56 protein-coding genes and 2 riboswitches (1 of these 58 running past the window's edge) are annotated in these 57,671 nt (G+C 48.3%); of the genes, 33 read left to right on the top strand and 23 right to left on the bottom strand.

Annotated elements, in window-relative coordinates; all coding sequences use genetic code 11:
* The 8 genes from walK to ACHWTJ_RS01570 form a co-directional block, all read left to right on the top strand.
* Positions 1-1,101, top strand: the 3' portion of a protein-coding gene (gene walK, locus ACHWTJ_RS01605) for a cell wall metabolism sensor histidine kinase WalK (RefSeq protein WP_055969786.1). 750 nt of this gene lie to the left of the window's left edge; only the last 1,101 of its 1,851 coding nucleotides appear in the window; its start codon lies beyond the left edge, outside the window; it ends in the stop codon at positions 1,099-1,101.
* Positions 1,098-2,414, top strand: coding sequence for a two-component system activity regulator YycH (yycH, locus tag ACHWTJ_RS01600; protein ID WP_394679001.1), 1,317 nt, complete (start codon positions 1,098-1,100; stop codon positions 2,412-2,414). The genes walK and yycH overlap by 4 nt, the downstream gene beginning before the upstream one ends.
* Positions 2,415-2,420: 6 nt before the next feature.
* Positions 2,421-3,257 carry a two-component system regulatory protein YycI gene (locus ACHWTJ_RS01595; protein ID WP_394679000.1) on the top strand — a complete coding sequence of 279 codons (837 nt, stop codon included), beginning with the start codon at positions 2,421-2,423 and terminating at the stop codon, positions 3,255-3,257.
* A 10-nt stretch (positions 3,258-3,267) separates the two neighbouring features.
* Complete coding sequence (locus ACHWTJ_RS01590) at positions 3,268-4,059, top strand: MBL fold metallo-hydrolase (RefSeq protein ID WP_023469840.1); 792 nt, start codon at positions 3,268-3,270, stop codon at positions 4,057-4,059.
* 106 nt (positions 4,060-4,165) lie between these two features.
* Entirely contained in the window at positions 4,166-5,455 is a 1,290-nt protein-coding gene (locus ACHWTJ_RS01585) for a S1C family serine protease (protein WP_394678999.1), read from the top strand.
* 146 nt (positions 5,456-5,601) lie between these two features.
* On the top strand, positions 5,602-5,763 hold the full coding sequence (locus tag ACHWTJ_RS01580; protein ID WP_394678998.1) for a CxxH/CxxC protein: 162 nt from the start codon (positions 5,602-5,604) through the stop codon (positions 5,761-5,763).
* A gap of 72 nt (positions 5,764-5,835) precedes the next feature.
* Positions 5,836-6,315 (top strand): 23S rRNA (pseudouridine(1915)-N(3))-methyltransferase RlmH, encoded by a 480-nt coding sequence (gene rlmH / locus ACHWTJ_RS01575; protein ID WP_023469837.1) that lies wholly within the window; start codon positions 5,836-5,838, stop codon positions 6,313-6,315.
* 129 nt (positions 6,316-6,444) lie between these two features.
* Positions 6,445-6,921 carry a GNAT family N-acetyltransferase gene (locus ACHWTJ_RS01570; protein ID WP_294740142.1) on the top strand — a complete coding sequence of 159 codons (477 nt, stop codon included), beginning with the start codon at positions 6,445-6,447 and terminating at the stop codon, positions 6,919-6,921.
* A gap of 1 nt (position 6,922) precedes the next feature.
* Here ACHWTJ_RS01570 and ACHWTJ_RS01565 read toward each other — a convergent pair whose 3' ends face one another.
* The 3 genes from ACHWTJ_RS01565 to ACHWTJ_RS01555 all read right to left on the bottom strand — a co-directional run bounded on the left by ACHWTJ_RS01565 (position 6,923) and on the right by ACHWTJ_RS01555 (position 8,509).
* Positions 6,923-7,297, bottom strand: a complete 375-nt coding sequence (locus ACHWTJ_RS01565; protein ID WP_394678997.1) for a hypothetical protein — start codon at positions 7,295-7,297, stop codon at positions 6,923-6,925.
* A gap of 336 nt (positions 7,298-7,633) precedes the next feature.
* Entirely contained in the window at positions 7,634-7,873 is a 240-nt protein-coding gene (locus ACHWTJ_RS01560; protein ID WP_023469834.1) for a hypothetical protein, read from the bottom strand.
* 15 nt (positions 7,874-7,888) lie between these two features.
* Complete coding sequence (locus ACHWTJ_RS01555) at positions 7,889-8,509, bottom strand: DUF1524 domain-containing protein (RefSeq protein WP_029343013.1); 621 nt, start codon at positions 8,507-8,509, stop codon at positions 7,889-7,891.
* A gap of 192 nt (positions 8,510-8,701) precedes the next feature.
* Here ACHWTJ_RS01555 and ACHWTJ_RS01550 point away from each other — a divergent pair, with 192 nt between their 5' ends.
* The 5 genes from ACHWTJ_RS01550 to ACHWTJ_RS01530 all read left to right on the top strand — a co-directional run bounded on the left by ACHWTJ_RS01550 (position 8,702) and on the right by ACHWTJ_RS01530 (position 14,755).
* A complete protein-coding gene (locus tag ACHWTJ_RS01550) occupies positions 8,702-8,899 on the top strand; it encodes a hypothetical protein (RefSeq protein WP_394678996.1) in 198 nt (65 codons plus the stop codon).
* A gap of 82 nt (positions 8,900-8,981) precedes the next feature.
* Complete coding sequence (locus tag ACHWTJ_RS01545; RefSeq protein WP_394678995.1) at positions 8,982-10,169, top strand: DUF4317 domain-containing protein; 1,188 nt, start codon at positions 8,982-8,984, stop codon at positions 10,167-10,169.
* A 177-nt stretch (positions 10,170-10,346) separates the two neighbouring features.
* Positions 10,347-11,426: an alpha/beta hydrolase gene (locus ACHWTJ_RS01540; RefSeq protein ID WP_394678994.1), complete on the top strand. Its 1,080-nt coding sequence runs from the start codon at positions 10,347-10,349 to the stop codon at positions 11,424-11,426.
* A 16-nt stretch (positions 11,427-11,442) separates the two neighbouring features.
* Complete coding sequence (locus tag ACHWTJ_RS01535) at positions 11,443-14,202, top strand: glycoside hydrolase family 3 protein (protein WP_394678993.1); 2,760 nt, start codon at positions 11,443-11,445, stop codon at positions 14,200-14,202.
* Between the two features lie 31 nt (positions 14,203-14,233).
* Entirely contained in the window at positions 14,234-14,755 is a 522-nt protein-coding gene (locus ACHWTJ_RS01530) for a hypothetical protein (RefSeq protein ID WP_394678992.1), read from the top strand.
* Positions 14,756-14,800: 45 nt separating this feature from the next.
* Here ACHWTJ_RS01530 and ACHWTJ_RS01525 read toward each other — a convergent pair whose 3' ends face one another.
* The gene (locus tag ACHWTJ_RS01525; protein ID WP_029343007.1) at positions 14,801-15,796 is read right to left on the bottom strand and encodes a tRNA-dihydrouridine synthase; all 996 of its coding nucleotides are present in this window, start codon (positions 15,794-15,796) and stop codon (positions 14,801-14,803) included.
* A gap of 107 nt (positions 15,797-15,903) precedes the next feature.
* A complete protein-coding gene (locus tag ACHWTJ_RS01520) occupies positions 15,904-17,511 on the bottom strand; it encodes an FMN-binding glutamate synthase family protein (protein ID WP_394678991.1) in 1,608 nt (535 codons plus the stop codon).
* 142 nt (positions 17,512-17,653) lie between these two features.
* Here ACHWTJ_RS01520 and ACHWTJ_RS01515 point away from each other — a divergent pair, with 142 nt between their 5' ends.
* Both ACHWTJ_RS01515 and ACHWTJ_RS01510 read left to right on the top strand, forming a co-directional pair.
* Positions 17,654-18,148 carry an LURP-one-related/scramblase family protein gene (locus ACHWTJ_RS01515; RefSeq protein WP_047394907.1) on the top strand — a complete coding sequence of 165 codons (495 nt, stop codon included), beginning with the start codon at positions 17,654-17,656 and terminating at the stop codon, positions 18,146-18,148.
* Positions 18,149-18,166: 18 nt separating this feature from the next.
* Positions 18,167-18,688 (top strand): NUDIX domain-containing protein, encoded by a 522-nt coding sequence (locus ACHWTJ_RS01510; RefSeq protein WP_195866077.1) that lies wholly within the window; start codon positions 18,167-18,169, stop codon positions 18,686-18,688.
* A gap of 41 nt (positions 18,689-18,729) precedes the next feature.
* Here the strand turns inward: ACHWTJ_RS01510 and ACHWTJ_RS01505 are convergent, their stop codons facing one another.
* Entirely contained in the window at positions 18,730-19,953 is a 1,224-nt protein-coding gene (locus tag ACHWTJ_RS01505; RefSeq protein ID WP_294748922.1) for a sugar MFS transporter, read from the bottom strand.
* Positions 19,954-20,174: 221 nt separating this feature from the next.
* On the opposite strand from ACHWTJ_RS01505, the gene ACHWTJ_RS01500 reads away from it, so the two are divergent.
* Positions 20,175-21,149: a PD-(D/E)XK nuclease family protein gene (locus tag ACHWTJ_RS01500; RefSeq protein WP_394678990.1), complete on the top strand. Its 975-nt coding sequence runs from the start codon at positions 20,175-20,177 to the stop codon at positions 21,147-21,149.
* On the opposite strand, the gene ACHWTJ_RS01495 is transcribed toward ACHWTJ_RS01500, so the two are convergent.
* Positions 21,141-21,680, bottom strand: a complete 540-nt coding sequence (locus ACHWTJ_RS01495; RefSeq protein ID WP_394678989.1) for a histidine phosphatase family protein — start codon at positions 21,678-21,680, stop codon at positions 21,141-21,143. The genes ACHWTJ_RS01500 and ACHWTJ_RS01495 overlap by 9 nt on opposite strands.
* Before the next feature lie 209 nt (positions 21,681-21,889).
* A riboswitch (glycine riboswitch) is annotated at positions 21,890-21,967 on the top strand.
* Between the two features lie 160 nt (positions 21,968-22,127).
* Here ACHWTJ_RS01495 and ACHWTJ_RS01490 point away from each other — a divergent pair.
* Positions 22,128-23,495 carry an amino acid permease gene (locus ACHWTJ_RS01490; protein WP_394678988.1) on the top strand — a complete coding sequence of 456 codons (1,368 nt, stop codon included), beginning with the start codon at positions 22,128-22,130 and terminating at the stop codon, positions 23,493-23,495.
* A 40-nt stretch (positions 23,496-23,535) separates the two neighbouring features.
* Here ACHWTJ_RS01490 and ACHWTJ_RS01485 read toward each other — a convergent pair whose 3' ends face one another.
* Entirely contained in the window at positions 23,536-25,065 is a 1,530-nt protein-coding gene (locus ACHWTJ_RS01485; RefSeq protein ID WP_394678987.1) for a cryptochrome/photolyase family protein, read from the bottom strand.
* A gap of 179 nt (positions 25,066-25,244) precedes the next feature.
* Between ACHWTJ_RS01485 and ACHWTJ_RS01480 the strand changes: the two genes are divergently transcribed.
* Positions 25,245-26,750 (top strand): glycosyltransferase family 2 protein, encoded by a 1,506-nt coding sequence (locus ACHWTJ_RS01480; RefSeq protein ID WP_394678986.1) that lies wholly within the window; start codon positions 25,245-25,247, stop codon positions 26,748-26,750.
* Between the two features lie 193 nt (positions 26,751-26,943).
* Positions 26,944-28,437 (top strand): malate:quinone oxidoreductase, encoded by a 1,494-nt coding sequence (locus ACHWTJ_RS01475; RefSeq protein ID WP_394678985.1) that lies wholly within the window; start codon positions 26,944-26,946, stop codon positions 28,435-28,437.
* Positions 28,438-28,481: 44 nt separating this feature from the next.
* Here the strand turns inward: ACHWTJ_RS01475 and ACHWTJ_RS01470 are convergent, their stop codons facing one another.
* Positions 28,482-29,024, bottom strand: a complete 543-nt coding sequence (locus ACHWTJ_RS01470) for an ECF transporter S component (protein WP_294748944.1) — start codon at positions 29,022-29,024, stop codon at positions 28,482-28,484.
* A 250-nt stretch (positions 29,025-29,274) separates the two neighbouring features.
* On the opposite strand from ACHWTJ_RS01470, the gene ACHWTJ_RS01465 reads away from it, so the two are divergent.
* Entirely contained in the window at positions 29,275-29,844 is a 570-nt protein-coding gene (locus ACHWTJ_RS01465) for a hypothetical protein (protein ID WP_294748947.1), read from the top strand.
* Positions 29,845-29,887: 43 nt separating this feature from the next.
* On the opposite strand, the gene ahpF is transcribed toward ACHWTJ_RS01465, so the two are convergent.
* From ahpF to ACHWTJ_RS01435, 6 genes are all read right to left on the bottom strand, one after another.
* Positions 29,888-31,417 (bottom strand): alkyl hydroperoxide reductase subunit F, encoded by a 1,530-nt coding sequence (gene ahpF, locus ACHWTJ_RS01460; protein ID WP_294748951.1) that lies wholly within the window; start codon positions 31,415-31,417, stop codon positions 29,888-29,890.
* Positions 31,418-31,431: 14 nt separating this feature from the next.
* Entirely contained in the window at positions 31,432-31,995 is a 564-nt protein-coding gene (gene ahpC / locus ACHWTJ_RS01455; RefSeq protein ID WP_012371860.1) for an alkyl hydroperoxide reductase subunit C, read from the bottom strand.
* 221 nt (positions 31,996-32,216) lie between these two features.
* Complete coding sequence (gene gnd, locus ACHWTJ_RS01450) at positions 32,217-33,617, bottom strand: decarboxylating NADP(+)-dependent phosphogluconate dehydrogenase (protein ID WP_394678984.1); 1,401 nt, start codon at positions 33,615-33,617, stop codon at positions 32,217-32,219.
* A 20-nt stretch (positions 33,618-33,637) separates the two neighbouring features.
* Positions 33,638-34,984: a GntP family permease gene (locus ACHWTJ_RS01445; RefSeq protein ID WP_294740124.1), complete on the bottom strand. Its 1,347-nt coding sequence runs from the start codon at positions 34,982-34,984 to the stop codon at positions 33,638-33,640.
* A 24-nt stretch (positions 34,985-35,008) separates the two neighbouring features.
* Positions 35,009-36,550: a gluconokinase gene (gene gntK / locus ACHWTJ_RS01440; protein WP_294748957.1), complete on the bottom strand. Its 1,542-nt coding sequence runs from the start codon at positions 36,548-36,550 to the stop codon at positions 35,009-35,011.
* Positions 36,543-37,259, bottom strand: coding sequence for a GntR family transcriptional regulator (locus ACHWTJ_RS01435; protein ID WP_029342993.1), 717 nt, complete (start codon positions 37,257-37,259; stop codon positions 36,543-36,545). Before ACHWTJ_RS01435 ends, gntK begins: the two co-directional genes overlap by 8 nt.
* A 182-nt stretch (positions 37,260-37,441) precedes the next feature.
* On the opposite strand from ACHWTJ_RS01435, the gene ACHWTJ_RS01430 reads away from it, so the two are divergent.
* From ACHWTJ_RS01430 to mmuM, 3 genes are all read left to right on the top strand, one after another.
* Positions 37,442-38,359, top strand: coding sequence for a ketopantoate reductase family protein (locus tag ACHWTJ_RS01430; RefSeq protein WP_394678983.1), 918 nt, complete (start codon positions 37,442-37,444; stop codon positions 38,357-38,359).
* Positions 38,360-38,395: 36 nt separating this feature from the next.
* Positions 38,396-38,497, top strand: a riboswitch (SAM riboswitch).
* A gap of 77 nt (positions 38,498-38,574) precedes the next feature.
* Positions 38,575-39,978 carry an amino acid permease gene (locus tag ACHWTJ_RS01425; RefSeq protein WP_294749805.1) on the top strand — a complete coding sequence of 468 codons (1,404 nt, stop codon included), beginning with the start codon at positions 38,575-38,577 and terminating at the stop codon, positions 39,976-39,978.
* Complete coding sequence (gene mmuM, locus ACHWTJ_RS01420) at positions 39,953-40,885, top strand: homocysteine S-methyltransferase (protein ID WP_294749806.1); 933 nt, start codon at positions 39,953-39,955, stop codon at positions 40,883-40,885. Before ACHWTJ_RS01425 ends, mmuM begins: the two co-directional genes overlap by 26 nt.
* Before the next feature lie 74 nt (positions 40,886-40,959).
* Here mmuM and ACHWTJ_RS01415 read toward each other — a convergent pair whose 3' ends face one another.
* Entirely contained in the window at positions 40,960-41,382 is a 423-nt protein-coding gene (locus ACHWTJ_RS01415; protein ID WP_035411811.1) for a MarR family winged helix-turn-helix transcriptional regulator, read from the bottom strand.
* Between the two features lie 182 nt (positions 41,383-41,564).
* On the opposite strand from ACHWTJ_RS01415, the gene ACHWTJ_RS01410 reads away from it, so the two are divergent.
* Both ACHWTJ_RS01410 and ACHWTJ_RS01405 read left to right on the top strand, forming a co-directional pair.
* Positions 41,565-42,020 (top strand): CBS domain-containing protein, encoded by a 456-nt coding sequence (locus tag ACHWTJ_RS01410; RefSeq protein ID WP_035395501.1) that lies wholly within the window; start codon positions 41,565-41,567, stop codon positions 42,018-42,020.
* 26 nt (positions 42,021-42,046) lie between these two features.
* On the top strand, positions 42,047-43,285 hold the full coding sequence (locus ACHWTJ_RS01405) for an MFS transporter (RefSeq protein WP_035411817.1): 1,239 nt from the start codon (positions 42,047-42,049) through the stop codon (positions 43,283-43,285).
* Between the two features lie 50 nt (positions 43,286-43,335).
* On the opposite strand, the gene ACHWTJ_RS01400 is transcribed toward ACHWTJ_RS01405, so the two are convergent.
* Positions 43,336-43,761, bottom strand: a complete 426-nt coding sequence (locus ACHWTJ_RS01400; protein WP_294740118.1) for a DUF1801 domain-containing protein — start codon at positions 43,759-43,761, stop codon at positions 43,336-43,338.
* Positions 43,762-43,846: 85 nt separating this feature from the next.
* On the opposite strand from ACHWTJ_RS01400, the gene ACHWTJ_RS01395 reads away from it, so the two are divergent.
* On the top strand, positions 43,847-44,194 hold the full coding sequence (locus ACHWTJ_RS01395) for a hypothetical protein (protein WP_294748971.1): 348 nt from the start codon (positions 43,847-43,849) through the stop codon (positions 44,192-44,194).
* A gap of 66 nt (positions 44,195-44,260) precedes the next feature.
* Here ACHWTJ_RS01395 and ACHWTJ_RS01390 read toward each other — a convergent pair whose 3' ends face one another.
* On the bottom strand, positions 44,261-45,433 hold the full coding sequence (locus tag ACHWTJ_RS01390) for a M20 family metallopeptidase (protein WP_394678982.1): 1,173 nt from the start codon (positions 45,431-45,433) through the stop codon (positions 44,261-44,263).
* Between the two features lie 140 nt (positions 45,434-45,573).
* Positions 45,574-46,404, bottom strand: coding sequence for an SDR family oxidoreductase (locus tag ACHWTJ_RS01385; protein ID WP_394678981.1), 831 nt, complete (start codon positions 46,402-46,404; stop codon positions 45,574-45,576).
* 135 nt (positions 46,405-46,539) lie between these two features.
* On the opposite strand from ACHWTJ_RS01385, the gene ACHWTJ_RS01380 reads away from it, so the two are divergent.
* Positions 46,540-47,409 (top strand): hypothetical protein, encoded by an 870-nt coding sequence (locus ACHWTJ_RS01380; protein WP_394678980.1) that lies wholly within the window; start codon positions 46,540-46,542, stop codon positions 47,407-47,409.
* A gap of 83 nt (positions 47,410-47,492) precedes the next feature.
* Positions 47,493-49,355, top strand: a complete 1,863-nt coding sequence (gene htpG / locus ACHWTJ_RS01375) for a molecular chaperone HtpG (RefSeq protein WP_294740114.1) — start codon at positions 47,493-47,495, stop codon at positions 49,353-49,355.
* A 57-nt stretch (positions 49,356-49,412) separates the two neighbouring features.
* On the opposite strand, the gene ACHWTJ_RS01370 is transcribed toward htpG, so the two are convergent.
* Together ACHWTJ_RS01370 and ACHWTJ_RS01365 are read right to left on the bottom strand one after the other, a co-directional pair.
* Complete coding sequence (locus tag ACHWTJ_RS01370; protein ID WP_294740113.1) at positions 49,413-50,150, bottom strand: hypothetical protein; 738 nt, start codon at positions 50,148-50,150, stop codon at positions 49,413-49,415.
* 121 nt (positions 50,151-50,271) lie between these two features.
* Positions 50,272-50,595, bottom strand: coding sequence for a heme oxygenase (locus tag ACHWTJ_RS01365; protein ID WP_035411837.1), 324 nt, complete (start codon positions 50,593-50,595; stop codon positions 50,272-50,274).
* A gap of 89 nt (positions 50,596-50,684) precedes the next feature.
* Here ACHWTJ_RS01365 and ACHWTJ_RS01360 point away from each other — a divergent pair, with 89 nt between their 5' ends.
* From ACHWTJ_RS01360 to ACHWTJ_RS01340, 5 genes are all read left to right on the top strand, one after another.
* A complete protein-coding gene (locus ACHWTJ_RS01360; RefSeq protein WP_294740112.1) occupies positions 50,685-51,344 on the top strand; it encodes a methyltransferase in 660 nt (219 codons plus the stop codon).
* 12 nt (positions 51,345-51,356) lie between these two features.
* Positions 51,357-52,238, top strand: coding sequence for an ABC transporter ATP-binding protein (locus tag ACHWTJ_RS01355; protein ID WP_294749810.1), 882 nt, complete (start codon positions 51,357-51,359; stop codon positions 52,236-52,238).
* Positions 52,235-53,041: an ABC transporter permease subunit gene (locus ACHWTJ_RS01350; RefSeq protein WP_394678979.1), complete on the top strand. Its 807-nt coding sequence runs from the start codon at positions 52,235-52,237 to the stop codon at positions 53,039-53,041. Before ACHWTJ_RS01355 ends, ACHWTJ_RS01350 begins: the two co-directional genes overlap by 4 nt.
* 124 nt (positions 53,042-53,165) lie before the next feature.
* Positions 53,166-54,239 carry a 23S rRNA (adenine(2503)-C(2))-methyltransferase RlmN gene (gene rlmN / locus ACHWTJ_RS01345; RefSeq protein ID WP_023469793.1) on the top strand — a complete coding sequence of 358 codons (1,074 nt, stop codon included), beginning with the start codon at positions 53,166-53,168 and terminating at the stop codon, positions 54,237-54,239.
* Positions 54,240-54,302: 63 nt separating this feature from the next.
* A complete protein-coding gene (locus ACHWTJ_RS01340) occupies positions 54,303-55,739 on the top strand; it encodes a DEAD/DEAH box helicase (RefSeq protein ID WP_394678978.1) in 1,437 nt (478 codons plus the stop codon).
* Between the two features lie 21 nt (positions 55,740-55,760).
* Here the strand turns inward: ACHWTJ_RS01340 and ACHWTJ_RS01335 are convergent, their stop codons facing one another.
* Entirely contained in the window at positions 55,761-57,077 is a 1,317-nt protein-coding gene (locus ACHWTJ_RS01335; protein ID WP_394678977.1) for an NAD(P)/FAD-dependent oxidoreductase, read from the bottom strand.
* Between the two features lie 76 nt (positions 57,078-57,153).
* Positions 57,154-57,671: nitroreductase family protein (locus tag ACHWTJ_RS01330; protein ID WP_294748987.1), on the bottom strand; the 518-nt coding region annotated here is incomplete at its 5' end.

Genomic DNA, 57,671 nt, shown 5'->3' with positions numbered 1-57,671 from the left:
GCCCGTTCGTTCAACGAATTGACAGATGAGCTACTCGAAGCGAACGCGACGACGGAAGCTGAACGACGAAAGTTGACGAGTGTCCTTGAGAACATGACGGACGGAGTGATTGCGACGGACCGGACGCTGCGCGTCATCTTGATGAACGATCAAGCGAAGGATATCGTCGGTGCGGACGATGCGAGCGTCGTTGGCACGAACTTGAAGGACTTACTGGCACTCGGTGACGATTTCATGATTCCGGAAGACGGAACGATGCCACCGCGTCTACTTGATTTCAGCAGTGAGGATGAACTGTTCCTCGTCCGGGCATTCTTCTCGCCCGTCAAGAAACACAGTGGTCCAATCACCGGGATGATCGTCGTCCTGCATGACGTTACGGAACAGGAGCAGGTCGAACAGGATCGACGCGAATTCGTCGCGAACGTCAGTCACGAGCTCCGGACACCGCTGACGACGATGCGCAGCTACCTCGAAGCCTTGGCAGAAGGAGCGTATCAGGACGAGGAACTCGCACCGCGTTTCCTTGAGACGACACAAAACGAGACGGAGCGGATGATCCGCCTCGTCACCGATCTCTTACAGCTGTCGAAGATGGACAGTAAGGAATATAAGATGAACAAAGTCCGCTTCGATTACATTCAGTTCTTGAATGAGATTCTCGATCGCCATGACATGACGAAGCCGGAACGGATCCGTTTCCGTCGTAAAATCATGAAGCGGAAAGTCTATATCCGTGGGGATCAGGATAAATTGATCCAGGTCGCAGATAACATCCTGACGAATGCGATCAAATACTCGCCGGAAGGCGGAACGATCACCGTCCGGACGATGCTCCGGGCAAAACGGATCGTCATCAGCATCAAGGATGAAGGTGTCGGAATCCCGAAAGCGAATCTCCAAAAAATCTTCGAACGCTTCTATCGTGTCGATAAAGCCCGTGCCCGTAAAATCGGTGGGACTGGTCTTGGTCTGTCGATCGCGAAAGACGTCGTTTCCGCACACGGTGGCGACATCTGGGCAGAAAGCGAATGGGGACGCGGTACGACGATTTACTTCACGCTCCCGTATGAGGTGATCGAAGAGGTGGATGCCGGATGAAGAAACAACACTGGAGTTCGCTGTTACTCGTCCTGCTCGTCGCCGGTTCGATCGCTCAGACAGCGATGCTCTGGACCTATCACCCAAGCAGTGAATCGATCGAGCGGGAACAGGTCTCGTTCAACGAGATCGATGCCTCAAAGACGATTGAAAGCAACCAGCTGATTAATCCGGAACTACTCGTCTATTCGGATCAGGAAGGGACGTACCAGACGCAAATCATCGGGCGAACCTTCCTCAACCGGATCGGTGCCTCGTTCAACATCGGTGTCCTTGTCCTGACGGATAAAGCAAAGAACATCCCGGTCGGTGACCGAAGCGTCGAGATGATTTTTCCGACACCGATCAGCACGACGATGCTTGAGGAGTTACTCGGCGAAAAACAGATCGCGTTCTCAGAACCAATCAAACGACTCTATCTCCTCGACTATGATGGTCCGATTCTTCGTCTTGAGTCGGCGACTGGTCGCCTGAAGGACTTTAAGCTCGTCGGCGATGAGACGGTTCTGAAACGACTGTTCGCGCACAATAAGAAAAAACCGATGACACGCGTCGAACTTAAAGGTGGCGATTATACGTATGTCGCGAGCGGTACGACGCGACTAGAACAAGTCTTCGTCTATGACGAGGTCGGTCAATCACCGCAACCGCTCGATCGCATCCGGAGTGCCTTCTTTGCTGAGAATTCGAACGTCCAGCAGATTAAGAGTCGGGATGACCTCGACGTCTTGACGGATGGCGTCAGCGTCTCGACGTATGACCGAAATTACAATGTCTATCGCTTCAACACGTTATCACCGAATACCCAAAGCTCGACCGTCGATTACAGCACGCTCGTCAGCTACGTCAACATTCATGGAGGCTGGCTGGATCAAGAGACGCAACGAAGCGGTTTCCGCTATTACTTCGATCAGATGAGTAAGAAGGGCGAGGAACAGACGGCGACGTTCCGGTTGTACTTGAACCGGTATCCGGTGTTCGGGGAGAGCGGTCCGCTGCTCGAACAGACGAAGTTCGATCTCGCGACACTGAAGATCATGTATGAAGAAAATCAAGTTCGGTCGCTCAGTCGCAGCATGCTTCGGGCGAAGCGGAAACTGATCCTTCGGGAAGAGACGGTGCCGGCTGTCGAAACAGTTCTTGAACGTTTGAGACGTGCTGATCTCTTAAAAGAAATCAGTGGGATTCGGGTTGGATATGAGATGACATATAAGATTTCAACGAGCCGCTACGCTGTCTTTGAGCCGACGTGGTTCGTCAAGGTCGATGGAGTCTGGCAATCGATCAATCAAGCTGTCGGGAATGAGGGGTGAGGACGAATGGACTGGAGTAAAGCGAAGACCTTATTGATGCTGACCTTTTTGATCCTCAACGTCTACCTCGCCATTCAATTGATGGACCGGATGGTCGAGCCGCGGATCGTCGCGACGAGTGCGACCGGGAAATCGATCTTGAAGGATCGTCAAATCGACGAGAAGAAGCTGCAACCGGTCACGCGAGACATCGGCTATTTAACAGCCGAAGTCGACGCGCGGACGCTGGCGCCACTGGCGAGTTCACCAATTCGTGATGCGGTCGCCTCCGTCAAGAATGATGTCGAGTATTCGGTCCGGTTGACGAAACCGTATCGACTCGAAACGAAGACGATGCGGGATTCCGCTTCATCGTTCGTCCAGGCATCCGTTCGGTATGGTGCCGAATATACATTTTGGAAGTATGATAGTAAGTATCAGGAGATGACATTCGTTCAGACGTATAAGGGACAGCCGCTCTATTCGACACCACAGCAGTCGCGTGAGGACGATGCGATGATCGGACCGTCCCTGCTCGTCTTGCAACTCAACGATGCGAAGGAAATCGTCAGTTATAAGCAACGCCACTTGAACAAGGTCGTCCGGCAAGCACAGGACGTGACGTTGTTATCGGCAAGTGAAGCAATCGTCCAGTTGTCGGAGCAAGGTTTGTTCCCGGCATCGAAGCGGTTGACGAGTCATAAGCTCGGTTATTTCTGTCTCGTCACGGAAGGCACGGAATCCGTTCAAATCCTGCCGCCGACGTGGCAAATCGAGCTCGACAATGAAGAAGTCTACTTCGTTAATGCGATTGACGGCGGTGTCCAGACCGTCGAACGATTGGATACAGTCTCAGAGAAATGAGGAATGCACGATGAGCCTACACTACAGCGTCATGGCCAGTGGCTCGACTGGGAACGCCCTCTATATCGAAAGTGAACAGACTCGCTTGCTCGTCGACGCGGGACTGACCGGTAAGGCGATGCTCGCCTTGTTCGACCAGATCGACCGATCGCCGCATGGCATCGATGGTCTGTTCGTCACCCATGAGCACTCCGACCATATCAAAGGCGTCGGCATCATGGCACGGAAGTACAATATCCCGCTTTATGCGAATGAAAAGACATGGGCGGCGATGGAAGCAAAAATCGGCAAGATTGATCCGGCGCTGAAGTTCCTCTGGGAAGTCGGAGAGGTCAAGCAGTTCGGTGACATCGAAGTCGAATCGTTCAATGTCAGTCACGATGCAGCGGATCCGATGTTCTTCCAGTTCGCGCATGAAGGAAAACGGTTGGCACACATCACGGATACCGGATACGTCTCGGACCGGATGAAAGGTGTCATTCGGGGCGCTGACGCCTATATCTTCGAAGCGAACCACGACATCGGTATGCTCCAGATGGGACATTATCCATGGAGCGTCAAACGACGGATCCTTGGTGACTACGGACACGTCTCGAACGAGGATGCCGCAATCGCGATGAGCGAGGTCCTAGATGACCGGACGAAACGGATCCACATGGCCCACTTGAGCAAGGACAACAACATGAAGGAACTCGCTCGGATGAGTGTCTCCCAGACACTCGCGAGCCGTGACGTCGATCTGAGTAAGATTCAGCTTCTCGACACGGATCCGGTCATTCCGACACCGCTTCTGAAGCTTTGATTATGGGAAATTACTGAATATGCTCAAAAGACCCCCACATTTGGCTCACTTGCCACGTGATGGGGGTATACTTGTGTAAAGAGAGTCATAAAGGAGGCGTATGTCGATGGATCGACCCGAAGAACCACGGAACGAATCCGAACGATACGAACAGTCATCCGATGAGAGCGGCTTCCCGCCCCGTCAGCCGGCAACGAGCGAACCGGTTAGCCCTTATCGTGAACCATATGAAGAACAACCAGAACCACTGCGTCGTCGCGGTGCCGGAAAAGCCTTTTTCGTCGGTCTGATCGGCGGAATCGTCGGAGCCTTGTTGATCGCGCTCGTCGCGTGGCCGTTCGTCCGTGACGAGATGACAAGTCCGACACCGGTTTCGTCAACGGCAACGGAACAGACCGCGACACAGACGACAGAGGATGAAGCCGACATCGTCGGTGCGGTCGGTAAGACGAAGGAAGCCGTCGTGAGCGTTACGAACCTTCAGAGCTCGTTTCAAGGAACGGATCAGGAAACGGGTGCAGGGTCCGGCGTCATCTATAAAAAAGACGGCAATAAAGCCTACGTCGTTACGAACTACCACGTCGTTGAAGGCGCGAGCCGCTTGTCTGTCACGTTATCCGACGGAACAGCACTCGAGGCAAAAGTCCTCGGAGAAGATCCGACGTACGATTTAGCCGTCCTCTCGATTGATTCATCGAAAGTGACACAAGTCGCAAAACTGGGGGATTCGGATACGTTACGTGCCGGTGAAACGGTGCTTGCGATCGGGAACCCACTCGGAATCTTCGCGAACTCCGTCACGCGCGGTGTCATCAGTGCGCAGGAACGGACAGTTCCAGTCGATACGAACAAGGATGGACAGCAAGACTTCAACACGGAAGTCATTCAAACCGATGCAGCGATCAACCCGGGGAACTCCGGTGGAGCGCTCATCAACACTGCTGGTCAATTAATCGGGATCAACTCGATGAAGATCGCAGAAGCAAGTGTTGAAGGAGTCGGATTTGCGATTCCAATCAACGAGGCGTTACCAATCATGCGTGATCTTGAGCAAAACGGTGAAGTCGTTCGTCCACAGCTCGGGATTCAGATTCGCGACGTGCAGGAGTTCCCAAGCGGATATCGCGAAGATCGTCTGAAATTACCGAATGATGTTACGAAAGGAATTGTCGTCGTTGGTCTGACACGTAATAGTGGAGCCGAAAAAGCGGGAATGAAGGCAAACGATGTCATCGTCGAGATCAACGGAAAAGCGATCGCATCGTTCGCGGATTTAAAAAGTGTCCTCTACCGGGATGCAAAAGTCGGCGAAACAGTCAAAGTCACGTTCTACCGGGGCGGTGAAAAACAGACAGCAGATGTGAAGTTGTCGGCCCAGTCACAAACCGTTCAGTAAGGTATAACCTGAAAAATCATCCACAGGTCCGACCTGTGGATGGTTTTTTTTGAGTGAGGAAACCTACGCCTTTTCCGGTCAGGAAGGTTGATATTTGTTATACTGGAAGCGGATAAATGTGGATAAGTGAAAGGAGGAGACTATCTGTGGATAAGTACGTTTGTTTAGAACATGTCGAGCTCGCGCTTGACGAAATCGTGGATGAAACAGAACAATACCCGATTCTCGATCAGCTAAATCTAGAAAAAAACATCACCTGTGAATACTGTGACGCACTGGCAACATATCTTGTGTCAAGCAAAAAATAAATATCAACATGTGGATTTGTGGATAACTCTGTGGATAACTCCTGAATTTTCTGTCAGAAAGCGAGAAAAAAGATGCAAATTACCATCATTACGGTCGGAAAGCTAAAAGAGAAGTATTTGAAGCAAGGCATCGCCGAGTATACGAAGCGTCTCGGCGCCTACTGTTCAATCCAAGAAATCGAGGTCGCGGACGAAAAGGCACCGGAGCAGTTGAGTGAAGCGGAGATGGCGCAAGTGAAGAAAAAAGAGGGCGAACGGATTTTAGCGAAGATCGGACCGGATGTTCATGTCCTCGCACTTGCTATCGAAGGAAAACAACGGACGAGTGAACAGTTCGCAAAAGAACTCGATCAACTCGCGACATACGGTAAGAGTAAAATTGCCTTCGTCATTGGTGGCTCGCTCGGTCTCGCACCAGAAGTGATGCAGCGGGCGAATGATACAATCTCGTTTTCCAAGATGACATTCCCACATCAATTGATGAAGATGATTCTCTGTGAACAGATTTATCGGGCGTACCGGATTAATCGGAATGAGCCTTATCACAAATAAGCAGTATTTAGATGACCGCCTTAAGTGTATTAACTGATACTTTAGGTGGTCTTTTTTGGATAGTAAGATTAACTCTTATATCACAATTAACAAAGACGATGAAATATATATAAATGAAAGGAGGATATAATGATTATTAAGATTATTGAAGAGAAAACACGTAGTCAGGTTAAAGCCTTTTTTACCAAGCACTGGGGTAGTTCACAAATGGTAACGTCGACAGGTGTTCATGATTGTAGTCTGTTAGACGGGTTTTATGCCATAAACGATGATTATGAAATTATTGGACTGATCACCTATCATATGACTTCGCAGACGTGCGAAATCATTTCACTGGACAGTCTTGAAGAAGGCAAAGGAATCGGTTCGCAATTGATGCAAGTGGTAGAAGAAGGGGCAGCACAGCAACAATGCAACTTGCTGACACTCGTTACAACGAATGATAATGAGCATGCGATACGTTTCTATCAACATCGGGGATATACAGTATCGCAAGTGATTCCGAATGCGGTGGACCTTGCACGCAAAATAAAACCGGAAATCCCGTTATACAATGAAAAGGGAGTTCCGATTAAAGACGAAATCGTCTTGATAAAACATTTATGAGTTACTTATTCGTTGTTGATGTTAGAACTTCTAAATAATCTTTCTCACTCTTGAATTGATCATTCACAATCAAGTCCGGTGAAATCAAGTAGGTTCCGGCATATTCAACGTGCTTAATTTTAAAATAGCATGTCTTAGGTGCGAGTAGACTTTTCGATTGATGAATCTGCTCTCGTGATAGTGGCGTCCAACCTGATTGATTTTGTGAATTAGCGAAAGACACAACAATCGATTGATCCGCTTGAATCAATACCACGAGGTCTTTCTTTTGTAAACGTGATGGATTGACGTGAGTGAGGATTGGGTCGGCAGACTTGGCGATAAACCCGCCAATAGTATCGTGTGACTGCTGTTCCTTTATGAATTGTTGAATCATAATTATCCCCCTGACTGGATCTATGGATTACTCCGACTTTTCTTTCGTGATGATACCGAAACCAAACAGCATGATGATGCCGGTAACGAGTAACGAGTAACGCAGGAACGTGACTCTCTAATGCCATGTAGAGACCTGCACCACTAAGATGACGCCAGTTGGAATCAAAACGTTTCACATGAAGTATTCCTCCCTGAAAGGATAATGACGTTGTTTTCACTATACCGGATAGAACGTCAGATAAAACGCATGCTTTAATAAATAATGACAATCTGATTTTGAATATGCAGAACAAAAACAGACGCCGTCCATTAAATTGGACAGCGTCTGTTTTCATTATGTTCGTTCCAGTACATTGACGAGCATCTGATGGATGACGTCATGATCCCGGACGTCATGGACACGATAACTGCCAGGTAACGTATAGACGTCTATCGCCCCGACATAAGCAATCTTCAGTTCTAACGTCCCGTCCTCCTGACAGGTCGTCCGGAGTTCGAGTTCACCGCTGATGACACCGACTTCTTGCGTCATCACACCATGTGTGGCGGTAAAGGTAGAGGTTTTCGTTTCCATCGAATCGACTCCTTTTTAGTATGTACATGTGTTCAACATCGTCTGTAGCGCTGTTTTTTCACTCGATTGTAAGCTGAGGTTCCAGCGGCTCTTCGTATTGATCCACATCTTCGAGTAGGCACAGCTCGCACCTGCCCGTGTTGGCTTCCATGTCGACGGATCCTGATCCCCTTTTGAACGGTTCGAGCTTGCAGAAACAGCGATCAATTGCGGACCTGTCAAATCGTTTGCGAATGCTTGACGTGTCGTTGTCGTCCAGCTGCTTGCTCCTGAACGCCATGCTTCCGCAAGCGGTACGACGTGATCGATGTCGAGGTCAGACGGATTCGTGAATGTCAGTCCGTCATAGTAACTATACCAAGAACCGGATGTGACGGGGCACGATCCGACATATGAATCGGCGTCACGTTTTAAGACGACTTGTCGTGTATCACAGCCGCCTCCTTGACTGCTCCAGTGCGGGAACAAATCACGTGAATAACCGGTCATGCTGCCTTCTGTTTTAACAGTTAAGGCATCGAGTTGAGACTGTGCCGTCGCTTTCGACGAGATCCCTGAGGGCAGTGCGGAAACGGATGTCGTATCGAATTGGAAAGCGGTCAGGCAGACGAGCGTAGTGATGACGATGGACTTGATGGCTTTGAACACGTGTCATTCCTCCTATGTATGAGACGAGATGATGTGAAGACACCCTTCACAATTTTTAGTATGGCATCACTTATTTAGGAAAAAATGAATATCGTGTAAATGTTATTAAAATTAAACTTTTGTCATTATATAGAAGGGTCTGATGTTAGGATTTAGGTGGAGAAGAAAGGAGACTACATAATGAACGAACGAATTAGAGGATGGTTGATCGTGTTCGGCGTATTTTTAGTCGTAAGTGGCACGTTGACGGAAGCGAAACGTTATTTCAACACAAAAGAACTAGAAAATTGTATTGCGCAAGCTCGCGCTGCCCACCAAGAATATGAATATGAGATCGTTAATCCTATCACACGCGCGTATTCATTTCGTGCGCATTGATTTTCTAAAAGATGTCGGGTCACCTCGCATATGGTACGCTTTTCAGGAAGCAGGATTTTAATGATTCGAGGAGCTGGTATGCATGAATAAAAAAGACATCGCCGACATCCGTCGTCACTTCAAGATGGATGCCGATTTACTAAAAATCCATGAAATCTACAACGTCTATATCCGAAAAGAGACGAGCGAAATCTATCATGAGGAAGCCCGACCGTTTCCATTGCTTGATCCGGAGCAACAGGAGCTGTTCCTTGCGAACTTCAAGAAGGTACTAGGTGGAAAACTCGACGTCAAGCTGTTCGAGGTCAAGTTCACGCATCCGGAAGAAGGGGAGACGGGTCATACGCAGCAGCTTCTTTATGAAGGACTGTATGCGGAAGAGCCGGAGGACTGGGTCGAACAGATGCAGACGATGGCGTTGAAGATGGTTCAGGACGTCCAGTACGAGAACGACCTCGTCGTCACGTTCATTCGCGGACAATACTATAAAACGACGAAGCGCCAAGCGGATGAGACAGAGATCAATCCGAATGACGACGTCTATACGACACCCTTCATCCTCGGTAGCCTTAACTTGACGGAGTTACCGAAACAATCACTCGTCTTTGATTTTGTCGAACGCGAATTCAAGTCGAACTTATTCATCAATCCGGTCATCAAACTAGCGTCGCCGATTGGTGGATTTCTCTTCCCGACCTTCACCGACAATGCAGCAGACGTCAATCATGTCTTGTATGCGGCGGGTAAGCCGAATAAACCGGATTTCGGCTTCCTTGAAAACGTCTTGAACGGTCAACCGATCGTCACGGCAGATGAGGATAAAGCGATCTTCGAGGAGATCGTCAAATCAGTCGTCGGTGAATCGATGGATACGAAGACGTTAGCTGGTGTCTATGAAAACATCAATCAGTTGATCGTCGTCGAAGAGGATCAGGATGAAGAAGAAGTACCGATGCTTGACGTTCAGGAAGTCGAGCGTGTCCTCAAGGCAAGTGGTGTCGAAGACGTCAGCACGGAGCAGGTCGAACGGGCGTTCAAGACGGTCGTCGACGATCCGACATACGAGATGAAGGCGAGTAACATCGTCCCGAACTATGAAGCGAAATCGATTAAAATCAATACGAAGGTCGCGAACATCGCGATCAGTCCGCAAGACTTGAAGTACGTCAAACAAGTCAACTATCAAGGGAAACGCTGCTTGTTGATCGAGGTCGAGGAAGACACGGTCATCGATGGCTTTACGATCGTTTCACAAGAACAATTACGATGAGGATCAGCGCAGGCGACTGCGCTGATTTTTTTAGGTGAAATATTTGCTTCTCCTGTCAAAGACAGGTATATTGTGATGTAAGCGGTCTCTTTTTTGGAAAAGAGACATTCGAAATTTTTTTTAGCGGTTATCGAAAGCGCTTTCGGTAACGGTTTAACCAGAAAGGAAGCGATCCACTTGTCTACCGCATCGATGCAAGATTTACTGCGGACGTTACGAAATCGTTCATCCATTCATCAAGACGGTCTTGAGATCGTCGATAAGCCAATTCCCGACGTCTCGACCCCCGGAACACTCGATCCGCGTGTCCGTGAGGTCGTCCTCACGCAGCGCCCATCGGTCTCGATTCCAGAAGGGGCGTCGCCAGTCGAACTGGCGCGTGCTGGCATGGGTTGGAACAACGAAGACGTGACGACCCGACAGATTGCAACAGACTTCTTTGCGATCCCGAGACCCGGTACCACAATCGAAGCACGGCTGTATCGTCCGGAAGCGGCGCGTCCGCTCCCGCTCGTCGTCTATTTCCACGGTGGTGGTTTTTTCGGTGGCACACTCGAGACAGTCGAGAACCCATGTAAGGCATTAGCCGATAAGGGGAACGTCGCCGTCTTGTCGGTCGGTTATCGATTGGCGCCAGAGCATCCGTTTCCGACAGGGCTTGAAGATTGTCATGCAGCGATCGATTGGGCAGTCGAACACGCTGATCGACTTGGGATTGATCCAGGTGCGATCGCTGTCGCCGGTGACAGTGCCGGTGGGAACTTGGCGACGGTCTGTTGTTTGCTCGACCGCGAGCGTCCGACGCCGTACATTCACTATCAGATCTTGTATTATCCAGTCGTCAATGTTGGGGAACATCCGAATTCGGAATATGACTGGACGCTTGAAGCGTATGACCGACAAACGGAACCGGAGCTACTCGAACGGATCATTCTCTCGCTTCAAGATGAAGAAGGTATCCTCGAGCAGTGGTACGTTCAAGCAAGTGACTCGAAGGATCGACGGATTTCACCATTGTTTGCGACGCTCGATGATCTACCAGAGGCACTCGTCATTACAGGAGAGTTTGATTACTTACGACTTGAAGGGGAAGCGTATGCGAAAAAGCTCGTGCGCGCCGGCGTCAAGACTCGTTATCTCCACTACCGCGGGATGGAACATGCCTTTCTTGATAAACTCGGTCTGTATCCGCAAGCCGAAGACAGCTTAGACGAAATCGCGAAGGACTTAAAACGACTCTTTTCTCAAACTAACTAACAAAGGTGGATGACGTATGACATACACGCTCGATTGGCAAGCCTATACAAAACTCGCACGACAAACCGTCGCGGAAGGGGCGGTCCTCTTACAAAATGATGGTGTACTCCCGTTGCAACCCGCATCGACGGTCGCTGTCTTCGGACGTAATCAGTTCAACTACTACAAAAGTGGAACGGGATCAGGCGGAATGGTCAACGTTACGAACGTCGTCAGTCCGCTCGATATGCTACGCGAAGACGTGACGCTGAATGCAGACGTCCTCAAGGCGTACGAGAACTGGCTTGAAGACCATCCATTTGACCAAGGTGAAGGCTGGGCAGCCGAGCCGTGGTCGCAAGAAGAGATGCCGCTTGACGCGACACTCGTTCAGCAAGCAGCGCTTGACTCCGATGTTGCCTTGATCATGATTGGTCGTACGGCTGGGGAAGACCGAGACAATACAGCGGATCCAGGGAGTTATTTTTTAACGGAGATGGAACAGGAGATGCTCCGACTCGTGAAGACACACTTCAAACAGACCGTCGTCGTCTTGAACGTCGGGAATATCATCGATATGCGCTGGGTCGAAGAGACGGCGCCAAGTGCTGTCCTTTACGCGTGGCAAGGAGGAATGGAAGGCGGAACTGGACTGAGTGATCTCTTGCTCGGACGTGTCTCGCCGTCAGGGAAACTACCGGATACGATCGTCCGTTCACTCGATGATTATCCGTCAACACCACACTTCGGTCATGCCGATCGCGCGTTGTATCAAGAAGACATCTATGTCGGGTACCGTTATTTCGAGACGTTCGCATCGGAAGCGGTCTTGTATCCGTTCGGGTATGGATTATCGTATACGTCGTTCAACCTGACGACAGATGTGACGACGTCAGCAGATGCTTGGACGATTACGGCGACGGTGACGAATACTGGGCAGACGCGCGGGAAGGAAGTTGTACAAGGATATCTTGAGAAACCACAAGGACAACTCGGGAACCCGACGCGTCAACTTGTTACGTTCGGCAAGACAAAAGAACTCGCACCAGGCGAGCAAGAATCTCTCACACTCGTCGTACCGTTCACCTCATTTGCGAGTTATGACGATAGTGGCGTCACCGGGCATAAATCGTCTTATGTCGTTGAACCTGGCACGTATCAGCTCTATCTCGGAACGGACGTCCGGTCAGCGGTTCCAGTCGCAAGCCATTCCGTCGAGACGCTTGACGTCACGGACGTCTTAACGGAGAACATGGCACCGGTGACGGCGTTTGAACGTATCAAACCACAAGCGACCGAAACGGGATATACGGTGACGTATGAAGCGACACCACTACGGACGATCGATCCGGAACAACGTCGTCAACAGGAGCGTCCTGTTGAACGGACGCAGACGGAAGATGCCGGTTGGAAGTTACGCGACGTCAAAGAAGGACGGGTCACGCTCGAGACGTTCCTCGATCAATTGACAGATGCGGATCTCGCGGCGATTGTCCGGGGCGAAGGGATGAACTCACCGCGCGTCACACCAGGAACGGCGGGCGCCTTCGGTGGCGTGACGACAGAACTCGAAGCGCTCGGTATTCCAGCAGGCTGTTGCGCGGATGGTCCGTCTGGGATCCGGATGGATATCGGAGCGAAAGCCTTCTCGTTACCGAACGGAACGTTGCTTGCCTCGACGTTTAATACGACGTTGATTGCCGATTTATTTGAGATGACAGGTCTTGAGTTACGGAAAAACGAGATTGATACGTTGCTTGGACCCGGGATGAACCTTCACCGCCATCCACTCAATGGACGGAACTTCGAGTATTTCTCGGAGGATTCGTATCTGACTGGAAAAATGGCCGTAGCGCAGCTTGACGGCATGCACCGTGTTGGTGTGACGGGGACGTTAAAACACTTCAGTGCCAACAACCAAGAATTCCATCGGCATGATCTGGATTCAATCGTATCGGAACGGGCGTTACGTGAGTTGTACCTGAAAGGGTTTGAGATGGCCGTCAAAGACGGGAAAGCCTACTCGATCATGACGACGTATGGTGCCGTCAATGGGATCTGGACTGCCGGCTTATATGATCAGAACACACGTATTTTGCGCGATGAGTGGGGCTTTGACGGAATCGTCATGACCGACTGGTGGGCGAAGATCAACGCCGAAGGAACGGAAGCAAACCGTCAGCAAACGGCGACGATGGTCCGTTCGCAAAACGATCTCTACATGGTTGTCGGTGAACCAGGAACGAATCCGTTCGAGGATGATACGTTGACGGCTCTCGCTGACGGAACACTTCGACGTTCCGAGTTACTGCGGAGTGCCGCGAACATCTGTCAGTTCCTGTTACGCTCACCGGTCATGGACCGTGTGATGGGAACAGTATCGCCGGTCGAAGTTCTCGGGGCACCGGTCGAAGAGGAGACGCTCGAAGAGCAAGCGGTCTCGCACCAACGCCTCATCAGTGGAGATGCCTTCCCGTTAACGGACGTCACGACGACGACAGGAAGCAGTCATGTCTTCGCTGTCACGGCGGAAGAGACAGGGATGTATCAGGTCACGTTGACGGCACGTTCGAATGCTGGTGAACTGGCGCAGATGCCAGTGACATTGTTTGCGAACAACATGCCGGTCGCAACGTTCACCTTCAACGGTACTAACGGCGAGTGGGTCAGCCAGACGAAGGATGTCTTCGTCTTCAACCCGCACAACTATTTAAAACTCTACTTTGCACTCGGTGGTCTCGAGTTAAAAGAGTTGACGTTTACGCTTGCGGAATTGTTTCATATGAAGAACGGCTGATTAGATTAGCCGGACGGAAAGGACGGATTGCGTGCAGTTTTCCATCATCAAAAAACGGGTCGAGCAACTGCTCGCCCCGTCGTTACGGGGACGGATTGCTTTTCATGCAGCTGTCTACCGGATTCAAGATAGTCCCAGCCGAGTCTGGGTGACGTTTGACGGTGAAGAGATTCTCGGAGCAGACGACTTTCACTTCGAACGGGAAGTCGATCGGCGCTACGCGTTACAAGCTGCACAGTTACCGGATAAACCAGAAGCATCCTTCCGAGAATTATGGCAGTCCGACTGGTTGAAGCAGTCGCATGCGTTATCGGCAGAGATCGAACGACAGGTCAAACAGGACGGATATCTAGCGAACTATGAGATTCAACAAGACTTGTTGCAGTACCCGAACCTCGCGTTCGAACAAGCGCTCGTTCATCCACATCCTTTCATCCGCGGCATCGCACGGCTCGATCGGCGACTCGGCAAACGACGTTTTCTGTCGCTGGCGAATCAGTCTGACTTTGAACAATGGTGTGCAGATACGCGGCAAACCGTCGAACACTGGTGACACTAAAAAGCACGCTTCCTCAAGACGAGGAGGCGTGCTTTGCTGTTAGATTGAAAACGAGTTGACCTCGTGAATCCCTTCTTCTTCAACGAAGGCATCGAGTAAGGCACGCACTTCGTCCGTTGAGTTCGTCTCCATCAATTTGACCCGCAGTTCACTCGCACCGCGGAATCCGCGGACGTAAATCTTGAAGAACCGGCGTAATGGCTTGAAGAGACGTGGCTCGAATTGAGCTGAGTAATGATCGTGCAGATCAAGCTGCAGACGTAATAAATCGAGGAGTTCTTGACTCGAATGTTCTTTTTTCTCGACTTCGAACGCAAACGGATTGTGGAAGATCCCGCGACCGATCATAACACCGTCGACACCGTATTTCTCGACGAGTTCAAGACCGTGTTGGCGATCGTTGATATCCCCATTGATCGTCAGTAACGTCTGTGGTGCGATTTCATCGCGTAACTTCTTGATTTCCGGAATCAATTCGAAGTGCGCTGGAACGGCGCTCATCTCTTTACGTGTCCGGAGGTGAATCGAGAGGTTCGCGATATCTTGCTCGAGGATGTGGCGCAACCAATCGTGCCACTCTTCGACCTTCGTATAGCCGAGACGCGTTTTGACGCTGACTGGGAGACCGCCTGCTTTTGCAGCTTGGATCAGTTCAGCTGCGACTTCCGGACGATTGATCAAACCGGAGCCTTTACCGTTAACAGCAACGTTATGGACGGGACAGCCCATGTTGATGTCGATCCCGCTAAAGCCCATCTCTGCCATGCCGATACTCATTTCGCGGAAATATTCCGGTTTGTCGCCCCAGATGTGAGCAACCATTGGTTGTTCATCCTCCGTGAACTCGAGACGTCCGCGGACGCTCTGTTTGCCTTTCGGATGACAATAGCTTTCTGTATTCGTGAATTCCGTGAAGAAGACGTCCGGACGCGCCGCTTTTGCGACGACGTGGCGGAAGACGACGTCGGTGACGTCTTCCATCGGTGCTAAGACGAAAAATGGTCGTGGTAAGTCCTGCCAAAAGTTCTTTTTCATAGTATATTAAACCCTTTCCTTAAGGTAATGCACATGTGTGGTTAAAGAATTTCATCAACTATACACTTTAAGCGCTCTAGCTAAAAAGTGCAAGTGAGTGCTATTCGTTACCGTGAGGAAAGAGAGCGATCTATCATATGCCGTGCCATCCAGTCCGGTCCCGGAACCAGGTGTCCGGCTTCATCCTTATAGATGACGTGTTCGGGTCGAAGTTCCGTTGGTGAGACGAGTCCTGCTGCTGCCGTCAGGTTATAAAGACCTTCGCGTAACGAAATGATGTAGTTCGTCACGCGGAAACTTTTTTCGTCGACAATCAGCGCTTTTTGCAGCTTCGGGTCGGTCGTCGCGACACCGACCGGACAGTGATTCGTGTGACAGACTTGCGCTTGGATACAGCCGACATTAAACATCAGACCACGTGCGATATTGACGAAGTCGGCACCGAGGGCGAGAGCGATCGCAATCTTATCGGCACTGATCAGCTTACCGGACGCAAACACTTTGACCTTGTCGCGTAAACTAGCTTCCGTCAGGAGTTGATGGACGAACGGTAAGGCGGAAAAGAGTGGTAGACCGGCAGCATCCGCGAGTTCTTGGAACGTCGCACCGGTCCCTCCTTCGCCCCCGTCGACCGTCATGAAGTCCGGATGACGTCCGGATTCTTTCATATAAGCAATCAACTGACGCATGTCTTCAAGATTACCGACGACGACTTTGATTCCGACCGGTTTTCCGCCAATCTCACGTAGACGTTCGACCCAGTCGAGCATCGTCTCTGGTGTCGTGAATTCGTTGAACCGGTTCGGACTATCGATGCCGACACCGACTTTGACCTTCCGGACAGCGGCAATCTCTTCTGTGACCTTTGATCCTTCGAGATGACCACCACGTGTCTTAGCTCCTTGTGCGAGCTTGAGTTCGAAAGCTTTGACTTGCGGTAACTCACTTTTTTTCTGGAACTCATCGAACGAAAAGTCACCGTCTTCCGTTCGGACACCGAACAGACCGGGACCAATCTGACAGATGATGTCGACGTCACCTTTTAGATGAAAATCGGATAGCCCGCCTTCCCCGGTATTCATCCAGCTCCCTTTAGCGCGACCTAGTCCGATCGAGAGCGCAGTGATCGCCCGGTCACCGAGTGCGCCAAAACTCATCGCCGATTGCCCGATCAATCCTTGGATTTGATAAGGGTGTCGACACGTCGTCGCGCCAATGACCGGTGCATCCTCCATTTTCAAGAGATACGGTGAAATTTGCTTCTCAACGAGATGTTCTTTACGTGTAAATAGTTCATCGCGGTCAATCTGATAGATATGCGTATCCACACGTTCGGATTGATCGATTCGTAATTCCTGACGATTCGTCGGAAAGAGGGCGTTTTGTACATAAAAACCAGCTTCTTCAAAATCACGTTCCGATCCAAAACCGAGAATCCGACTTTGGTATTTGCCGGAAAGGACAGCTGTCTTGTATTCATTACGGGAGAAGGGTTTCCCTTCGTTATTGTTGAGAAATAAGTATTGGCGGAGTTCCGGTCCCATGTTTTCGAGGATGTAACGCATCTTTCCGAGGACAGGGAAGTTACGCAGGACCGCGTGTTCTTGCTGGCGACGATCGGCGCGCCAGACGTGCCAAAAGAGAAGCGGTGGGACAAGGATGATCAACAGGGCGATGGCGAGTAAAATGAAGAGAACAATCGTATCGATAGACATCAAAATTCCTTCTTTCCCGTAGAGTCGTGGTATGTAAATTGATACCACTGAAAGTCAAGAAACAAACGAGAATTTCCAGATATTGAATCTTTTCCATCGATGTTAGCGTAAATGAGACTATACACTAAAGGAGGAGACCGGTATGCATACACTCTATATGAAAGAAAAAGCGTTCAGTTTACGTGGACGATTCTCGATTCAAGACGAGGCGGGGCACGACGCCTATCACATCGAGGGCAGTTTTATGAAACTTCCGAAGTCATTCAGCGTGACGAACCGAGATGGAGAGGAAGTCGCGGAAATCACGAAGAAGACGTTCAGTTTCCGACCGGTCTTTTATGTCGAAGCAGCAGGGCAATCGTTTGAAATCATTAAAGAGTTCACGTTCTTCAAGGACCGCTATACGATCAACTCGGATCAATTCGAAGTGACGGGCGACTGGTGGGATGTTGATTTTGAGGTCTTACAACAAGGGCAACGGATAGGTCGCGTGCAGAAGAAATGGATCTCTTGGACTGATCAGTACATTATTGAAGTCGAAGATGAAGCGATGGAAGAATTGTTGATCGCCCTCGTCGTCGCAATTGATTGCGTCAAGGCGGAGGAAAGTTCGAACTCTACATCTTTCATTGATTAAAAAGGGGAATGATTTAGGATGGAACAGTGGGACGTATATACAGCAGATCGCAAGAAAACAGGACGACTCTGGACACGGGGAACGCCACATACAGCTGGCGATTATCACATGACGATTCACGTCTGTGTCTTTAACGCCAAAGGAGAGATGCTCGTCCAACAACGGCAACCGTTTAAATCTGGTTGGCCGAACATGTGGGATCTGACGGTCGGAGGCAGTGCAATCAGCGGGGATACGAGTCAGATGGCAGCACAACGGGAACTGTCGGAAGAGCTTGGACTCGATATCGATTTCACAGGCATCCGTCCCCATCTGACGATTCCGTTTGAAATCGGTTTTGATGATTATTATCTCGTCGAGCAGGAAGTGGATTTGACGACGCTGACGCTGCAGGAAGAAGAAGTCCAACGCGTCGCTTGGATGACAGAAGAAGCCATCGTCAACGGGATCGAAGAAGGATGGTTCATCGGCTACCATGAATCGTTGATTCGACTGTTGTTTGCCCTTCGCCATAGTTACGGCGCGCATAACGAAGCATAAAAATAAGCCCTTCCGATGATCCGGAAGGGCTTATTGGTGGATTAGGCAGATTTTCGAAGTGCATTCGTCCGTTTTGGTTTTGTTTCTGGTAAGAAGAACGTGAAGAACAGATACACGGAACAGCAGAGGAAGAAGACGATCATCGAGACCGTATATCCCGCATGTCCGAGTGCGTAACTCCAAATGATCGTAAAGATCGTCTGCGTCGCATAAGCGATCGCCCAGAATAGACCAAACAAGACAGTGATCTTTTGCGGTGTCATCCCTTTTCGTTCGTGTGCTAAGTTCATGAAAATCGGATACTGGATGTACATCGCAAATCCGGAAATGAACGCAAAGACATACGAAACGAGCGGCGAGATGTTTCCGAACAAGACGGTGACAAGGAAACTCGCGATCATGACCGTTCCGCTGATCAACAGAGTCGGTTTACGAGGTGTTCCTTTGTTACCGATCCGTAGACCGACGAACGTACCGACGATACCAGCACCTGAGACCAACAGGTTGACGAGCGAACCGTTCAACTGCGTGTACGTATCGAATACAGGTTTCAAGCCAACGAGCGATAAGATATAGAGCGTTAAGAAACCGCCGAAAGCAACCGCATATTTCCAGAGGAATGGGTCGCGGACAGCATCTCCGTAACCGTAAGGCGTTTCGTCCGCGTCCGTAGCATCGTTCAACTCGAACGATTCACTACCGATCCACCATGCGAAGAAGAGGATCGCTGTCAGACTCGCGAAGATCGTCAACGTCAGTTTCCAGTCACTGACGAATTGATCGGCGAACAAGGTGAACAAGAGTGACACAACGAATGCACCGACGTTATAGGAAACAGTGTTGAAGGCGTTGATCCGTAATTTTTCAGCCGGGTCTTGGACGTAACGTGTTACGACCGGGTTCATGTAGACGATGACCATCGAACCACCGAGTCCCATGACCATGCGAGCGACCGTATACGCCCAGTAGTTCGGCAGGTAGATGGCGACGATCGACATCATCAGGAACAACAGTGCGAGTAACGGTGCTTTTTTCGGACCGAGCTTCATCAAGATGAGCGCGGCAAGAATGTTGGCGAAGACACGCGCCGTCGTGATCGAATAGTTGACGAGTTGTGAGATGAGGGGGTCAACGGTTTGATTGCCGAAGAAATGCGCCGTGATTTGTGGCGTCAACGACGAACCCGCAACCCAGTTCATGGCGAAGGTCGCATAGGCGAACCAGAGGACGATCATCATGAAATAGCCTTTTTTAGTGGTAGACATAAAAATCCCTTCTTTTCTGAAGTTCCGCTTCATACCTGAATCGAAAACTACTTAACTTTGTTATCAATTCGTTTAATATAAAGCCGTTTCGAAGGGAAGTAAAATAGATAGTTCTTATGAAATCTATAAGCAAATTGAATGAGTAGAGTTCGTTATTATTCTTCAAATGAATAATAAAAGGAAATTAAATGGTTATAATTGTAATAAAAGGAGGTGTTCATTTGAAACCTAATATTTTTGATTATGCCACAAGTGAGCTATCACAAGATGCTTTTCTATGTTGGTTATTGAAGTGGGCGGAAGAAGGAGCACGGAATCACGATCCGCAACTCCATGCGATTGCGAAAGGGTTCGTACGCGAAATGTTCCACCTTCATGGTTGCCCATTGCAGGAACCCATTCACAGTGTCCGGATTAGAAGACAGTTTAATAGTCTAGATATATTAGCCGTCATTAATGAGACATATGCCATTCTAATCGAGGATAAAGTCTTTACGAAGCATCATTCGAACCAATTAAAGCGATATCTTGATATGGTCAAAACGCATCCCGAAACATGGTATTTGAAGCCGATACCGATTTATTACAAAATCGTAGAACAAGGCGACTACTCCGGCGTGATAGGAGCAGGCTATCAAGTATTTACGCGAACGAAGATGATTGAAGTACTGAGCGGCTTTCATGCTTCAACGACCAATGATATTTTGCATGACTATCTTCAGTATCTCAAGCAGATCGACACCTCGATCGAATCCTATAAAACACTCCCTCTCACGGAATGGAGCAATTTCTCTTGGCAAGGATTTTTTAGAGATCTGCAAAAAGAATTGAAGAACGGAAACTGGGGGCGCGTGGAAAATGCCCGCGGTGGATTTTGGGCATTCTGGTGGAAAGGAGACGATAGTCAACCGCACTATTGGCAGTTAGAAGAATCAACGTTAAAAGCTAAGATAGAAGCTTCTGACAGTCAAAATATGAGAGCGTATCGGGATGAGTGCATGGAAGCATTATTGGAGTATTCTCAAAAAAATGAGTTGAATTTAAGTCGACCAAAAAGTGTTCGTAGCGGAAAAACGATGACGATTGCACAACGCCCCGATTACATACAAGTTTTTGACGATCAAACAATTAATTTTGAACAAACTGTATTCGAATTGAAGCGTTATGCATATTTGAGTCAGGCTCCGTCAGTATAGATCGATTGGTTGAAAGGACATTACATTATCTACTTGCGTCACCTTAAAAAGATCCGGATTCTTCAGCTGTAAACTTTCTTCGAATCCAAACGTTTGATCGATCGAATGTAGGTATAAAGATAACAGATTCCCATGTGTCACGAGAATGGCTCCATCATGCTGTTGCAACGCTTCTTCAACGACGCGTGTGATACGCTCTGTCGCTATCCGGCTAGATTCACCACCAGGACACGTATAGTCGGGATCGATGAACGTTCGACGAAGATAGTCCTGCCAATCGTCAAGTGGAACAGCACTTAACCGTCGTTCTTTTAAGTCCTCTTCTTGTACAACGGGTAGTTTCAAAGCAGTCGCAAGTGGTTGAATCGAGTCGAGCGCACGGCGATACGGACTCGAAAGAAGATGCGTGATCGTAAGCTTAAGTAACTGCGTACACAGTCGTTGCGCCTGTTCTTCTCCACGAGGAGTTAACGGGGCTTCCGGTGCTTGACCGGTCGTTTCACAGTGGCGAACCAAGTAAATCGTCGACATGAATGTTCCATCCTTTCGTGATCAAGTCGTGCTGTATGATTTCTGGAAAAGATGGTAAAGTCCTTTTCACAGATTGAAAAATCATTTTGAAAAAGGCGTTGACAAACGCTTTAGAGATTACTAGAATTAGAAACAATTCATCGGTGCAGCGACGCATCGGATAATCAAATAAAGAGAAAGCTATGATTGTCATGGGTCACACTATGGCAGGAGCAGCTTCTGGAGAGACCGTGTCGACACGGCGCCGAAGGGTTCACAATCTCAGGCAAACGGACAGAAGAGTAATCACATGCAGCGACGGGCATTCATGGAATGTCATAGTGGCGTGTATGGGTTATTCCTTTGATTTTGTTGAGATTGGACATTCGTCCAGTCTCTTTTTTTCTTTTTCAGGACCGACAGAACGGTCTGAAGCGTAGAGAAACCATCACAAGGAGGAGTTCAGGTTTGGAACAGCAAGGATTAAAACGGGATTTATCGAATCGTCATGTACAGTTGATTGCCATTGGTGGAACGATCGGAACGGGGTTGTTTTTAGGATCAGGTAAAGCGATCCAACTCGCTGGCCCATCGATCATTTTTGCCTACTTACTCGTCGGGATCGCGATCTTCTTCGTCATGCGGGCACTTGGGGAATTGTTATTGTCAAAAGCAGGTTATCAGTCACTCACGGACATCGCAGAAGATTATCTCGGACCACGTGCCGCGTTCGTGACCGGGTGGACGTACTGGTTCTGTTGGATCATGACAGCGATGGCGGACATCATCGCTGTCGGTGTATACGTTAAGTATTGGTTTGATATCCCGCAATGGATTCCAGCCGTACTCGCTCTTTTGATTTTACTTGGTTTTAACTTATTGACCGTTAAATTATTCGGAGAACTTGAGTTTTGGTTCGCCTTGATCAAGGTCGTGACGATCCTCGCCTTGATTGGTGTCGGAATCGTCTTACTCGCGATCGGTTTTAAAACGGACGCCGGTCCCGTGACAGTCTCGAACCTCTGGTCACATGACGGATGGATGCCAAACGGGATTTCTGGATTCTTGCTATCGTTCCAAATGGTCGTCTTCGCCTATGTCGGCGTCGAGCTCGTTGGGGTGTCGGCAGCAGAAACAGCGGATCCGAAAAAGAACATTCCGTCCGCGATCAATAAGATTCCGCTTCGGATCTTATTCTTCTATGTCGGTGCCTTACTGATTCTTTTGATGATCAACCCATGGACAGGATTAAGTGCGACAGAAAGTCCGTTCGTCAAGACGTTCAGTCTGATTGGGATTCCACTCGCAGCAGGAATCATCAACTTCGTCGTACTGACGTCTGCCGCTTCTGCATGTAACAGCGGAATGTTCTCGACAAGTCGAATTCTGTATAACCTGGGAAATCAACAGCAAGCGTCGAACAAGTTCTCGAAGTTGAACAAAAACCATGTCCCAGCAAACGCCTTGTTCGTCTCGACGATTGTCGTATCAGTCGGTGCTTTGCTCAGTAAACTGTTACCAGGACAAGCGTTCAGTATCGTCACGACGATCAGTGCGATCTGCTTCATCTGGGTCTGGGGTGTCATCCTCGTCTGTCATCTCCGGTACAAGAAACAAAATCCGGAATTGCATGCAGGGTCGACATTCAAAGCACCATTGACACCATTCGTCAATTACCTCGTGCTCGGATTGTTTGCCGTCATTCTCGTCGTCATGCTGTTTGCTGATGATACACGTCCAGCCTTGTTACTGACACCGGTCTGGTTCCTCGGATTATTCGGACTGTATCACCTCCGGAAAAAGAAACAACAAGCAGCTAATCAAAAAAGTGCGTAATTCAAAACAAGCCGGTCGGATCTAATCCGACCGGCTTGTTTTATGGTGTATCGAAAGCACCGTCCTGTAATTGTTTGCGAAGTGCTTTCGCTTTGTTTCGAATGTCACGTTTGCTGTCCGCATCGCGTTTTCCCCATTGCCGATACATCATCGACATCCGTGGATTATCAGCGAACCGTTTTTCGTGCCGGTCAATGAAGTCCCAGTACAGAGCGTTAAACGGACAGGCATCCTCTCCGAGCATATCCTTTTGATGGAACGGACATCCCTTGCAATAATCACTCATCTTATGGATGTAATTCGCCGAAGCGATGTACGGTTTAGTCGATAGCGTCCCCCCATCGGCATGAAGCGCCATTCCGAGGACGTTCGGTAAGACGACCCAGTCATAGGCATCAATGTACATCTCATTGAACCAGTCAGCTGTCTGTTGCGGCGAGATTGCAAACAGATTAGCGAAGTTCCCGAGCACCATCAAGCGCTGGATATGGTGATTATGGGCATGCTCGACGACAGGACGTAACGATTCAGCGACACAATTCATGTTCGTCTTCCCGGTCCAGAAAAAGTCTGGTAGGTCCGCTTCATGACGCAGCGCATTGACGGAAGCATAGTCCGGCATCTCGGCTAGATAGACGGCACGCATGTATTCACGCCAGCCGAGGATTTGTCGAATAAAACCTTCGACCGCATTGAGCGGAGCATCTTGATCTTCGAGGGCGGCCTCGACTTGACGAATGACCTCTTCCGGTGTCAGTAGACCGAGATTGATTGCTGCTGACAAGAGTGAGTGCGATAACGTATCTTCACCAGTGAGCATAGCGTCTTGATATGTCCCGAACGTCTCGAGTCGTTCTTCGATGAAACGATGAAGAGCCCGCGTCGCTTCCTTTCGCGTAACCGGCCAATGGAAGGAATCAAGTGCTCCCGGATGATCAGAGAAATCACGCTCAACCTTGTCGATGACGTCCTTTGTGATGCGATCAGGGCGAAACTGAACGGGATCCGGAAACGTCGTCCCGGACTTCGCTGGTTTTCGATTCTCGGCGTCAAACGACCACTTTCCACCAATCGGTTTAGAACCGTTCATGAGAACGTTTCGTTCCTTGCGCAGTTTGCGATAAAATCGATCCATCTTGTATGGCTTATCTCCGATTGCTTCGACCGCTTCTTCCTGTGTCAGTAAAAACAACGGCACGTCGGAACAGACCTCGACCGTGATTTTCTTCGGTAAAGCGTCTTGCCACTTGTGCATCGCCTTGCGCATCGGTTCGTCCGTGATCGCCGTATAGAATACATGATCCGGATCATGATCTTTCCGGTGCGCCTTGAACGCCTGATCGAACGAATCAGCTTCTCGATAATCGACGGTAAAGCCTTTTTCGCGCAGTTCTTCCGCGAAATGACGCATCGCAGAGAAGACGAGGACAAGTTTTTGTTTATGGTACGTCTTCCACTTGGAGCGTGAGGTCGCTTCGACCATCAGGATGACATCGTCTTGTTTATTTGCTTCCTGCAATAAGGGGAGATCGTGATTCAATTGATTACCAAATATCCAACGTGTCGCCATGAAAGTTCCTCCTTTATCTTTGTTATATGATTACCGTTTTTGAATGAATTCATACGTATGTATGTGTTGAGACCATACTTGCAGGATGATTGGAATTTATATATAATATGTATATTTTACATTTAAAACCAAAATAGTTTGTAAAGTGAATGACTTTTTTCGGACAAGGAGTGAATCAAGTGGGACTGAATATTGCATCACTACCGAAAGACTATGAGGTGCTTAATGAAAAGCGGCTTAGGCGTCATGTCGCCGTTACAGTCATCATTCCAGTGTATAACGCAATCACTTACCTTGATCGAACGATCAATTCCGTTTTGGTACAGACGATCGGTATTCGAAATGTGACAATCATTGCGGTAGATGATAAATCAACAGATGGTTCACGTCGACTTTTACGGCGTTTATCAGCCTTATATCCTCAACTTGTCAGTGTACTGCTGAAACACAATACGGGCACGCCTGCGATACCACGTAATCTAGGTTTGACTCTTGCACGATCGAAGTATGTCACATTTTTGGATGCGGACGATTGGTTAGCGCATGACGGGTTACGGATTTTGAGTGAGACGATGGATCGAACCGGAGTAGACTATGCTTGCGGACGTACAATTCAAGTGTCTACGCATCAACCGAATCGAATCATCGGTGTTCACGAATCGAATCGCAATCGTGATCACGTCTCTCCTTATACTTTAAAGCATGCGTTTTATCATCTCGGTCCACGTGCCCGTATGATGCGTCGAGACTTTCTGTTACGTCATGCTATTCAATTTCCTTCGATGAAATTCGCCGAAGATAAACAATTTTTTATCGATGTTTTGATACGAACGGATGCGATATCGACTGTTACTGCTCCCATCTATTATTTAAATCGTCTTGAGGAGAATGACTCATTAACGAAACAGACAGATATCATGGAAAAGATGGAAACGAATCTTATCGTCTTACGTCATGTTTTGGCATATAACTTATCTATTGAAAAGGAGCGTCTCATCCTCAATCGACTGATCGAGTTTGACTGCATCACACGTTTGTATGACCGTAAGCACTTTCTTAAAAGTCATGATCCGTCAGCCTATCATCAAATGTTTGCGCGCGTCGTTGCCTTATTTACGCAACACCGTTCCTATCCCATCGATTCATTGATTGAAAAGCCGTTCAATCGTCTGTTGTATCATTACTGGAACACCGGACGTTTTGATGATTTCATGGATGCTGTCAAGTGGTCGAAATCGAAAGAAAAAAAGGAAATCGAATGGGTGGATGATCAACCCTACTGGAGTATTCCATTAGGCAGTGATCAGAAACAAATGCTAGCTCTACCTCTCTATGTGAAGGTGCACGAATTAGAACTGACAGAAGAAGGACTCGAGCTAACGGTTCAAACACTTGGAGATCGACGAATTCATGTAGAAGGAATTACACTACAACATCGTAATTGGATGGAAGAAACGCATCTTTTAAAGACAGATGTCACAAATCTTGAAAATCATTATTATCGCTTGCAGATAGAACTACCCAAACAAATGGAGCGGGGGAGTTATCTTGTTTATTTACGCTTTGATGACTATGGACAGCAGGTCATGGCTATTTCGATGGAGGAGCCAGTGATTCAAAAAAGCCATCACACCTATCGTTGGTATGAAACCATCAAAGGAAACTTAGGATTACGAATCAAATGAGCGGAATCGTCTGCTTCGAAAAGAGGCAGACGATTTTGTGAAATCAGCTGCCTTGGCACATTTCTGAATGTAAAAGAAGTTCCTTTCTGTGCAAGCTATGATAGGGTTATAATGGAAAGGTAAGTTGTCGTCATGAGGGGGAAGTTTTTCATGACAGGTAGTCCATAATATCAACGGGGATAGGAAGGATATCATGAGCAGTATGCCTAAAAAAACAGACGTTATTTTAATTGGTGCCGGAGTCATGAGCGCGACGTTAGGGGTCTTGTTAAAAGAACTCGCGCCTGAGATGAACATCAAGGTATTCGAGAAACTCGCGAGTGCCGGGGAAGAAAGCTCGAACGAGTGGAACAATGCCGGAACAGGTCACGCCGCATTATGCGAACTGAACTATACGACAGAAAACGCCGATGGTTCGATCGATATCAGTAAAGCAGTCAAAGTAAACGAACAGTTCCAACTGTCACGTCAATTCTGGTCGCATCTCGTCAAGGAAGGTGTCTTGCCGAATCCGAAAGAATTCATCATGCCGATTCCACATATGAGCATGGTCGAAGGAACGGAAAACGTCGAATTCTTGAAAAAACGATTGGAAGCGCTATCAGCGAATCCGTTGTTTGCGGGAATGGAATATTCAGAGGATCCAGCGAAATTAGCCGAGTGGATTCCACTCATCATGAACGGTCGGACGTCACCAGAGCCGATCGCTGCGACAAAAATCGATTCAGGAACGGACGTCAACTTTGGTGCGTTGACACGAATCCTGTTTGAATATCTCGCACAGCATAATGTAGAGATCAACTATCAGCACGGTGTCGAGGATTTGAAACGTGTTGACGGGGGATGGGAAGTCAAAGTGAAGAATGAGCGCGATCACCGGATCGAGCATCATACGGCGCAGTTCGTCTTCATCGGGGGTGGCGGCGGTAGTTTACCATTGCTCCAAAAAACAGGCATCGAGGAATCGAAGCAAATTGGTGGTTTCCCGGTCAGTGGCTTGTTCCTCGTTTGTAAAAATCCTGAAATCATCGAACAGCATCATGCGAAAGTCTACGGAAAAGCGAAAGTCGGAGCACCGCCGATGTCAGTACCGCACTTGGATACACGGTACATCGATGGAAAGAAATCGCTCCTCTTCGGACCGTTTGCTGGCTTTTCACCGAAGTTCCTCAAGACAGGATCAAATCTTGATTTGATTGCGTCCGTCAAACCGAACAACGTCTTGACGATGCTTGCTGCGGGAGCAAAAGAGATGGGATTGACGAAGTATTTGATCGAACAAGTTCTCTTGTCGACGGAACAACGGATGAACGAATTACGGGAGTTCATCCCGAATGCGAAAACAGAAGACTGGGATGTCGTCGTTGCTGGTCAACGTGTTCAAGTCATCAAGGATACACCACAAGGCAAAGGAACACTCCAGTTCGGAACAGAAGTCGTCAGTGCAGCCGACGGATCTGTCGCTGCTTTACTTGGAGCATCTCCAGGTGCCTCAACAGCGGTACCGGTCATGCTCGAAGTGCTCGCAAAATGTTTCCCGTCCGAACTACCGGCGTGGGAAGCAAAAATCAAGGAGATGATTCCGTCTTACGGGATCTCACTCGTTGAACATCCGGAGCTGTTCGAACAGATTCATGCGGAAACAGCCAAAACGCTTGAGCTTGAACAAGGTCAACCGATTCGCTAAACGAAAACCGTCCAACTCTACGAGAGCCGGACGGTTTTTTTGATTTAGCGGAAGTTACGGAAGAAACGCGTTTTCTTCAGTGCGATCCCGACTGGAATCGCGACAAGGATTCCGAGGACGTTTTGAATAATGTTTCCTGTAATTGAACCGAATGGTGCGACCCAGTTGCTGAACATAATCCCTTCATGTACGAAGTAGACGAGCAACATGACAGGAGCGGAAGCGATCATCCCGATCAAGTTGAACGTGACATTCGTTCCGTTACGACCACCTGACCACGCGATGTAACCGACGATCAACCCTTGAAGTCCACGTGCGATGATCGTACCAGGTGCCCAAATTGTATAGCCCAATAAAAGATCGAATAACCCCATTCCAACAGCACCGGCAATCAATGCTGTCCGTGGACCGAATAAAATTGCGATGAGAAAGAGCATGGCTGTTCCCATATGAATAAGACCACCGTTTAGTGCGATTGGTAATTTGATATTGATGAACATCGTTGCGACAAGAACAAGTGCGATCGACATCGCAGTAATAACGAGCTGGCGGGTACGAGTACTAGAATACGGTGCTGCTTTTTGCATGTGGCTAACCTTCTTTATGATAGATTTTAAGATAGCTTTAATCTATCAGATGACTGGACTAGTCAAAAGTGTCAACTTTGAATTATTTATAGGGGTCAGTTTTGAATACATACCTTTATCTGTTCTTAATTCCAGAAACGTACGATCTATTGATACAGCCCTGAATGAAAAAATCTCTAAAACGGTTATCATTTTCGAATCTATTCCTCGTTTTTTTCGTACAATGAACAGCGAAAGGAAGGGGAAGTCTATGAAATATCAGATCGCGACAGCCGTTGTCATACTTGCTTCGTTGTCACCAGTCACATCGGAGGCAAAGGATCAGACGACACAACATCAACGTTATTACGCAGCATATGAAAAAATCGTGGAAAACATAAATCGGACACATGAAAATGCGGACGTCACGTTGCTTGCAGCAAATCAATTCGCAGACGAGGACTGGGTTTCGCCGGAACGTTTTCAAGAACGGGCACTCGAACGGTTGAAGCCGCTACGTGTCCAAACGAGCTTAGAGTGGGATAGTGAACGAACGCTTGAACGTACGGAACGTGGAAACGATGTCCGGATCATCGGAAATTTCGAGACGGAACTCTTGGAACAGAGTAAACGCCAACGATTATCCGATGTCTTTTCGATGACGTCTCTTGCGATCGATGGTGGAAAGTGGACGCAAACCGGATTCTCCGGTACTCCAATCGATGCTTTGCAAACGATGGTCGTAACGGTCAGTGGTACATACGCGAAGCAAGGCATCTTAACAAGACATCACATCACGAAAGAATATCATTGTTCATGGTACGGTGAAATCTACTATTGAGGCAGAAAAAGAGCGAAACTCGTTTGAGTTCCGCTCTTTTTCATTAATTCCGGATCAAGTGATCGAAAGCACCGAGTGCAGCTGTTGCACCAGATCCCATCGAGATGATGATCTGTTTATACGCGCTATCTGTGCAGTCTCCTGCTGCGAAAACGCCTGGTACGTTCGTTGCGCCGTGGCGATCGACTTGGACTTCACCGAACTTGTTACGGTTCACCGTTTCACCGAGCCAGTCTGTGTTCGGTACAAGACCGATCTGGACGAAGACACCCTCGAGCTCGACGTGACGTTCGACGTTCGTTTCGCGCTCGATGTACGTGATACCGTTCACTTTGTCCGTTCCTGTGATTTCCTTCGTCTGTGCGTTGACGACGACCGTGACGTTCGGAAGTGAAGCGAGGCGTTCTTGAAGAACAGCGTCTGCTTTTAATTCGGGTGCGAACTCAAGGACCGTGACATGCTTGACGATTCCCGCGAGATCGATGGCTGCTTCGATTCCTGAGTTTCCGCCACCGATGACTGCGACACGTTTTCCTTCGAACAATGGACCATCACAGTGTGGGCAGTAGGCGACGCCTTTGTTCTTGAATTCGAGTTCGCCTGGGACACCAACGTTACGCCAGCGTGCACCTGTTGAAAGGATCAAACTCTTCGTCTTCAAGACAGCACCATTCTCAAGTTCAAGCTCGAGGAGGTCCTTCTTCTCAAGACGAGTTGCTCGTTGCAGGTTCATGATATCGATGCCATATTCCTTGACGTGCTCCTCAAGACTTGCGACGAGTTTTGGTCCTTCTGTGTACTTCATGCTGATGAAGTTTTCGATGCTCATCGTATCCATGACTTGTCCACCGAAGCGTTCTGCGACGATTCCTGTCCGGATGCCTTTACGGGCTGCATAAATCGCAGCACTCGATCCAGCTGGACCACCACCGACGACGAGGACATCGTATGGATCTCTATCAGCGAAATCAGAAGCATCGGCACCTGTGCCAAGCTTCGCCAAGATTTCTTCGAGTGACATCCGTCCGTTACCGAATGCTTCACCGTTGACGAAGACCGTCGGAACAGCCATGATCTCTTTTTGTTCGACTTCTGCTTTAAATGCCGCCCCATCAATCATCGTGTGACTGATGTTCGGGTTGAGAACGCTCATGACGTTCAACGCTTGTACGACATCCGGGCAGTTGTGGCAGCTCAAGCTGATGTATGACTCGAAGTGGTACGTTTCTTGAATGCCTTGAATCTGCTTGATGACGTCCGCATCGACCTTCGGTGCTCGACCGCTGACTTGTAGCAGAGCAAGAACGAGAGACGTGAACTCATGACCGAGTGGAATTCCCGCGAACGTGATGCCACTTGTCTCACCGACACGGTTGACTGTGAAACTTGGTGTCCGGGGAAGGCTTGCCTGCTCGACGGAGATGCGTGGTGTCATGCTTGCGATCTCTTCGACGAGTGCGCTCATCTCAAGCGAGACGGCGTCTGTCCCAGCGCTAACCGCTAGGACGAGATCGCCTTCGAGAAGCTCGAGGTATTGCGCGAGTTGTGCTTTAATGTCTGGTGCTAAAGCCATCGCGAATCCGCTCCTTAAATTTTTCCGACGAGGTCAAGGCTTGGTGTGAGTGTTGCAGAGCCTTCTTCCCATTTCGCTGGGCAGACTTCGCCTGGATTGTTACGTACGTATTGTGCTGCTTTGATTTTGTTGACGAGCGTGCTTGCATCACGACCGATGCCGCCTGCGTTGATCTCAACCGTTTGGATGACACCGTCTGGGTCGATGATGAACGTACCGCGGTCAGCAAGACCATCTTGTTCGTTCAAGACTTCGAAGTTACGTGAGATGACGTGTGATGGGTCGCCGATCATGACGTACTCGATTTTACCGATTGTTTCTGATGTTTCGTGCCATGCTTTATGTGTGAAATGCGTATCTGTTGAAACAGAGTAAACTTCAACGTCAAGCGCTTTGAGTGTTGCGTATTGGTTTTGGAGATCTTCGAGTTCTGTCGGGCAAACGAATGTAAAGTCTGCAGGGTAGAAACATACGACACTCCATTTACCGCGAAGGTTAGCATCCGTTAGGTCAACGAATTCTCCGTTGTGGAATGCTGATGCACTGAATGGTTTTACTTCACTTCCGATTAAAGACATGATAAAAATCCTCCTCAAGGGTTCTATATTTAGAATCTGTTCTAGTGCATACAGGTAATCTGTATTTATCACACTAGAATAATTCTAATCTAATACTAATTTCATATAGACCAACACTTTTGTCAAGGTATAATCGGTAATTTCTTATTTCAGGAAAGATTGTGTGAACAAAAAAAGAACTCCCGACTCCTAAATGAAACAGGAGTCGGGAGCTGTATTCCTTATTGCCAGTCCGTATGGAAAATGCCTTCGCGGTCTGTTCGGGCATACGTGTGAGCGCCGAAATAATCACGTTGTGCTTGCAACATGTTGGCATTCGAATTCGCTGTCCGGTAGCTATCGTAATACGTCAGTGACGTCGATAGAGATGGGAGTGCAAAACCAGATAACGCTCCCTCGGCAACGACGTGACGTAACGATTTTTGGTACGCCTGTACTTTCTCAGCGAAGAACGGGGCGAGCATCAAGTTCGAGAGGTTCGCGTCGTTTTTAAACGCTTCACTGATGACGTTCAAGAAGTCGGCCCGGATGATACATCCGCCACGGAAGATCAAGGCAATCTCCTCAAGGCGTAAATTCCAGTCATACAACTCAGACGACGTCCGGTACTGGGTGAAGCCTTGCGCGTATGCGGCGACTTTCCCCATATAAAGCGCTTGACGGATCCGTTCGATCCACGTATCTCGCTCAAGCGTTGACAAGTCTTCTGGACCCTTTAGAACAGCAGACGCTGCGACGCGTTCTTCTTTAATAGCTGAAAGGTAACGCGCGAACAGGGCTTCTGTAATGATCGAAGAGGCGATCCCATTATCAATGGCTTGCAGGCTCGTCCATTTTCCAGTTCCTTTTTGACCGGCTTGATCGAGAATGACATCAATCAATGGTTGGCCAGTCTCATCATCCGTTTTCCGGAGAATGTCCGCTGTGATCTCAATCAGATAACTTTTCAGTTCACCTTCGTTCCACTCGGCGAAGATGTCCGCGACTTCCGTGACATCGAGTCCGAGGCGGAAACGGAGGAAGCTATACGCTTCAGCGATCAGTTGCATGTCCGCATACTCGATTCCGTTATGGACCATCTTGACGAAGTGACCAGCGCCTTTTGGACCAATATAGACACAACATGGATCTCCTTCGACGTGAGCGGCGATCTTCGTCAAGATCGGTGCGACATGTTCGTAAGCTTCTTTCGATCCACCCGGCATGATCGCAGGACCAGTCCGCGCACCGACTTCACCACCCGATACACCGACGCCGATGTATTCGATCCCGTGGCGTTGTAACTCGTCGAAACGACGCTCTGTATCGAGGAAGTGAGAGTTCCCACCATCCATGATGATATCGCCTGTTTCGAGATGCGGAAGTAACGATTCGATGACTGAATCAATCGCGCTACCAGCCGTGACCATCATGAAGATTTTACGTGGGCGAGCGAGTGATTGAACGAATGCTTCAATGTCATAGTACGGATGAAGAGGTAGTCCCTCATCATGTGCGACGAGATCGTCCGTTAAATCACGTGTGTAGTTATAGATGGCGACCTCTTCTTGCTGACTCGCCATATTCAGTGCCAGGTTGCGTCCCATGACACCAAGCCCGATGACTCCAATAGAATGTTGCATAAGTAGAACGACTCCTTTTCTTAGACGACGAGGCTGAGAAGAAGAACGAACCCAAGTCCACAAACGGAAATGATCGTCTCAAGCACAGTCCATGTCGCAAACGTTTCTTTTAATGATAATCCGAAATACTCTTTAAACATCCAGAAGCCTGCATCATTGACGTGTGAAGCAATCAGACTACCCGCACCAGTCGCGAGAACGACGAGCGCTAAGTTGACGTCGGATTGCTCTAGTAAGGGAATGACGAGACCTGCTGTTGAGAGGGCAGCGACTGTCGCGGAACCAAGTGAGATTCGGAGAATCGCAGCGATCAACCAAGCGAGTAGAATCGGAGATAACGCTGACCCTTCAAATAATTGCGCGACGAACGTCCCAACACCACCGTCAATCAAGACTTGTTTGAAGGCACCGCCACCGCCGATGATCAATAGCATCATCCCGATTTGAGCAATTGCCGTCGTACAAGATTCCATGACCGTTTGCATCGGAATCTTACGCGCGATCCCCATCGTGTAGACCGCGACGAGCAAAGAAATCAACATTGCCGTCGAGGCGTTCCCGATGAACTCGATTGCCGAGATGACGCTATTTTCACCCCAGCCGAGAGTTTCTTGTAAAAGCGTGAAGATTGTTGCGACCGACATCAAAAGAACCGGTAGCATCGCCGTGAAAACACTGATGCCAAAACCTGGTGTCTCGTCTAAATCAAATTCTTTTTGTTCCCCGAGTGACGCAATATTTCCTGTCCGTGTAAACGATTCAGGGACGAGTCGTTTCGCGATTTTCGTAAAGATAGGACCGGCGATGATGACTGTCGGAACAGCAACGATGAAACCATACAATAAGACTTCCCCGATATTGGCTTTATATTCCCCAGCGATGACGGTCGGACCCGGGTGAGGTGGTAAGAAGCCGTGCGTGACAGACAGGGCTGCGACCATCGGGATCCCGAGATACAGGATCGAGACGCGGAGCTGACGTGAAATCGCAAAGACGATTGGAATCAACAGGACGAGTCCGACTTCGAAGAAGAGGGCGATCCCGATGATGAATGAAGCGACGACGACTGCCCATTGGATGTTCTTTTCCCCGAATCGAGCGACAAGCGTCATGGCGATTCGCTGCGCCCCCCCGGCGTCAGCGATCAGCTTTCCAAGCATGGCACCAAGACCAAAGATCAATGCGAGGTGACCAAGCGTTCCGCCGATACCAGCTTCGATCGTCTTGACGATCTGATCGAGCGGCATGCCGAGCAGTAGTGCAACGCCAAAGGAAACGATGATGAGTGAGACAAATGTATTTAATTTCAACCCCATGATGAGAACGAGTAACGCGACGATCCCAATTCCTACGATGACTAATGGCATGATGACTTCCCCCAAAAGATTAAGTTAGTTTTCTTTTTGAATCAAGCTCCGTTGATACGCAGCGATTCGTTTGTGATCCTCAGACAATGTCCGCGCCAGACTAATGAAAATTGGTAAGAGCTGACGATATTCATGCATCGCTTCTTCATTTGGTACATGGCGATGTGTTTCCCCGATCATCTCGGACACGACTTCGAACGAATCGATTTCCCCTGTTGCATACAGTCCGAGAATACAAGCACCGAGACATGAACTTTCAAAGCTTTCCGGAATGACGACTTCCGACTCAAAGATATCCGCCATCATTTGGCGCCAGACTTCAGAACGGGCAAATCCACCGGTTGCCTGAATTCGTGTCACAGGACCGTCCATACACTCGACGAGTGCGAGGAAGACGGTATAGAGATTGTAGATGACCCCTTCTAGTGCTGCCCGGATCATATGCTCTTTTTTGTGCGAAAGCGTCAAGCCGAAGAATGAACCGCTGACATCTGGATTCCACAGTGGTGCCCGTTCACCGGACAAGTAAGGATGAAACAACAGTCCGTCGGATCCTGGGCGGACACGTTCGGCAATCTTCGTCAGGACAGCATACGGATCGATGCCGAGACGTTTTGCTGTTTCGACTTCGGCTGAAGCGAGTTCGTCTCGGATCCACCGTAAGACCATTCCGCCATTATTGACGGGTCCGCCGATGACCCAGTGGTCCTCGGTCAGTGCGTAACAAAATGTCCGTCCTTTTTCATCGGTCTGCGGACGATCAATGATCGTTCGGATAGCACCGCTCGTTCCGATCGTGATCGCAATTTCCCCTTTGCGAATCGCGTTGACGCCTAGATTGGAGAGGACACCGTCACTAGCACCGACTAAGAACGGCGTATCAACGGATAGTCCCATTTGTCGTGCGTAATCGACATTCAGTCCAGTGCATGACGTCGTCGTCGGTACGGGTTCTGATAAATAGCTTGCATCGATCCCTGCGACATGTAACGCGCCCGTATCCCAGCCTAATTCATGAATATTAAAGAGACCGGTTGCTGAAGCGAGAGAGTGGTCGATGACATATCTGCCGAAAAGTCTTTGGAAAACAAATTCCTTGATCCCGACATATTTTTTCGTTTGAGCGTGGAGCTCCGGACGATCTTCGACGAGCCAACTGATTTTGCTGAGCGGTGACATCGGATGGATCGGTGTCCCGGTCCGGTGATAGATCGAGAAACCGTATTGTTCCTTAATCTTGTTCGACCATGCTTCACTCCGACTGTCCGCCCATGTGATGCAGGCAGTCAATGGCTGATGCTGTGCGTCCATCGCGATCAAGCTGTGCATAGCACTACTGAACGCGACGAACTTTGGTGGCATGCTTGGATGACGTTTTGTGATCAAACGGATCGATTCGAGTACAGCATCAAAAATTTCTTCCGGATCCTGCTCCGCCGTCGAACGGTTTGGTGTGTGGAGTGGGTAACCGACATTCGTTTGTCCGACAACCTCTCCTTTTGTCGTAAATAAGACTGCTTTCGTACTCGTCGTACCGATATCGACGCCTAACATGTATTCAGTCATGTGAATCGACTCCTTTCGACATCATTTGTTGCGTTTTCCAGAGATCTTCGACTTCCTGGACGTCATCAAAGTTCTGATGTAAGGAAGCAACCATCCGTTCACGATCCCCTGTCTCGATCGCTTCGATATACAAGGCGTGGTTCGCGAGAATGCGTTCGAAGTCTTCGATGTCTTCCTCGAATCGTACCCGCATCGATAGGAGGATGAAACTTTCCATGACCGGTTTAAGATTTTGCCAAATCATGCTGACATACCCATGATCGATCGAGCGGATGATTGTTTCATGAAACAGTACGTCCTGGAAGGAAAATTCATCGGCATCCTTGTATTTGATGGCAACTTTCATCATTTCTAGAATTTTACTGAGCTCACGGACGAGTTCAGACCGTTCGATTTTGACGAGTCGCTCGAAGACGAATGTTTCGATGAGCAACCGGACATCATAGATTTCCTGAATGTCGCGCTCGGACAAACCGACGACGACCGCTCCCATTCGTTCGAGACGAATCAATTGTTCGGATGCAAGGACCTTTAACGCATCCCGGACAGGAGAGCGACTGACTGAAAAATCAGAGGCTAATTTATTCTCAGATAAGATGGTACCGCTTTCAATCTTTCCTGAAATAATCCGCATCCGTAACTCGTGTGCAACACGATCTCCGGCGGAAGCTTTCGCTAACCACTTCAGGGGGTATAACAGTTCTGACATGGAATCACCTGATTTCTAGAGTGAGTATACTTGTATACAAGTTAGTATAAACGTTTTTTTCTAAAATGCAAACGCTTAACTTACATTTTAGTGATTCAAGTAGGAATCAGGAAAATGGTTTCCGATATGTTAGGGTGAAGGAGTAAGTAACGAATCGATTAGTTAAAAAGGAGGTAATGCATATGCATGTTTTAGTCGTAGGTGCAGGAGCAGTTGGAGGTTATTTCGGGGGACGTCTTGCTGAGCAAGGGGAACAGGTGACATTCTTTGTTCGTCCGAAGCGCTATGAACAATTACAAAAGACAGGGTTACAGATTACTAGTCCTCATGGTGATATCACGATCACGCCTCAGTTAGTGACACGAGACATGCGACCAAATCACACATTTGATGTCGTCTTACTTTCTACGAAAGCCTATCACTTGGATGACGTCTTACAGGATCTTGCGCCATTCATTTCGGAAGATACATATATCATTCCCTTATTGAACGGGATGCGTCATATTCGCCGGTTAACAGAAGTCTTCGGAGAAGATCGAGTACTGGGAGGGCTTTGCTTCATCGAATCGACGCTTGATGCAGAAGGGCGTATTGTACAGACAAGCCCGTCTCATCGGCTATTGTTTGGTTCACGAACCGGTAAACCAACAGCGCGTTTAGAGGAGATTGCAACACGTTTTGCGAAAGCGAAGGCACCGATGGCGTACTCGATGCATATCATGGATGACATGTGGCAAAAGTACCTCTTCATTTCGACATTTGCGGGCGTGACGACACTATTTCGCTCTGCCATCGGTCCAGTTCGCAAGGACCCAATTGGTTATCAGATGATTCAAGACGTCATGAAGGAAGCGAAACAAGCGATGGAAGAACAAGGTGCAATTTTCAATGATGATGTAGAAGCGGTCTTGCTGAAGCAGATGCATGCAATGGAAGACACGATGAAATCGTCGATGTTACGGGACATGGAAAAGGGTCAGCCTGTCGAAGTGGAACATTTCTTTAGCACGTTGCTCGAAACACGCTCTCCACGTCACCTTCAACTGATTGAATCTAATTTATGGATTTATCAAAAAAATCGAGAACTGCTTGTTGACTGAATTATCTGCATTCTGATATGGTTAGGAACAATTACATACTTATCCAGAGAGGTGGAGGGACTGGCCCTATGAAACCTCAGCAACAGGTCGAAAGATACTGTGCTAATTCCTGCGGGTGCTGCACCCGATCGATAAGATTTCCGAATTGTCGACCGACGCATCCGTGAGGATGCGTTTTTTGTTTGAAATAGGTGGAACGAGGAGGAAATGGATTCATGAAAACGAGCGGAGCGTTTCGACGCAAGATGGAATCACGTCATCTGATCATGCTGTCGTTAGGTGGTGTTATCGGAACAGGGTTATTTTTAAGTACAGGTTATACGTTGGAACAAGCAGGACGCGTCGGAACGATTTTATCGTATTTGATCGGGGCCGTCGTCGTTTACTTAGTCATGTTAAGTCTCGGTGAACTCGCCGTTCACATGCCGGAAACCGGATCATTCCATAAGTACGCAACGAAGTACATCGGACCCGGCACAGGTTATACAGTCGCCTGGCTCTACTGGCTGACATGGACGGTCGCCCTTGGTTCAGAATTCACGGCGGCAGGCATTTTGATGCAACGTTGGTTCCCGTCGATTCCGGTCTGGGTGTTCAGCGCATTGTTCGCTGCGATGATCCTTGGTATCAATGTCTTAAAGGTCCGTGTGTTCGCTGAAGTCGAGTTTTGGTTTTCCGCCATTAAGGTCGTGACGATCATTGCTTTCATTTTACTTGGTGCGGGAGCGATCGTCGGCTTCATTCCACTGCAAGATGGTAGCCCAGCCCCATTCTTTTCTTCCTTAACGGAAGGTGGATTATTCCCAAATGGCGCTTTCGCCATCTTCATGACGATGCTTGCCGTGAACTTTGCTTACTCGGGAACGGAATTGATTGGTGTCGCAGCGGGTGAAGCAGTTGATCCGAAGCGGACGATTCCGCTTGCGATCCGGACGACGATTTTGCGACTCGTTCTCTTCTTCGTCGGTACGATCATCGTGTTAGCCGTCTTATTGCCAACGGAAGGGAAAGGTGTGCTCGAAAGTCCGTTCGTCGCCGTATTTGAACGGATCGGAATTCCCTACGCAGCAGACGTGATGAACTTTGTCATTTTGACAGCAATCTTGTCAGCAGCGAACTCTGGACTTTACGCCGCCTCTCGGATGCTCTGGTCGCTTGCGAACGAACGCATGATTCCACGCTTCTTCGCCCAGGTGACACCAAGTGGGGTACCGCTTCGAGCTGTATTGTTCAGCATGCTTGGCGGAGGACTTGCCTTGCTGTCTAGTATTTATGCGGCAGGAAGTGTTTATATCGCGCTCGTCTCGATTTCTGGTCTCGCTGTCGTCGTCGTTTGGATGAGTATCAGCGTTGCCCAGTATCGTTTCCGGAAACAATTCCTCCGTGAAGGGCATACGGTCGACGAATTGGTCTATCGCACACCACTTTTTCCATTCGTACCGATTGCCGCTCTCGTCGTTTGTTTGATTTCCTTGATTGGTATCGGATTTGATCCGACACAACGAATTGCCTTGTACTGTGGTATTCCATTCATCGTGATCTGTTATGTCGTTCATGCGTTCACGAATTCTTCTCAGAAACGGAGTGTTGAAGATGTCCCGAATCAAAAATCCAGTTGATCAACGATTACAAGAAGTTCCCTTTCTTATTTTAGATGGTGCCCTTGCAACCGAACTTGAACAGAAGGGATTCGACCTGAACGACCCGCTTTGGTCAGCACGTCTCTTGATTGAAGCGCCGGAACAGATTGAGCGTGTCCATCGTGATTACTTTGAAGTAGGTGCCGATGTTGCGATCACTTCAAGTTATCAAGCAAGTATCGAAGGATTCAAGCAACGTCACATTTCAACCGAGGAAGCAGAGAAACTGATCCGACAAACGGTCACCTTGGCGCAAAACGCACGCACGCGTATCGGAAAGAGTGACGCATTGATCGCGGGATCAGTAGGTCCTTATGGTGCTTACTTAGCAGATGGTTCTGAGTATCGCGGTCATTATGGGGTATCAGTAGATGTGCTAGAAGCCTTCCACAGACCACGGATTGAAGCGTTGATTGAAGCGGGGGCAGATCTGCTGGCATTCGAGACGATTCCGTCGCTCGAGGAAGCTGTCGTGTTGTTCCGGATTCTTGAAACGTATCCGGAAGTGTCCGCTTGGCTGACGTTCTCGCTTCAAGATGCGACGCACATTAGTGAAGGAACGGCACTTGCGACTTGTATTGAAACGGTCGGACAACATCCACAGCTCGCAGCAATCGGTGCAAATTGTTTTCCAGCATCTTACGCGACCGATTTTATCCGTCACGTCAAGGCGTTGACGGATGTGCCAATCATCGTCTATCCGAACTCTGGTGAGGTCTATGATCCGGTCGCAAAAACATGGTCAGGTACGAATCAGTGTACGTCGTTCCAAACCGTCTCGAAAACATGGTATGAGGCGGGGGCACGATTGATCGGCGGTTGTTGCCGAACGTCACCCGAACATATCGCGCAAATTCGTTCAGTCTGTCAAGTTTCTCAAACATGATGAATGATGGACGAAAAAAGAACGGACACGAAATCGATTGATTTCGTGTCCGTTCTTTAAATGATATGATTCCGTTATCGTTCACGCAAGGCACGATTAAATTGTTGCAACAGGCGTCCGAAATCTTCCGCATCATCTGCTGGCCAGTCTGTCAGTAGACGTTCGATGCTTGCGAGACGTGCTGTTCGATAGATGGTAAGTTCTTGTTGTCCTTTATCTGTGATGTGATAAAAGAAGGCACGACCATCCGTCGGATCTTTTACTTTTTCAACGAGTTGCTTCTGATCGAGTGCCGCTGCTTGGCGACTGACGGTTGAGACATCCAACTGAAGTTCGCGGGCAAGTGTTTTGACACCGACGTTGCCGGAATCTGCTAATTGTCGCAGTAAGAGATAAGAAGCACGATCCAAATTACGATTGTCTGCCGTCGCTGTCGTTAAGCGCCGGATCAGAATCGCTAACTCCAATTCAATGGTTTCAAGTGATTGTTGAGACATCGGGTATCTCCCCTTTCGAAAAAGTCTCTCTGTCCCTCATGATTACCCAATGTGGATAAGCTGTCAATGCGAAAAGCAGGAGGCTTGACAGAGTTGTAGTTGTATTATACAATCATTTTTGTTCTTTTAATTGTATCATACAACTTTCGTAGATGAGAAACGAACGACAAAGGAGAATTCAGATGAAAGCTTATGAGTCGATGAAACAAGAGGTCATCACGGTAAACGATACAGATCTGATTCGTACGGTCATCGAACGATTCATTCAATCTGGTATTAGCGGCGTACCTGTCATCAACGCCGAGCAGGAGGTCGTCGGGTATATCAGTGATGGAGATATCATGCGCGCAATTGGAAAACACAAGGACATCATCGTCGATACATTCTTATACGTAGATGTCATCAAAGGAGACGAAGAAGATTATGAAGATCGGATTCGTCACATCTTGAATCGACCTGTCATGGAACTGGCACGCCGGAAAGTCGTAACAGCGGACGCTGATACAGAAATGGAAGAGATTGCAGCGACACTTGGCGCAAAACGGATCAAAAAGCTTCCAATCCTCAAGGCAGGACGTCTTGTTGGGATCATTAGTCGAGGCGATGTCATCCGCCATTCGTTTAAACAGTTCATGTAACACATTCAATAGAAAGAAGGGACACTATGGCACTTGCTGAAAAAACAACGACGCTTGAGCCGGAAACGGTATTAGCAGAAAGCAAACATGGATTATTCCATCAACCGGTTGCTGTCTGGGCGGTCTTTTTCGCCAGTATCACAGCATTCATGGGAATGGGGCTCGTCAATCCCGTCTTACCGACAATTGCCGAGAATTTAGAAGCATCAAAAAGTGAAGTAACGCTCTTATTTACAAGTTATAACGCCGTCATGGCATTCGCGATGTTAATTACAGGCGCGATCTCATCACGGATTGGTCAAAAAGGAACATTGATGCTCGGGATTGCCGTCATCGCAACCGTTGCTGGTTTTGCTTCACAAGCAGACAGCATTTGGACGCTCGTCGCGTTACGCGGTGGATGGGGACTTGGGAACGCTTTGTTCGTCGCAACCGCACTGGCTGCGATCGTTTCGCTGTCATCAGGCGGAACAGCCAAAGCCATCATTTTGTATGAAGCAGCCGTTGGTCTTGGGATTTCGATTGGACCACTATTAGGCGGAACACTCGGTTCGATCACATGGCGCGCACCATTCATGGGTGTTGCGACAATCATGGTCATCGCGTTTCTCGTCTTGCTCTTCTTGATGCCAAAACCAGCAGCGTCTGCTGCACCGAAACAGAAGTTATCATTAAAAGCACCTTTCCAAGCGATGAAACATCGTTCGCTCTTGACGCTTGGGATCGTTGCGGCGCTTTATAACGTGGGGTTCTTTACAATCATGGCTTATGCACCATTCGTCATGAAACTACCAGCTAAAGGACTCGGATTCGTCTTCCTCGGCTGGGGGATGTTACTTGCGATCACATCGGTCTTAACGGCTCCGAAACTGAAACAATGGTTCGGAACGATCAAAGCGATGATCATGATGTTGATCACATTCGCGATCTTGCTTCTTTTAATGGGGATTTTCACGGAAACACCAGCCGTCGTCATCGTCTGTGTCATCTTGGCGGGAGCTGTGCTTGGGAATAACAACACGCTCATCACGACCGCTGTCATGGACGCAGCACCTGTCGAACGTTCGACAGCATCTGCGGCATACAGTTTCCTACGTTTTCTCGGGGCAGCCATTGCGCCATTTATGGCCGGTAAATTGGCTGAAATCTTCAACGCAAACCTACCGTTTTATGTCGGCAGTGGCTTCGTCCTCTTATCCGTCATCATCATCGGGGTCAATCTCAAACACATCCGCCATATCGATCGGACAGAAGGCGGACATTAATTTCAAAAAAACAGCCGAAGCGAATCTGCTTCGGCTGTTTTTGATTGAAATCAAGAAGGGTACATGTCTCGTAACGTGCGGATCGAGTGCTCAATCATTTCCCGAAGTACGTTTAAATCGATGTCAGTCAGTCGTTTTACGTAGAGGCAGGACTTACCGCGTCGATACGTACCGAGACTAGCAAGCAGTCGTTCCGATACATCGTCTTCACCAAGCGAGAGGTAAAGGACGAGGTTCGTCTTGCGCGGAGAAAAACCCACATAAAAGCTGTCGCCCTCGCGACCGGAGGCATAGCGATAATGATAGGCACCAAAACCAATCAAGGAGGATCCCCAAATGACGGCTTCGTATCCCGTGACATCTTCGAAGAACTGACGTAACGTGATACCATCTGCTTGACGTAGTGGCGGTTCGACTTGTGCCAAAAAGGCATCAACGGACTGTTCGGTAGGACCTGTCTTTGGCGTATCAGACATAAGTTGACTCCTTTCGGATGAAGAAGATATCGGTTACTTTCGAGAAAGGCTAGTAAATATCCTGTAACTCAGAGGTGGAAATCGAATGAAGCATCGCATCGTGTTTCGAGGAGAAGAAGACAGTATATCGTGGGACATCTTACACGTATATCCAAAGCAAGAGGAACTAACGATTCAGATGACGGGACAAGATAGTGCACACGAGTTTTCAGTTACATTTAATCAATATGATGCGTTCATCCGTAACTTTGCTCGCGTCCATGAGTCGTTATACGGTGAAGTCGTATTCGAACAGGGCGTGATACGTCTCCGTTTACGATATGACCGCCTTGGTCGTGTCTTCATCAGTTGGTCTAATGGACAAGCGAGTCATCAGTTTCGCAGTGATCAAAGTTATTTAAGTGAGGCATTGGCACAGCTTGGTGTGTACTAAACTAGACACAGTAAAAGTAGAAGGGACGACTTTGGGTATTGCACCCGAATGTCGTCCCTTTTTTGTTTAGTATGATGAAAGAGGTTGATGTAATGGTGTTTTGATCAAGTTAAAGCAAAACGCAATCGTTTGTTCATATTCGGATAACGGAATCGATTCATCGACTTGATGTGCGAGACGGAAATCATGGAAAGAAGCAATCGCGATTGGGAATGCTTTTTTTGCTTGGCTGAACATCGCACCATCCGTTCCACCTGGAATCGCGATTTTTCGTGGTGTCACGCCGCTGACCTGCTCCATCGTATCTGCGACCTGTTGCAAGAAAGGTGCCTGTTCATCGGTTTCACAGGAAGGAATATCCTTGATGACGATCACGCTCATATCAAAGTCAGGATCTTCTGCAACAAGTCGACGCTCGATAGCTGTAAAGGCAGCAAGAACATCCGCTCGACCGAATCCAGGAATCGTCCGAATATCCATATAGAACGAGGCTTGACTCGGGACGACGTTCGGTCCTTCACCTCCTGAAATCGAGGTGATCGACGCCACGACCGGACCGAGTGCCGAGTGATGATTCGCCGTGATCGAGAAACGTTCCGACTTCACTTCTTGAATGATGCGATATACGTCATCAATCGCATTACGTCCAAGTTGCGGGGCAGAGCTGTGCGCACTTTTCCCACGGCATGTTACTTCTATCCCGACAACCCCTTTTTGTGCATAACCAATCATCCCACTCGTCGGTTCTGTGATCAGTAGAGCATCTAAATCATCCGCATGCCCTTGTTCGGTCAAATGACGAGCTCCTGTCATGCCATTCTCTTCATCGGATGTAATCAGAAGTTTGACGGTATTCGGACGGTTTTGACGTTCCTTGTATTGAATGAGCGCTTGCACCATCGCCATGACACCTGATTTCATATCTGAAGCCCCACGACCATAAATGCGACCGTCTTCAATTTCACCACCGTATGGATCTTTCGTCCAGCCGTCTCCTTGAACCGGAACCGTATCGAGATGACCAGATAATCCGAGGACAGCAGGACGTGAAACCTCCTCGCTCGCAGGAACGGTCGCGACGAGACAGATTCGTTTTGGTGAGACCTCAATCCATTCTGTCGAGATCTGATGATCGACCAGTACATCGTACACGTAACGTGCGACGGCTTCCTCTCCATCCGTCGGGTTGACGCTTGGAATTTGAAGACACCGTTGTAAGTAAGTAATCGCTGTTTGCATAAGTATTTCCCCCTTTACCTGTAGTGTACCCTGTTAAAAATACTTCAGGGAGGTAAACTAATTCGGAAAATAATTTACGGTGCTGAACGTCTTGAGGTAAAAGAAAAGCGGCGCAACCAAAGGGTTACACCGCACGTTGTTCATTCACTTTTTTCTGCTTCATCTTTCCACTTCGAATCAATCAACATCTCTCCCGGCCATGTATAAGCCATGATGCCACCGTCTGCTGTGATATCTTCACCAGTGACATATGAGCTGTCGTCAGAAGCAAGGAAGAGAGCGACCGTTGCCATCTCGCGTGGTTTACCGAGTCGTCCGAGTGGTGTGATCCAAGCATTCGCATCGCGGAACTGTTTGCCTTGCTCTTTTTCTTTTTCACCGACGAGTGTATCGATGAGTGGTGTTTCGATCGTTCCTGGTGATAATGAGTTGACACGAATGCCATGACGCGCATAATCGATTGCCATCGCGCGCGTGAAGTTCGCGATCCCGCCTTTCGCTGCGTTATAACCGGACCGGTTCAAGTCAGCTGCGCGACCAGACATCGATGACGTATTGATGATTGAACCACCATTATCAAGCATGAGTGGAATCAAGAATTTACTGACGAGGAATGTGCCGCGCAAGTCGACCGCGATGATCCGGTCGAAGAGATCGATGGGATACTCGTGGACTTTCCCGCCTTGTTCATCGATTCCGGCATTGTTGAAGAGGACATCGACTGTACCGTATGTCTCTTTGATGTGCTTCGCAAGTTGCTCGACACTATCGACGTCTGAGACATCGACATGGACGGCTTCCGCTTTCCCACCTTGTTGTGTAATCTGTTCTACTGTTTGTTGTGCTTTTTCAAGTGAGACATCGGCACAGACGACCGTTGCTCCCTGTTCTGCGAAAACAAGCGCGGTCGCTTGTCCAATCCCTGTTGCCGAGCCAGTAATGACAGCTACTTTTTGATCGAGTCTACCCATTGTTAAATCCCTCCTAAGTCGTATCGTTCACCTTATGAAACATTCCCGGAGAAATGGAGATTAAACCCATCGATGCGTCTAGTGTTAGAGGATAGGGGGTACATCTACAACAGCACAATCGCTATATAGAGGGAGATGAGAACGCTGACATCCGATCAATGGCAACTTGCTAAAAACTTATTATACGAAGCCGTCCAGTACCAAATGACACTCGAGAAGAGTGCATTCGCAAGTGAATTGATCGACCAAACGACACCGGTCCTCTGGTTTGGTGATGCGACACGTAGCAGTTGGGTGACGATCGCGACGAACCCATCCCGATCGCAGTTTTTAGACCGAACAGGTGCATTACGATTTGACGAGCATGGTCCGCTTTTCATACGTCCGAAGTCGATGGCATGGGAGGATTATCTGCAGGAGGAAACGCTGACAGATTCGATCCGGCGATTTAACGATTATTTCAAACAACCGAACGTTTACCGGACTTGGTTTGGTCGACCAGGTGGCGGTAAGCTCGAAGGATTCTTGAACGGGCTCGGTGCGTCATTTTACGAGAAGACGCTTGATCCGGTCATTCACCTGGATGTTTTCCCGTTTCCGACACACCATTACATGGGAGCGATCAAAGAACGCAGCGTGTTGAAAGATAGTCCGTTCGGTCAGACATTTTTGTTACGCCTGCTTGAACTATTTTCGATAAAAGGAATCATCCTACTCGGGAAGGAACATACGGAACGATTTGCGAAGCTTGAACCAGACATCGATTGGACAACCTATCGACCAACGGATTATCCGGACGCGATTTTTCAAGTCGGCGTCTCGTCACGATTTCAGGTACCCGTCGTCGGACTCCACTTCAAACCGAGTGAGCAGTTCATCGGTCTCGGTAATCGAAAGGATGAAAACGGCGTCAGTCATGGCACCTATGGATCAGCAGAACACTTACGTCAAATTGGAATGATTGTCCTTGAAAAAGTTACGACATACAGTGCAAAAGGAGATTGACAGATATTTCGAACTCCCTAATAATAGGAGATGAATTAGCACTCTATATGATTGAGTGCTAAAAAAGGGGAGGCAGAATGAGCATGGAAACGAAACAATTTAAGGCGGAATCAAAACGATTGCTGGAGATGATGATTCATTCCATCTATACGCATAAGGAGATTTTCCTGCGCGAATTGATCTCGAATGCAAGTGACGCCATGGATAAAATGTACTACAAAGCATTGACGGACGAGACGATTTCGTTCGAAAAGGAACACTACAAAATTACAATCGAACCAAATAAAGAAGCGCGTCAACTCATCATTCGTGATACGGGAATCGGAATGACGAAGGAAGAACTAGAAGAAAATCTCGGTACGATCGCGAAGAGTGGATCGCTTGCCTTCAAAGCAGAAAATGAAGCACAAGATGGTCATGATATCATCGGTCAATTCGGTGTCGGATTCTATTCCGCCTTCATGGTCGCAGATGTCGTCACTGTTGTTACGAAACCGTTCGGCAGTGCAGTCGCTTATAAATGGGAATCGCGTGGTGTCGAAGGTTATACGATCGAGGAAGTCGACAAGGAAACCGTCGGAACGGAGATTACGCTCCACATCAAGGCGAACGAGGAAGAAGAATCGTATGACGAATACCTCGAGACGTATCGTCTGCGCAGCATCATCAAGAAATACTCAGATTTCATCCGTTATCCGATCGAGATGAAGGAACTCGAACGTCAGTCGATCGAAGGCAGTGACGAAACGGAAGAGGTCGAAGTCGTCAAGACGATCAACAGCATGGTGCCGATCTGGCGGAAGAACAAACGGGAACTGACAGAAGAAGACTATACGAACTTCTACCAAGAGAAGCGGTATGGTTTCGACACACCGGCGAAACACATTCATATCAGTGTCGACGGCGCTGTTCGTTATCAATCGATCTTATTCATTCCAGAGCAGGCACCGTACGATTATTATTCGAAGGAATTTGAAAAGGGTCTTGAACTCTATGCCAACGGTGTCTTAATCATGGAAAAATGCAGCGACTTGTTGCCAGATCACTTCAGTTTCGTCAAAGGGATGGTTGACTCGGAAGACTTATCGCTCAACATCTCGCGTGAGTTACTGCAGCACGATCGTCAATTGAAATTGATCGCGAAAAATATCCAAAGTAAGATCAAGACACAACTCGAAGCCCTCCTGCGCGAGGATCGCACGAAGTACGAAACATTCTATCAAGCGTTCGGACGTCAGCTGAAGTTCGGTATGTACAATGATTACGGTATGCATAAAGAACAGGTACAGGATCTGGTCCTCTTCTATTCAGCCAAGGAGAAGAAGTTGATCACACTCGCAGAATACGTCGCAGCGATGCCGGAAGATCAAGCACATATTTACTACGCCGCTGGTGAGAGTACGAATCGTCTGGATAAATTACCACAATCCGAGCTCGTTCGTGATAAAGGGTATGATATCTTGTACTTCACGGAAGAGATCGATGAGTTCGCGATCCAGATGCTCGTGACATACAACGAGAAGACGTTCAAGTCGGTCACGAGCAGCGATTTAGGGATTGAAGCAGAAGAAGCGGAGACGACGGACGCACAAGCAGAGATGTTCCAAGCCATGCAGGAAGTGCTAAGTGGGCAAGTCAAGGAAGTCAAAGCCTCAACACGTCTAAAATCGCATCCTGTCTGCTTTGCGACGGACGGCGCTGTCTCAATCGAGATGGAGAAAATTCTGAAGGCGATGCCGAATAATGAAGGGGTAGAAGCAGTCAAGATTCTTGAATTGAACCCGTCACACGCAGTGTTCGAGTCTCTTGAAACAGCATATCAAAACGATCGTTCGAAATTCGAACGCTATACGAAACTAATGTATCAACAAGCATTGCTTGTCGAAGGACTTCCACTCGAGGATCCAGTAGCGTTCGCGAATGATGTGTGTTTACTAATGGTTTAAATTGAAATGACGCTATCCAGATCAGGATAGCGTCATTTTTTACAAAAAAAGAATGAGTTACTCCGCAAAATACTGAATGAGCTGTTTCATTAAGTACGGTTGATTCTCTTCAAACTGTTTCTTTCGATGACCATTCGCACCAGATGGATGAGGAAAGCCTGAAAGAAGCTGATGCTGTTCGATTCGTCCATCCTGAATCAAACTACGGACTTGTGCTTCGACGACACGACCCAGTGGAATCAACAGCGTCGGTTTTCGCAGCTGATTGATTTCAGCGACGAAGTGTTCCTCCGCATAATGTCTCAACAAAGGACTACGACTGATCTTCGGTTGATGGCCCGAATAGTTTTTTTCTCGATAAAAGACGGGTTGCTTTAACAGGGACGTCGGATGTAACAATTCTTGATGTTGATGGAATAAACTAGCCGTCGTCTCGATTCCGAGCAATGCTGGAAGCTCGAGTGCATCGAGCATCTGGACGAGGTTACGTCGCATCGTTCCGGCAAAACTGGCTACATATTTGACGAGCTGTGCTGTCTCTTCTAGTGAAGCTCCATGATGGAGTGCATCCGTCGCTTCCTCAAAGGCGATTCGCATCTGTTCAAAGCCGGGTGTGATCCCAACGATGACGATTTTTGCCTCTGTATTGACGTATTCACCGATCGGAGAATAATAGACGGTTAGATTATTCTCCTGTTGCAATAAAAAATCGTCCGTCCATAGTTCATCCCGTCGTAACGTTCGATCATCGGGTAAGGCACGAATGGCTTGTTCAAATATAGTTAACGAATTCATGAAAGGTCCTCTCTCTCTGTATTGGCATTATGATAACAAAAAATACCATTTAAGACAATTGGACCCTTTCGCTATTTTGATAGTGGTATGTAAAAAGGACTCGAGACGAGTCCTTTTTGGTTTACTGCGCGCGTTCTTTGACCGAAGCGACTTCATATGTCAGAATCTCACTACCGAGCATCGGTGATTCTCCTGCTTCACTGTTGGCCGGTCGACTATGTGACGCTTTGAAATCGTCACTTTCCCGCCATGCTTGAAAACTCTTCATGTCTTCCCAGTACATGTTGACGTTCATCTCATCATGCTCTTCGATGTTTTGCGTCAATAAGACCTCGACACGGATGAATCCGTCCATTGTATCAAGTCCACTTGGACGCGTAAAACGAGGAGCGAGAGCTGCAGCCATCCCTTTTTTGACTTTAATCCGGTTCGTAACGACGATCATCATAAAATCCCCTTTCAAAAAACGAGTAACGTACTTCTTCAGTATAGTACGATGAGGGAAAGAATGCCGGAAAGAAGGAACAAACGACGATGAATGAACAGGAATATGATCAACAATTGCGAATCGAGACCATTGAGATGCAACACCTTTATGGTGTGTTTAGTCACTATAATCGCTATGAACCAACGCCTTATGCGGCACTCGGCGAATTATGCGAAACGTATTTGTTTCAAAAACAGGATACTGTCATCGATTTCGGGTGTGGGAAAGGGCGTTTGAACTTTTACTTACACGACCGATTCGACTGTTCCGTCATCGGAATCGAGATGAACGGACAATTTTATGAGGACGCACTTCGGAATATGGCGAACTACCAAAGTCGACGGAAGCGGCGTTCTGGAAGTTTGCGATTTGAACAGACGTATGCCGAGCAGTATACCATTCCGGATGAGGCGAATAAGTTTTATTTCTTCAATCCATTCTCTTCACAAATTTTCATGAAAGTGATCGATCACATTTTAAGTTCGGTCGAACGTTCCTCGCGTTCAGTGGATCTTATCTTGTATTACCCGACCGATGAATACCGGGAGTATTTAGAACGACATACCGTATTCGAGCAAGTCGATGAGATTCGATTACGAGACCTCTATGAAAAAAATCATGATGAACGATTCGTCATCTATCGTTTTGATCCGAACAAACTACTTCAAAACGGGTATCAATATAGTGATGAGAAAAATAGGGGATGAGGAGGGCGGACGATGATCCGTTTGGAGCATGTGACAAAGGAATTTGCGCCGGGGCGTGGGATATTCGATGTCAGTTTTACGGTCGATCCGGGTACGATATTCGGTTTCATCGGACCAAACGGATCCGGAAAATCAACGACACTCCGACATTTGATGGGACTAATGGCTGCGGACGAAGGAAGGGCGACGATCGGTGGCTTTGATTGCTGGAAGCAAAGTAAAGAAGTGAAGCAGTTGGTCGGTTATTTGCCGGGGGAGATTAGTTTACCTGGAGACATGACAGGAGCAGACATGCTCGATTTGATGCAACGACTACATGGTAGCGATCCGGCACGGCGGCAACTGTTATTGAAACGATTTCCGTTTGAGACGAAGACGAAAATCCGCAAGATGTCAAAAGGAATGAAACAAAAACTGGCACTAGTCGGTTGCTTCATGAAGGATGCACCGGTCTATCTACTCGATGAGCCGACCAGTGGACTTGATCCTTTGATGCAAGAGCGTTTTTTAGAGTGGATCGAACAGGAGAAGCATACTGGAAAAGCGATTCTAATGAGTTCACACCACTTTCCGGAGATGGAAAAATCATGCGATCGAGCGGCTTTAATCAAAGCAGGGCGCATCATCGTCGAATCGGATATTCATGAGTTGGTTCGATCGAGTCGAAAGACGTACACGATCGTCTTCCAAACAGAGGTGGAGGCGGCACAGTTCGCGATGCAAGTCGGTGTTGAACCGAAGCGGCTAGAAGTCAGTTTTCAAACGGACGAGACGCTGAGCTTGAATCAGGCGATTGCTTATTTAACCCAGTACGATGTGCGCTTGATTCGTCCGTCAGCAGATGATTTAGAACAGGTCTTCTTGCATTATTATGGGGAGGAGGAATCGTCGTGATATTGCTGATCCGCTCTTTATTCAAGCAGGTTAGAAAGCCCGTGCTTGCTTATGCGATTGGAACGAGTCTCTACTTATTGATGCTTGCGTTGCTATATCCATCAATGATGAAGACCGGTTTACTAGAAGCAAAACTTCAAGCATTACCTCCGGAAGTCTTGAAAGCATTTCAATACGATAAGGTGACAGGATTCAATAATGTACTGGATTTGCTCGGCGGGAACTATTATGGACTGATCTTTCAAGTCATTGCGAGTCTATTCTTGCTTTCATTAGCAGCGCGACTCGTTGCGCGACCAATCGACAACGGAGAACTAATCGTCTATCTCGCAGCCCCGATCACACGGAATGCGTATACGCTTGCTGTCGCGATTGTCATGGGTATCGCCAGTATAGTTCTCGTAGGACTGAACGGACTCGTCTTGATGATGTCGGACTGGTGGATGACAGATATTTCGATCAATGATGTCATCTTATGGCGGATTCAATTCAATGCTCTATTGTTACTCTTTGCGGTTGGTGCCTTTACGTTATTCGTTGCAACGTTATTTGACGAAGAACGTCGTGCTTTTTCGCTTGCCGGTAGTGTGCTTGTCCTATCGATCGTCCTGACGATTCTGTCGGAACTAAGTGACAAGACGGAGTGGCTCCGTTATCTATCCGTCTTCTCCTTATTCAATACGACACAATTACTAGAAGGAACGAATCATTTTCTTCTTCATTCTATTCTTTTACTCGTCCTCTGTCTCGTTTTCTTGACCGGAGCGTTTGTTCAATTCGGACGTCGGAGTCTGTCGATTTGATCGAAAGTGGCGCAAAAACTTTACAGAAAGTGAACATTTAGGATTTGAACGTTGCGTCACGCGCTGATTTTTACTAAGATAAAGGAATGTTGTAGTTCTGGAAAAAGAAATGAGGTCTTTCGAAATGAATAAACCATCCATTTATGGATTAACGCTTGAGCAGATGACAGAATGGTTATCGAATCAAGGGCACAAACCGTTCCGTGCCAAACAAGTATGGGATTGGCTCTACCGTAAACGTGTCACGACTTTCGCGGAAATGACGAATGTCAACAAGGATTGCCTTGAGTTGTTAGATCAGAGTTTTACGATTGACTCGATGACAGAAGCGGTCAAGCAAGAATCAGCAGATGGAACAATCAAGTTCCTTTTCAAATTATATGATGGCAACTTGATTGAAACGGTTCTGATGCGTCATAAGTACGGTCTTTCTGTCTGTGTTACGACACAGGTCGGCTGTAACATCGGCTGTAGCTTCTGTGCAAGTGGTCTCATCAAGAAGAGCCGCGACTTGTCAGCAGGCGAAATCGTTGAGCAAATCATGAACGTTCAACATCACCTCGATGCAGTCGGTAACGAAGAACGTGTCAGTCACGTCGTCGTCATGGGTATCGGTGAACCGTTCGATAACTTCGACAACATGGTCGATTTCTTGAACGTCATCAAGGACCACAATGGTCTTGCGATCGGTGCGCGTCACATCACGGTTTCAACAAGTGGTTTGGCAGATAAGATCTACAAGTTTGCTGACTTGAAACTCCAAGTCAACTTGGCGATCTCGCTTCACGCACCAAACAATGAATTGCGTACGCAAATCATGAAAATCAACCGGGCGATCCCGCTTGAGAAATTGATGCCAGCGATCGATTATTACGTTCAAACGACGAACCGTAAGATCACGATCGAGTACATCTTGCTTCGTGGCGTCAACGACCAAAAGGAACACGCAGTCGAACTCGCAAAACTGTTCGAAGACAAACGTCACCTGACGTATGTCAACTTGATTCCGTACAACCCAGTTGATGAGCACGGTCAATATCAGCGCAGTACGTCTGAAGACATCACGACGTTCTACGATACGTTGAAAAAGAACGGCTTGAACTGTGGTGTTCGTCTTGAACACGGTACAGACATCGATGCAGCGTGTGGTCAATTACGTAGTAAGCAAATCAAAAAAGATAAAGTAGCATCCAAATAATTCGTTGGGCTTCTCATCGTTTCGGTGGGAAGCTTTTTTTACGATAAGAAATGAGGACATTGTATGACACGTACACGATTCAATGATTTTAACTTAAGTACACCGATTCTCGATTCGATCGAGCAACTCGGATACACGACACCAACCGAAGTTCAACAATCGGTCATTCCGGTCGTATTATCTGGAAAAGACGTCATTGTCAAATCACGGACAGGGAGTGGGAAGACGGCATCGTTTGCGATCCCACTGTGTGAACTCGTCGAGTGGGAAGAAAACAAACCACAAGTCTTAGTCTTGACGCCAACACGTGAGCTTGCCTTGCAGGTCAAAGAAGACATCATGAACATCGGCCGTTATAAGCGCATCAAAGCGACTGCCGTTTTCGGCAAGCAACCGTTCCGCGGGCAAGTCACAGAGCTCAAACAAAAGACGCACGTCGTCGTCGGCACACCGGGACGCGTACGCGATCATATCGAGCGGGGCACGTTATCGCTTGAGAAAGTCCGTTACGTCGTCTTGGATGAAGCGGATGAAATGCTGAATATGGGCTTCCTCGATCAAGTCGATGCCATCTTGTCCGAGTTACCAAAAGAGCGGATGACACTGTTGTTCTCTGCGACTTTCCCGGAAGACATCGAACAGTTGAGCAATCGCTACATGGATGCACCAAAACGAATCGAAGCGGGTGAGACTGTCGTTTCGACAATCACGCATAGTTATATTCCGGTAACGGATAAGACGAAATTCGCGATTTTGAAGGATGTTCTCGTTGCTGAAAACCCGGATCGCTGCATGATCTTCTGTCGGACGAAAGAACACGTCGATTTCGTCGCAAATGGTCTCCGCGCACATGACTATCCGGTTGAAGCAATTCACGGTGGAATGGAACAAGACGATCGACTCGATGCGATGAAAGCCTTCCGTGCTGGGAAGTTCCGGATTCTCGTCGCAACAGATGTCGCGGCACGCGGTATCGATATCGAAAACATCACGCACGTCATCCAGTACGATCTCCCTGTCGAACGAGAAAGCTACGTTCACCGGACAGGTCGGACGGGACGGGCAGGAGCGGCAGGACAAGCAATCAGCCTCGTCACGCCGGCAGACGAACGTCGCCTAAAGGAAATCGAGCAGTATCAAGGGAAGCTGACTCGTCGCCAAGCACCGACGGAAAAGGACTTGATGCGGACAGCGGATGCATTCGAAGAGAAGATGGCGACGGAAGATACGCGTTCATCGAAAACGGAACAGCTTGATGCGGACATCATGAAATTGTTCTTTAACGGTGGGAAGAAAAAGAAGCTCCGTGCCGTCGACTTCGTTGGAACGATTGCAAAGATTGAAGGCGTCACAGCAGACGACATCGGCATCATCTCGATTCAGGATACGTTGACGTATGTCGATATCCTCAACGGAAAAGGTCCGCTTGTCCTCCGGGCGATGAAGACGACGAAGGTCAAAGGGAAACAATTGAAAGTGTACGAAGCATTCAAGAAATAAGACAAGCCGGTCATTCTCCGCTTAAGCGAAGAGGGACCGGCTGTTTTGCGTCAAGGCATGTCCAAGATGGAGTCCACTTGCGGCTGCTTGTGCAAGCGAGTGTGTCGCACCGGAACAATCCCCGATCGCATAGACACCGGGACATGTCGTCTCAAACGTCTCTGACGTCTCAAGCATCGGAGCGTAAAACTTGCCATCTAGTCCATAAAGCAATGTATCTCCCGGAAGTTCCACTTCAAGGAGTTGCTCAAGGCGTTCTAAAAACCCTTCTAAGACGAGCAGGTCTTCTGCAGGCATTTCTGCATGCAAATTACCGGGAGACGCGGTTAGGGAAGGGACAATGGTGTTACGACTCAATTGATCGTGTGCCGTCGCTCGCGATGCTCGGAAATCACTGAGTCGCTGAACGAGAATGCGATCACCACCTTGGTTGATTCCGCCAATGATGCGTGCGGCATACGCATTCGCTTTCGCTAGTGTTGAAAAATACCGCGGGAGAAATAGCGTGAAGTTCAGATTTGTCGAGCCGTCTGCTGTCTCATAGACATTTTGACCGTCCGGCATGACGAGTCCTTCTTGATATTTGCGGATGATCCGTCCACGCGGATTCATGCAGTAGGTGACGGCTTGACCGTAAGGCGAGTCGTAACCGAGCTTCGTCTCGAACGTCTCCTGTAACAAGGTCCGAAATAGCGCCTCATCCGTCTCAATTCGCACCCCGAGATCAAGTCGAGTCCGCTGTGGGGTGACACCAAGCGTCGCTAACTGGTGCAAGGTAAAGTCTGCACCAGAACGACCCGTCGCGAACACAATTCGTTGACTGACGAAGATCTCGTCCGCTGTTTTGATCGTAAACGGCTCCGATTTCGTGATCTGCTCGATTGTCGTTTCGAACCGGGCATCGAGACGTGGTAATAAGGCGTCCTCAAACGCTGTGAAGACGGCAGTGGTCCGTGCCGTACCTAAATGACGGACGGTCGTCTCGACCGTATGCAGACCGGCTCGACGGGCACGAGACGCTACAGTAGGGGAATGCGTGGAATAGGTCTCAACTGTGCCTCCACCATATGTACATAAGAGATCATCGACTTCTTGGAACAGTTGTCGTGTCGTCTCTTCACCGATTTTTGAGACGAGTTCGCCGCCGAATCCCGTCGCATAATTGAATTTTCCTTCTGATTTGCCAAGCCCTGCGAATCCAAGATACGCATCTTTTACTGTTCGTTCACGGATTGGTTTTCCGGCATCGAGCAGTAAGACGCGTTGCCCGTGTTCAACAAGCTGATGGGCGAGGAAAATTCCTGCTACACCAGCTCCGATAATCGTCACATCATACATCGCTGACATCTCCTTTTCTTTGAGTATACAAAAAAGCCGGATTCCTATGAAAGGAATCCGGACTAGGTGATATCGCTTATTTCCACTCTGCGATGTCAGCGATTGGTAGACGAACCGATGGGTATCCTGCGTCAACTGCTTTACCGATTGAAAGCAACATGACTGGGAGGTAACGCTCTTTTTCAAGACCGAATGCTTCTGCGATTTGGTCTTTTTCATAACCACCGATTGGGTTTGTATCGTAACCGTGTGCACGAGCAACGAGCATCAATTGCATCGAAACGAGACCTGAGTCGATCAAGATGCTATCACGTAATGTTTCAACGTCTTCTGGACGGTAGAAACCTTTGATAGCTGGTACTTGGCGATCACGTACTTCTTGCGGCATAAGCCCTTTTTCAACAGCCATGTCGTAGATTGTCTCAATGCTATCGACCGCGTTCATATCACCGAAGACGGCGATGACAGCAGAAGATGTCTCGACTTGAACTTGGTTGAATTTTGCGAGTGGTGCGAGTGTCGCTTTACCTTCTTCGCTATCGATGACGAGGAAACGCCATGGTTGCATGTTAACGGAAGATGGAGCAAGTGTTG

The organism is uncultured Exiguobacterium sp., assembly GCF_964277885.1.
Lineage (GTDB): Bacteria > Bacillota > Bacilli > Exiguobacteriales > Exiguobacteriaceae > Exiguobacterium_A.
This window is presented reverse-complemented; position numbering and strand designations above follow the sequence as displayed.

Excerpts from the sequence above, each read along its gene's own strand:
- yycH (WP_394679001.1), top strand. The coding sequence starts at position 1,098 with ATGAAGAAACAACACTGGAGTTCGCTGTTACTCGTCCTGCTCGTCGCC.
- ACHWTJ_RS01595 (WP_394679000.1), top strand. The coding sequence starts at position 2,421 with ATGGACTGGAGTAAAGCGAAGACCTTATTGATGCTGACCTTTTTGATC.
- ACHWTJ_RS01590 (WP_023469840.1), top strand. The coding sequence starts at position 3,268 with ATGAGCCTACACTACAGCGTCATGGCCAGTGGCTCGACTGGGAACGCC.
- ACHWTJ_RS01585 (WP_394678999.1), top strand. The coding sequence starts at position 4,166 with ATGGATCGACCCGAAGAACCACGGAACGAATCCGAACGATACGAACAG.
- rlmH (WP_023469837.1), top strand. The coding sequence starts at position 5,836 with ATGCAAATTACCATCATTACGGTCGGAAAGCTAAAAGAGAAGTATTTG.
- ACHWTJ_RS01570 (WP_294740142.1), top strand. The coding sequence starts at position 6,445 with ATGATTATTAAGATTATTGAAGAGAAAACACGTAGTCAGGTTAAAGCC.
- ACHWTJ_RS01565 (WP_394678997.1), bottom strand. The coding sequence starts at position 7,297 with ATGATTCAACAATTCATAAAGGAACAGCAGTCACACGATACTATTGGC.
- ACHWTJ_RS01560 (WP_023469834.1), bottom strand. The coding sequence starts at position 7,873 with ATGGAAACGAAAACCTCTACCTTTACCGCCACACATGGTGTGATGACG.
- ACHWTJ_RS01550 (WP_394678996.1), top strand. The coding sequence starts at position 8,702 with ATGAACGAACGAATTAGAGGATGGTTGATCGTGTTCGGCGTATTTTTA.
- ACHWTJ_RS01545 (WP_394678995.1), top strand. The coding sequence starts at position 8,982 with ATGAATAAAAAAGACATCGCCGACATCCGTCGTCACTTCAAGATGGAT.
- ACHWTJ_RS01535 (WP_394678993.1), top strand. The coding sequence starts at position 11,443 with ATGACATACACGCTCGATTGGCAAGCCTATACAAAACTCGCACGACAA.
- ACHWTJ_RS01525 (WP_029343007.1), bottom strand. The coding sequence starts at position 15,796 with ATGAAAAAGAACTTTTGGCAGGACTTACCACGACCATTTTTCGTCTTA.
- ACHWTJ_RS01520 (WP_394678991.1), bottom strand. The coding sequence starts at position 17,511 with ATGTCTATCGATACGATTGTTCTCTTCATTTTACTCGCCATCGCCCTG.
- ACHWTJ_RS01515 (WP_047394907.1), top strand. The coding sequence starts at position 17,654 with ATGCATACACTCTATATGAAAGAAAAAGCGTTCAGTTTACGTGGACGA.
- ACHWTJ_RS01510 (WP_195866077.1), top strand. The coding sequence starts at position 18,167 with ATGGAACAGTGGGACGTATATACAGCAGATCGCAAGAAAACAGGACGA.
- ACHWTJ_RS01505 (WP_294748922.1), bottom strand. The coding sequence starts at position 19,953 with ATGTCTACCACTAAAAAAGGCTATTTCATGATGATCGTCCTCTGGTTC.
- ACHWTJ_RS01495 (WP_394678989.1), bottom strand. The coding sequence starts at position 21,680 with ATGTCGACGATTTACTTGGTTCGCCACTGTGAAACGACCGGTCAAGCA.
- ACHWTJ_RS01485 (WP_394678987.1), bottom strand. The coding sequence starts at position 25,065 with ATGGCGACACGTTGGATATTTGGTAATCAATTGAATCACGATCTCCCC.
- ACHWTJ_RS01475 (WP_394678985.1), top strand. The coding sequence starts at position 26,944 with ATGAGCAGTATGCCTAAAAAAACAGACGTTATTTTAATTGGTGCCGGA.
- ACHWTJ_RS01470 (WP_294748944.1), bottom strand. The coding sequence starts at position 29,024 with ATGCAAAAAGCAGCACCGTATTCTAGTACTCGTACCCGCCAGCTCGTT.
- ACHWTJ_RS01465 (WP_294748947.1), top strand. The coding sequence starts at position 29,275 with ATGAAATATCAGATCGCGACAGCCGTTGTCATACTTGCTTCGTTGTCA.
- ahpF (WP_294748951.1), bottom strand. The coding sequence starts at position 31,417 with ATGGCTTTAGCACCAGACATTAAAGCACAACTCGCGCAATACCTCGAG.
- ahpC (WP_012371860.1), bottom strand. The coding sequence starts at position 31,995 with ATGTCTTTAATCGGAAGTGAAGTAAAACCATTCAGTGCATCAGCATTC.
- gnd (WP_394678984.1), bottom strand. The coding sequence starts at position 33,617 with ATGCAACATTCTATTGGAGTCATCGGGCTTGGTGTCATGGGACGCAAC.
- ACHWTJ_RS01445 (WP_294740124.1), bottom strand. The coding sequence starts at position 34,984 with ATGCCATTAGTCATCGTAGGAATTGGGATCGTCGCGTTACTCGTTCTC.
- gntK (WP_294748957.1), bottom strand. The coding sequence starts at position 36,550 with ATGACTGAATACATGTTAGGCGTCGATATCGGTACGACGAGTACGAAA.
- ACHWTJ_RS01435 (WP_029342993.1), bottom strand. The coding sequence starts at position 37,259 with ATGTCAGAACTGTTATACCCCCTGAAGTGGTTAGCGAAAGCTTCCGCC.
- ACHWTJ_RS01430 (WP_394678983.1), top strand. The coding sequence starts at position 37,442 with ATGCATGTTTTAGTCGTAGGTGCAGGAGCAGTTGGAGGTTATTTCGGG.
- ACHWTJ_RS01425 (WP_294749805.1), top strand. The coding sequence starts at position 38,575 with ATGAAAACGAGCGGAGCGTTTCGACGCAAGATGGAATCACGTCATCTG.
- mmuM (WP_294749806.1), top strand. The coding sequence starts at position 39,953 with ATGTCCCGAATCAAAAATCCAGTTGATCAACGATTACAAGAAGTTCCC.
- ACHWTJ_RS01415 (WP_035411811.1), bottom strand. The coding sequence starts at position 41,382 with ATGTCTCAACAATCACTTGAAACCATTGAATTGGAGTTAGCGATTCTG.
- ACHWTJ_RS01410 (WP_035395501.1), top strand. The coding sequence starts at position 41,565 with ATGAAAGCTTATGAGTCGATGAAACAAGAGGTCATCACGGTAAACGAT.
- ACHWTJ_RS01405 (WP_035411817.1), top strand. The coding sequence starts at position 42,047 with ATGGCACTTGCTGAAAAAACAACGACGCTTGAGCCGGAAACGGTATTA.
- ACHWTJ_RS01400 (WP_294740118.1), bottom strand. The coding sequence starts at position 43,761 with ATGTCTGATACGCCAAAGACAGGTCCTACCGAACAGTCCGTTGATGCC.
- ACHWTJ_RS01395 (WP_294748971.1), top strand. The coding sequence starts at position 43,847 with ATGAAGCATCGCATCGTGTTTCGAGGAGAAGAAGACAGTATATCGTGG.
- ACHWTJ_RS01390 (WP_394678982.1), bottom strand. The coding sequence starts at position 45,433 with ATGCAAACAGCGATTACTTACTTACAACGGTGTCTTCAAATTCCAAGC.
- ACHWTJ_RS01385 (WP_394678981.1), bottom strand. The coding sequence starts at position 46,404 with ATGGGTAGACTCGATCAAAAAGTAGCTGTCATTACTGGCTCGGCAACA.
- ACHWTJ_RS01380 (WP_394678980.1), top strand. The coding sequence starts at position 46,540 with ATGAGAACGCTGACATCCGATCAATGGCAACTTGCTAAAAACTTATTA.
- htpG (WP_294740114.1), top strand. The coding sequence starts at position 47,493 with ATGGAAACGAAACAATTTAAGGCGGAATCAAAACGATTGCTGGAGATG.
- ACHWTJ_RS01370 (WP_294740113.1), bottom strand. The coding sequence starts at position 50,150 with ATGAATTCGTTAACTATATTTGAACAAGCCATTCGTGCCTTACCCGAT.
- ACHWTJ_RS01365 (WP_035411837.1), bottom strand. The coding sequence starts at position 50,595 with ATGATCGTCGTTACGAACCGGATTAAAGTCAAAAAAGGGATGGCTGCA.
- ACHWTJ_RS01360 (WP_294740112.1), top strand. The coding sequence starts at position 50,685 with ATGAATGAACAGGAATATGATCAACAATTGCGAATCGAGACCATTGAG.
- ACHWTJ_RS01355 (WP_294749810.1), top strand. The coding sequence starts at position 51,357 with ATGATCCGTTTGGAGCATGTGACAAAGGAATTTGCGCCGGGGCGTGGG.
- rlmN (WP_023469793.1), top strand. The coding sequence starts at position 53,166 with ATGAATAAACCATCCATTTATGGATTAACGCTTGAGCAGATGACAGAA.
- ACHWTJ_RS01340 (WP_394678978.1), top strand. The coding sequence starts at position 54,303 with ATGACACGTACACGATTCAATGATTTTAACTTAAGTACACCGATTCTC.
- ACHWTJ_RS01335 (WP_394678977.1), bottom strand. The coding sequence starts at position 57,077 with ATGTATGATGTGACGATTATCGGAGCTGGTGTAGCAGGAATTTTCCTC.